Consider the following 57,023-nt stretch of genomic DNA (forward strand, 5'->3'; position numbering starts at 1 on the left):
GAACAGCACCTTCATCGTCAGGCATGTCTGGATGGCGGTATCGCTGTAGGTTTGCTGTCGGCCGCGTTTGCCGGTCGGCGCAGCATCCCAGATCACCTCTGGGTCAAACCAGATCGTCAGCGAGCCTCGGCGCTTGAGCGCTTCATCATAGGCCGGCCAGTTCCTGGTCTTGTAGGTTGGGGGCGTAGGTCTGCTCATGCACCCCAGCGACCATGCTGGATTCACGACATGAATCCCTCACCAGGTTTGTGCAACAGAGCCACGCGACGGTGAAGCGATACCATTACGACAGCCATGATCAGCTCCGAACGCACGTCGGCGACTTCAGCACGGCTTACAACTTCGCACGCCGATTGAAGACCCTCGGCGGCCTCACACCCTACGAATACATCTGCAAAATCTGGACTTCAGAGCCAGATCGATTCATCTTAAATCCGACCCACCAGATGCCGGGACTGAACACCTAGGCATTCCCTGTCCGTCGTCAGGGATCTTGGGCCAGTGGGCTGCCCGATCTAAGAGAGGGTCTGGCTTATCTTGTTGTTCGGATTGTGCGACGGCTTTGCGGTGAAGCAAGCGCCGGCTTTCGATGGTCTTTCGTTTGATCCTTTCTTGTTGTCTCAGGATATTTTCACCGCGCCCGCAGTAGACCGCGCCCGCAGTAGACATCGGCAGGTGTGAGGTTTTGCAGGCTCTCGTGATAGCGCCGGCGGTGGAAAGCTCGACGACGGACACGAGCGGCGAAAACGTAGTCAAACCTGTTCAAATATAGTGCATTCGGACAACGCGCCGTCGCTCTGATCGCCGTCCGGTTGATGTCTGGGAGGCGCACTCTATCGTCAATCGCCATGAAACAGACTGAAAAATCTACCTCAGGTGCGAACAAGCACACGTTACGCTTACTTCTTAACGGAACGACGCAAGACCCATTCTCGGTTCTTGGCCCCCACGACATGGATGGCGAGCGTCATGTCACCGCTCTGATGCCCGGAGCCAAGGAAGTGGCGGCGCAATTGAAAGTCGACGGGTCGGAGCGCGAATTGCATGCGATCGCACCCGACGAAGGATTGTTCTCGGGCCCTGTCCCTGGCGATGCGCTCTACAGGTTGCGCGCAAAATCGTCGGATGGCGAGACTTGGACGATCGAGGACCCTTATCGCTTCGGCGCTGTGCTGGGGGAACTGGACGAATACCTGCTGGGTGAAGGCAAGCACTACAATCTCTGGAACGTCTTAGGAGCGCACGTGATGACGCACGAGGGGATGGAGGGTACGCACTTTGCCGTCTGGGCCCCCAACGCAAGGCGCGTCTCGGTCGTGGGCACCTTCAATCTCTGGGATGGCCGAAGGCACCTGATGCGCAAGCTGGGGGCGATCGGTGTGTGGGAGATCTTCGTGCCCGGCGTCGGCGAAGGCACGGCCTACAAGTTTGAAATCGTCAATGCGCACGGACAACTTGAACCACTGAAGGCCGACCCCGTTGGGTTCGGGTCTCAACATCCGCCTGAAAACGCCTCTCTTGTGCGAGATATCAAAGGGTACGGCTGGTCAGACGCCGATTGGATGCAGTCGCGCGCAGAACACAACGCCCGCACCTCACCGATTTCCATCTACGAGGTTCACCTTGCGTCGTGGCGACGCAAGGCTGGGGACCGGGCGATATCATACAAGGAAGCGGCACAGGAGCTTGTCGATTATGCCGCCGACATGGGGTTTACGCATATCGAGCTGATGCCGATCAGCGAGTATCCCTTTGATGGGTCGTGGGGATATCAGCCCGTAGGCCTGTTCGCGCCAACTGTCCGCCATGGGCCACCGCATGAATTCAGGGATCTGATTGAGGCAGCTCACCAAAAAGGTCTGGGTGTCCTGTTGGACTGGGTTCCGGGGCACTTCCCGACCGACCCGCACGGTTTGGGTCAATTCGACGGGACGGCGGTTTATGAACACGGCGATCCGCGTGAGGGGTTCCACCAAGACTGGAACACGATGATCTTCAATTACGGTCGGGTGGAAGTGAAAAATTACCTGGTCTCGAACGCGCTCTACTGGCTTGAAGAATATCACGTCGATGGTCTGCGGGTCGATGCAGTCGCGTCGATGCTTTACCGCGATTACTCGCGCAAGGACGGCGAATGGGTTCCCAACAAGGACGGTGGCCGCGAGAACTACGAAGCCATCGCGATGATGCAGGAGATGAACACGGCCGCGTATGGCGCGCATCCCGGCATCATGACAGTCGCCGAAGAAAGCACGGCCTATCCGGGCGTTTCGGCACCGGTCGATCAAAACGGACTCGGCTTCGGGTTCAAATGGAACATGGGCTGGATGAACGATACCCTCGAATACATGAAGCAAGATCCGGTACATCGGCAATATCACCACAACCAGATGACGTTCGGGATGACCTACGCGTTCTCGGAGAACTTCATATTACCGATCAGCCACGATGAGGTTGTTCACGGCAAGGGATCAATGCTTGGCAAGATGCCCGGCAGTACGGACGAGAAATTTGCCAACCTGCGCGCCTATTATGGCTTCATGTGGGGGCAGCCCGGAAAAAAGCTTCTTTTCATGGGGCAAGAATTCGCGCAGTCGAGCGAATGGGATCACGACTCCCAGCTGGATTGGGCCGCAGTGGAAGATCCGCGTCACGGCGGAATCCAGCGGCTCGTGCGTGATCTCAATACGCTCTACCGCGGCGTCCCATCGCTGCATGCGCTGGATTTCGACCCTGATGGGTTCCAGTGGATCGAGGCGGACGACGCCGAACGCTCGGTCTTTGCATGGTTGCGCCGGGCCGGAGCGGACGCGCCCAATGTCGTCGTAGTCAGCAACATGACCCCGATCGAGCGGCCAAATTACCGGATCGGCTTGCCCTTCGCCGGCAAATGGCGCGAGGCGCTGAACACAGACGCCGATATCTATGGCGGCGGTGGTCGTGGCAACATGGGCTCGGTCGAGGCCGTCAAAACGCCAAGCCACGGACAGGCTGCAAGTGCCGATATCTATCTTCCGCCAATGTCGACAGTCTTCCTCGTCCAAGACCGTTGATCTCCGATTGGCTCCTTCCCCCGGACAGCACCGCAAACGTGCTGTCCGGCCAATAAAAAATGCAAGGCGATGACATGCCATTGAAAGACCTATTGAACTTCGACGAAACCACAGCGAGAGCGCAAGCCGAGGCCGCGCGAGCAGCCCATTCGTCGGCGGAAACAACTTTTGAAGCGGAGATGAAGATCGCGGAGGGTCTTGGGGGACAGGTCGATGGCGATACGGCGACCTTCGGGTTCTGGACGCCGGAACTGCTTGATGAGCGGGTGCCGCAGGGGGACATCTTTCTTGAGGTTTTGTCACCGGTCACGCCGCTGGATCTGACACGCGCGCATCAGGATATTTCGTTTGAACGGGCTTGGATCCCGGTGATCCGAGAGGGCGCGCATTGCTTCACCGCCGTCACCGGAATGGAGGCAGGAACGCGCGACAAGATGGGTGACTTCTACGCGCTCGCATGGCGGGATGCGAAGGACAAATGGCATCGAATACTGGACCCGCTGGCGATGTCGCTGCCCTTTGGCGCAATGGCACCGGCAGAGCTGTACGATGTTCAGGCCATGCAGGCCGCACGTACCGACCGCGCCTATTTCGAGGCGCTCAGAGGCAAGGCCCCGCACAAGTTTGGTCCCCCGGTCAACATCCTGCAAATCCATGTCCCCACTGCAACGGCGGGGGGCACGCTGGCCAGCCTGACGCGTCACTACCAGCGGATTTCAGACCGCGTTGCGCGTGATCTGCCGCTTGAACCGGCGGATCAGCTTTTCGTTGGCTACGATGCTGTGCAGCTTCTGCCGGTCGAACCGACGACAGTCTACGAGACCGGGCCTGATTTCTGGTGCGAAAGCGACGCCAACAACGAGTCTGTCAATGTCTCTATCCTCAGGCCGGATACGACAAATTGGGGCTACGATGTCGTGATTTCGGGGACATCGACCGTAAACCCGGTGCTGTTGGAAACCGGTCGACCCGATGAACTGGTGGACCTGGCTGCAGTCCTGCACAATTTTGCGTCCAAACCGAAGAAGTTGATTTTCGACGTGGTCTTCGGACACGCCGACAATCAGGGGCTGCGCGCCCTGAACAGCCATTTCTTCGCGGGTCCGAACATGTACGGGCAAAACCTCGACTACCAGAACCCGGCGGTTCGGGCGATCCTGCTGGAAATGCAGCGCCGCAAGGTGAACTTCGGGGCCGACGCTGTCCGTGTGGATGGCGCGCAGGACTTCAAATGGTGGGACAGCGCCAAACAGGAATTGCGCCACGACGACCAGTATCTGCAATCGATGGCGGACATCGTGCAGAACGTCGCTGATACGCAATACCGGCCCTGGTTCATCTTCGAAGACGGCCGGCCCTGGCCGGATGAAGACTGGGAGCTCAGCTCAACCTACCGCGCTGTCGTCGAGGCCCAGCGCGACGATGACGTGTTTCAATGGGGGCCGCTGACATTCGCGCATAATACGCCGTTTCTTTATACGTTCTGGCTGTCCAAGTTTTGGCGTATCCGCGAAATCGTGGACAATGGTGCCAATTGGATTTCGGGAACATCGAACCACGACACATTGCGACGCGGCACGCAGGTCAGCCCCAAGATGAACGTGAATACCCGTTTGGGACGAACCCGGATGGAGATCCTTGACAAAGCCTATGACAATCCGGCGGTGCACGTCCTGACGTACGTGGCATTGCCCGGCGTTCCGATGGATTTCCTTAACGCCATGGCGCGGGGGTCTTGGGGTTTCATCCGAAATCAGGACGATGAATACGGGGTCAAGGTCGTCGCCGAAGAAGCCATCAGCCTCAAATGGCAGGTCGACGAGTACAGCTACCTTGTCCCCGCGAATTTTCGCCGCCTGAAGGAATTGGGGTACGAAACACGCGAAGATCTGGTGCGCTTCATGGACTTTCTGCCCGCTCTCGTGGATGTCACCGAATACGATCTGGATGAGATCGTGCGTCTGCTGAGCATTGCGGAACCGCCGCTTGCCGGGCCGGAATTCACGGTCGCCAGCCTAAAGCGGATCGCGCAGGCATGGATGAATGATATGCATGAATACTGCAATATCGCGAATGCCCTATCGACGCTTGATCGGGCACAGGTAGACTTTTGCCTTGCCGCGCGGAACTTTCGGCATGCCCGCCCCTGGCTCCGCGACAATTATGGGCCGAAGGACCGGTTCGACTATATCCACCCCATCAATGGACGCACGGTCGTTACATCGTTGCGTCACGGCCCCGACGGCGAGCAGGTCTTTTCAGTAGCTCACCTTGAGGGCAAGCCGACCGAAGAAATGGAGCCGCTCTCTCTGCCGGTGCCCGGAATCGAGGGCACGGGCTGGAAGCTTGCCCTGCGCACCCCTTCGATTGGCGACGAGTATGTAGGCGGGCCCATTGTGCTCAAAGACTCGATGGCACTCGTCTATGTCCGCTCGGGCTGACCTGTCGGATCGACCACAGGGGCACAAGCGGTTTGACGCCAGTCGCTGACCTGCCAGACACCGGCGCGGATGATCGATGGTGGTTATGCCGTCGGTGCCACGCACCAACCCTTCGACCGCATGCCGTTTGCAGTGCGACGAGAGGCTGGCGTGGAAAGCGCCTTCAGATCAGACCCGCTGGAGATTGCAGGTCTTCTTCAAGCAGCTGAAAGCATCGCCTTCACCGGTGCGGGCACAAGTGGTCACATCTTGCTTGGAACGCCGGAGAGGTTCGGCGTGGCGGATGCAATTAATTCCAAGAGCAGATTTATTTTCCGCGGTGTCCCCGTGCAATTAGTCGTTGCGGGCGAGGCCAACCTTGTAATCGCATCCCTAGCCACGGTTCTGGCAACGCTGGCATAATTTCAGCCGCCGTATTCCCCGATGAATTAGAAAAACATATCGACATGTCGATTTTTCCAAACAGCTCGCCGCGGATAGTATCGTATCGTTCCTGATAGGAAGTGAATTGCGCACCGAACTCGCTGAGGAGGGAATTTCAAGGTTTAAATTGACATGTACGCTGACTGACAGACTGGCGAACCGGGTGCCCATTTACGTGTCTGCTCGGTACGCGCGGTGTTACTTGATCCAACATCTGATCTCGCCGTCGCAGCGACAGTCCGCAATGACGGGCCGCACCGCAGCACTGGGGAGTAACACCGGATGTCTCCTTTGAGCCAGAAGCGCCAGTTGCGCGGATCTTTCCAAAGGTATGGAAAGTTCCGCACAGCAGATAAGCATCTAGGCGACCCTGGTGTCCTTTGCAGAAAACGGCAGATTAGGCTCAGGACTCATAACCAGAAGATCACGGTTGCCGCCAGGGCAATGGCTGAGAGAAACACAGTCGGAAAGCCGTCCATCGTGCCGGAAGCAGCTCATGCGCCGCGCGCGTCAATGAACGGAAATTTGGGCGTACTCCGGTCATTCTCTGCACTTGGCCCGAAGGTCCGACATGGGCCGTTCGCCGCAGCCGACACCAAGGGCGGGAGGCGGACGCATTCTGCAACCAGCAGCTTCTTATGTCGCAGCGCTAAGGGCGTGGACAGCCTGGGACGATCGTCAACGATAAACTAAAACCTCAATATGCGACGCTGTATGAAATTAGTCCCGTCGCTCGGCAAGAGACGGGCCGCCGGACGAATGAAAGGGTGGAGAATTCACACCCCCCGTTTCGACGACGATTGCTGGCAGTGCTTCGGTTCCGGCGTATGCGAAACCTGCAGAAGTTCGCCTCCCTCAAAAACAAGTTCACTCAGGTCCGCAGTCTCACCAGACGAAGTATCTTCAAGCTAAACCACGACGCCGCTCTTTCCGAGTGGCGCGGCCTCTGCGCAGGATAATAGTCAGGTCTCTACCCTCTCCCGTAGACCGCCTCAAATTTATCTGAAAGCTCGACACAAACGCTGAAGGTAGACAAGCGCCGACGGGTGAGCGATCACCTCGCCAAGTTCGCGCATCATGGCGACACTGCAACAGACCAGTTCGTGCAAAAACTCAAACAGAACGCGTCTGATGCCGTCTTGATGGTGCCGGAGTCTGAAGGGCCGATGAACAGTACATTGTATTACAAAACTTGTGAATGTGATTCACGGATACGCCCCTCACGCCTGAATTGCATTTTACACCTGACTGGCGGGTTCAGTTATTGTAACCCATCTATCGGCTTGGCAACGCGAGATGGAAGTATCGCTCGAACAGCTAGTGACATCGATACATGTGTACATGTGAGATCGGAACGATCGACCGCCAATCAGAAAATGCGTCCGGTTACGTAGAAATCGATTCTTTCAAAGCAGCTGTATTGGCAAGCAACGGAGCAGCGCTTACGGCCTAAACCAACCCTGCTAAGGAGTCGCGACAAACACCATGCGGCGCATGGCTCCGGGTGATTATCCGCACCTCGAAGTCCCGCCTTCTTGACTTGGTGAGACCTGCATGAGACATAAGGAACCCTGCAAAACCGACGCCGCTGACTTGCTTGGCATGCGTCAGGGACCAGAGGCGTCCGTCACGCAGATCAAGGACCGGCATCCTTCGGCCTCGCCCGCACCCGTGTCGGCTTCGGCACGAGCCTTGCATATTTACTGATTGCTATTCCTAAAACAGCGCGTACACTAAAGCATTAGTTATGGTGCAAAGTCTACAAGACCCGTATTTCAAGTGAGTTAGTTATGTGTAAGCGAGTTTCTTCTGGCCTCACGTATGCCGTGTTGATGGCAGCAACGATGGCCCTTGGGGGTGAAGCCCAAGCGCAAAATTTCACAATAAGCGGCACTGTCAGTCAAGCAGAGACAATTGCGAACGGATCGGCTTTTGTTTCCAATGACTTTCCCACCGACCGATTTCAGATCACCATTGTCGATGCAGCGAACCTTTCATTAACGTTAAATTCGGCAAACTTTGCGTCACTGTTTCCAACTCGAGCTCATATCGGGATCAGGTCGGAGGCAGAAAGCACGGCAGGAACAATCTTCCCGGCTCTTCCCATTTACGGGGTGAGTTCGGATGCATCCGGGCTGCTTTGGCCGAAAACGCGAGACCTGTCTGGGCTTTTTGCAAATGGTAACTACGAGCTATTTTTCGCGTCGGACTATGAGTCTGTTGATGGGGGACCGTACAGCTTCACCGTGAACGGTGCTATCCTTGGATGGCCTCCAGCCGTTGCCGCGCAACTCTCGGCCCTGTCTCAAGGCAGCGCCAGTCTTTCGCGCGGTATTGTGATCATGGCTGGCGAAGTTGCGGCAACGAAGGCAAATGACGGCCTGTCCACCGGCACCTCCACAACGACCGCATCTTCGCGCGGGACGGACCCCACCGCCATAAACACATGGGTCAAGTTCACCGGCTTCGTCGTAAACGGTAACGACTTGCGCCAGACCGCGACCGGCTTTCAGTTGGGCGGCGACATGCATGTCATGTCGAACCTTGCCCTTGGTTTGTCCATTGGCCACAGCGAGGTCAATTCCAATGCAGGCGGTTTCGACCTGTCGGGCGACCTGACGTTCATACAGCCCTACTTAGCCTACGTGAACGGCCCCATGCGGGCGGAAGCTTCCCTGATCTACGGGCGCGGCGATTTCGAACAGGTCTCTCTGGGTGGCACGGGCACCGCGGACACGACGCTTGTCGCCGCAACACTATCAGGTGCCTATGACTACGTGCTGGCCGAAGGGCACACCCTGTCGCCGATGGCATCGCTTTCGTACGGCAAGGAAGAGAGCAAAGGCACCGGTGGCACGCTGGCCGGGGCGGGAACGGAGACGACTACCTTTGGGCGCGCGTCGATCGGCGCACGCTACACGAGGGCCTTTGACATCGGTACCGCCTTCGTGGGCGCGCATGCCGACTATGACTACAGCAACGGCGACGCCAATTTGATCGCCGGCTTCGATGACGATACCGGTCTGGCCGGTCGGGTCGAGCTTGGCGTCAACGCGGCGATCACCGACCGCCTGAACCTGCGGACCAACATGTCGGTCGGTGGCCTGGGCACGTCGACCAAGGACGTCGCCGCAGGCCTGACGCTCAGCATGAGCTTCTAGGACCCCAGCCTCAGGGCTGTATCTACCAAAGGACGCGCCTGTTCCGGGTACGTCCTTTTTTCATACCGGCACCTCGCCAGTTTGACGCCCGGCGATAACCTTTGTGACGATGTTGGGCGGCGCGGCGCACGATAAACTTAAAGATGGCTCTTTGATTGTCACGTTCCGCCCAACAAGGACGCTGTGCAAAGACCCGCGCCCTAAGCAGTCCGCGCCAACCGTGACATTGCCATCTCCGCCCCCGATTCAGCGGAGCTGCCCCAAGATGCACTCCCCTCGCAGGTCTCTCGATCAATCTATGCTAAGGACGCCGATTCGGTCTTCTTTGGGCACTATTGGCTGAGTGGTGAGCCGGAGCGGCAGTCACACAATACGCTCTGTCTCGACTATTTGGCTGGCCAGGACGGCCCACTGTTCGCATATCGCTTCTCCGAGCCTGCGGAGCCGATAAATTTCGCGACCCTCGTGATCGATTGATCGAAGGAACATCTGGGTACCTGTCAACGACCAGTACCTAATCTTATGCGGGACAAGAGGAACCTGATCCAGGTCGCCCGGTGTCAGAAGACGAAGGTCAGAGCCGAAAATACGTCAGCAACGGTGAATTCAGTACCGAATGCAATACCCGCGCGTTACGCCTGTCGTCGTCGGTCTCGTTCTTTATTTCCCGCTCGTCGTGGTCGCTGGGATCGATCTCATTGGGGTCGTAGCCGTCCTCGTCCTCGGCGATTCCGGTCACGTGGGTCGTCCCGGTCTCTTCGTCGTAGGCAAGCCCATATCTCGCCGGCCCCTCGGACTTGTATCGCCGGTATGCATTGATGTCCGCATAGTTGAATACCAGCGTGAAGGATACCACGACTAGGAAGCCTATCAATTGGGCTTCCATGGAGATGCTCCGTTGCGGGATAATTGTTCGGGGCGTGGGGGCCAGCGCCAGCGCGCATAGCTCTCCGTTGGGGCCGTCGATCTCACTGCGGTGATAGGCCTCAGGCTCTCCTGTTTGGCGAGATGCCCAAAGTGTCGCGCGACGCGACGCAGAGGTCGCGGGTACGAGCGCGTTGATGAAGCGCCTTATGCCGCGAGGCTCATATATGATCGGGGAAGGTGCCGGGAACTTTGCGCATCCTGGCCATCGAAGAAGAAGCGGGCATTCTTGCAACCATAGGTGTTGGTCAAAGAGAGGGCTCTTCCTTGCTGTTCGCTGCTGCATCCCCCGAGGTCGCCTGTGCCCAGTATGCGGTCTTTGCAAAGTCGGACTGGACGAGCGCTATAGATTGGCAGGGAGGGCGCGAACCTGATCCGCGCCCTTCAAGGTTTTCTGGATGTGCTCAGTAGCGTGATCGGCTGCAAAAGCCTGCATCATCGCAAAAGACACCGGCAAGCCCGCCGACAATGGCACCGCGGTCACCGTTTCCGTTGACGGCCTTCGCCGCACCATACCCGAGAGCTGCCCCGATAAGGCCGCGCTCCATATCACTGTCGATTGCGGCACCTGGCGCGCAGGCTGAGATTAGGGCGGTTGCTGCGATGAGAGGATAGATGAATTTCATTTTGGTCTCCTGAGGGGCCGACAGTCCGCCGGCGGCATTGCGGGAATCGGGGGATTGCGGAGAACCGTGCCCTCGCAGCTCTCGCCGATGCATGTGCTCATACTCCGCAGGCGTTCTGTTATCCGAACACCGGCACACTTTCTGAGTGTGCTATCGGATGACAACGCTTCGCGATCATTCGGCCCGCAGATGCAATTGGTCGACAAAGCGCAAATCTGGGTTCTTTTTCCCAAGCCAAGTCAGGCACTTGGCTTTTTCTGATCTTCAAGAAATTCAGTTCCCGACTGTTCCTGAGAAAATTCGTGCCTGACAAGTCTCCTGTAAGGGCCGGAAGCTGACCTCTTAGACGCAGGATCGAACGGCGGCTTCTTGTCCGCACAACGGTCACTGGTGATCATCGCAGCGAAGGGCAACCTGGAGCCCAGGGTGACGGATGCTGCTTCATGCATGAAGGTCAGCTTTGGCAGTTGGGTGCAGCAATCTGAAATAGAGGAACCTATGCGCCAGTTGGGCTTCCAGTTTGGCGCTAGGTGAGTTGCTGTTTGCCGGTCAGTTGTGCAGATTGACTTCTATGCCCGATCAGAGAAAAAATTTTTCGAGGAAGCTGCACCAGAACTTTGGTACACCTATGCTTACGAGTTGGCAGATATCGCCGATGCAGTTTTCAGAAATTCGAAAGGCCAGTTTGTCGCCTACATGCACGAAGATGCCGACGGATCAATAACCAAGGCGCGCCGCCCTTTCGTATCTCGCCCAGTACTTCTCTTGTATGGGCTAAGCCTTGAAAACCTTATTAAGGGGCTTCTCATATCTGAAAACCCAAAGCTGATGCAGGGCGGGAAACTGAGTAAATACCTTCAAGTACATAATCTCGTAAAACTATCCAGGCGTCTAAAATCCATCCAGTTGGATGGCAGCGAACTTCAAATTCTCGAATTGCTGTCTGACGTGGTTCCTTACCATGGCCGCTATCCAGTGCCACGCGGAGCAGAAAGTATGAAACCAGAACAGTACATCTCCGAGAGCATTTATGATGCTTGCAGGGCACTCTTCAAACGCTTGGAGATGCAGCTCTACAAACTGAATCATCAGGGCATTGATGCGCCGGAAGGGGTCCGCTTCGCAAATTTGCGGCTGACGCACCTAGACGGTGAAGCGGACTTTATCACCGAAGAGCTTGACATGGACTATGATGGCTTCCGAAGGGAGTTTGATAGTTAAGCGACGGTCAATGGCACAGAAATCATGCCCTATCGGCCAAGTGGTGCCAAAAGCGCACATTCGATCGATAAAGATGAACGCCCGCTCCGTCCGCACATCGGACCCCGGTGCTCAATAGTTTTATGGTCTGCTTCCGGCCCAGAGCCGACATTTATGATTCCATTCGGTGCGGCATCGCAGCTTTTCAAAAGCGGACCTTAGGCCCCATCTCAGCCAAACTCCCTGACGAAACCGATCGCCAACTTCTCATCGAGATCATGTTCGGGCGATTGAAAGACGGGAGACGCGTGGCGACCCGCTACGACAGGTGTCCGAAGGTCATCCTCTCGGCCGTCGCACTCGCCGCAATCGTGATCTTCAGGTTGCGAGTCCTGAGCCTACGCCGCGACGGCCTTGGCCTGCATGTCGCTCATGATATCGGCCACGATCTCGAATGACCTGAGCCGCGCCGCGTGATCGTGAATCATTCCAGTGACCAGAAGTTCATCGGGCTTGTAGGTCTCAATCAGATCGCGAAGCCGGCTCCTGACGGTCGTGGGGGATCCCGTTGCGGAACACGACAGAGCCACGTTGATCTGCGCCTGCGTCGCCGGTGATATCTCGTTGGACATGTCTTCCATGGGGCGCGGAAGCTTGCCGGGCGTCCCATTGTGCAGCCGCGCGAATGCCAGCACCTGGGACGTGCGCAGATAGGCGGCTTCCTCATCGGTTGGAGCGGCGCAGACTCCGGCGGCCATCATGAAGTACGGTCGTTCAAGCCATTGCGATGGCCTGAATGTCTCGCGATAAATGGCGGCCGCCTCGCCCAGCATCGCTGGAGCAAAATGCGAGGCAAATGCGTAGGGCAGTCCCAGATGCGCGGCAAGTTGCGCACCGTAAAGGCTCGATCCCAGGATCCAGACCGGGACATGTGTGCCGGTGCCCGGGATCGCGCGAACGGCAGCCTCTGCAGGGGCATCGTCGAAATACTCGAGAAGTTCGATGACGTCCCGGGGAAAAGTGTCCTCCTGCGTCATATGACGCCTGAGCGCCCGCGCGGTCGCCAGGTCGGTTCCCGGTGCGCGACCGAGCCCGAGGTCTATGCGCCCCGGAAACAGGGTCTCAAGCGTGCCAAACTGCTCTGCCACGACCAGCGGCGCGTGGTTGGGCAGCATGATACCTCCGGCACCGACCCGGATTGATTTCGTAGCAGATGCGACATGCCCGATGACGACGGCTGTCGCCGCGCTGGCGATACCCGGCATATTGTGATGTTCCGCCAGCCAGTAACGGTGATAGCCGAGACGTTCGGCCGTCTGGGCAAGTTCCACCGTGTGGGCCAACGCGTCGGCGGTGGTGTGCCCCTCGGGAACAGGCGACAGGTCGAGAAGAGAAAAATGCTGCATGTCAGTATCCTTTGACGAGTAGCTATGTACGAAAACCGCGCTGGCCAAGCGGCAAGACGCAATTCATGGCGTCTCCGGTTCAGAGAATACGGCCTTGGCCGGAGCCTTACGCAAAACTCACGACGAACACGCACCTGACCAGAAAATACACATCAAATAAAGACCGGCGCGCGGCGCGGGCGTTGTGTAATGGTAAGACCTCAGCCTTCCAAGCTGATGATGCGGGTTCGATTGCCGCCGCCCGCTCCATCCCTCGAATCTGGAATGTTTATAGTGCCGCGCTTGCACCCTTCGGGTCGCAGGCTTAGGTCGGACCGGCACAGGATGAGGGACTTATGGCCGAGATCGCGAACGAAGCCGAGCGGGCAAGATCCAAGAAGATCGGCAGCCTGCGATCGCTGACGCCGTTCTTCCGACCGCATATCGGCCTGGTCGCGTCGGCAATCGCCGCGCTGGTCCTGACTGCCTTCATATCCCTGGTGCTTCCGCTGGCCGTGCGCCGCGTCGTGGACGGCTTTCAGGCCGGGGACGCGCAGTTGCTCGACCAGTATTTCGGCGCGGCCCTTGTGATTGCCGGGCTGTTGGCGCTGGGAACGGGCCTGCGATATTACCTGGTCACGGGGTTGGGCGAGCGTGTCGTAGCCGACATCCGCAAATCGGTCTTCAGCCGCATGATTGGCATGTCGCCTAGCTTCTACGATTCAATCCTGACGGGTGAGGTTCTTTCGCGGATCACGACCGACACAACGCTTTTGCTGTCGGTGATCGGATCGTCTGTTTCGGTCGCGCTGCGGAACGTGCTGATCCTGATCGGTGGCATGGGCCTGATGATCTGGACAGCTCCCAAGCTATCAGGGTTGGTGTTGCTGATTGTTCCGGCTGTTATCATTCCGATTATCGTGCTCGGGCGCAGGCTGCGCAAGCTCAGCCGCGAAAACCAGGACTGGATTGCCGAGTCTTCCGGGCGGGCGTCCGAATGGTTGCTGAGCGCGCAGACGGTGCAGGCGTATACTTTCGAGGGGGAGGCCGCGGACCGCTTTAATTTGGTGACCGAGAAGAGCTTCCGTTCCGCCAAAACGCGCATTGCGGTGCGCGCGGTCATGACGATCATCGTCATCTCACTCGTGTTCGCGGGCATCGTCGGGGTTCTGTGGATCGGTGCGCGCGACGTGCGTGCCGATGTCATGACCATCGGGGAGCTGATCCAGTTCCTGATCTTCGCGATCATGGTTGCCGGGTCTGTTGCCGCCCTGTCGGAAATCTGGGGCGAGTTGCAGCGGGCGGCGGGCGCGACGGAGCGCTTGGTCGAGTTGTTGCAGATCGAGGACGATGTGACCGATCCGGCGCAGGCCGTTCCTGCCCCGAAGGTAGAGACGGTGACCTTCGAGAACGTCACGTTTCACTATCCCACGCGGCCCGAGATCAAGGCCTTGGACAATGTCACCCTGACCGTCGCACCGGGCGAGACCGTCGCCTTGGTCGGGCCCTCGGGCGCTGGAAAGTCTACGGTGATCCAGCTGTTGCAGCGGTTCTACGACCCCGATGCCGGGCGTATTCTCTTGGGCGAGACGGACCTGCGGAACATGACGCGCGCGGACTTCCGGGCGCACATGGCGCTGGTGCCGCAGGACCCGGTGATCTTTGCCGCCTCCGCTCGCGATAACATCCGTTTCGGCAATCCCGATGCCTCCGACGAGGCGGTGGAGGTCGCGGCGCGCGCCGCCGCTGCGCATGATTTCCTGGTCGAACTGCCGCAGGGCTACGACACCTATGTCGGCGAGCGAGGCGTGATGCTTTCAGGCGGTCAGAAACAGCGTATCGCCATCGCCCGCGCTATCCTGCGCGACGCTCCGGTGCTTTTGCTGGACGAGGCAACCAGCGCGCTTGACGCTGAATCTGAACGCCTGGTGCAGGATGCCGTGGCGCGCCTTGCCCGCGATCGGACCACGATCATCGTCGCGCACCGACTGGCGACGGTGAAGCAGGCGGACAGGATTATCGTGATGGAACGGGGACGCATCGCCGCCCAGGGCACCCATGAGGAGCTGGTGACGCAGGGCGGACTTTATGCCCGGTTGGCGAGGCTGCAATTCACTGACGGGATGGCCGCCGAATAGTGCGCACGCATTCGTGACGTCGGCGCAGATGACGGCCTCGGTTCGGGCAGCTATAGCTGACCTATGGCAGACCCAGTTCTTCGAATCGGCCTTACCGGAACCGCACTGGCGGCGCTCTGTTGTCTGACGCCTGTCCTTCCGCTCGTGCTCGGGGCGATAGGGGCCGGATCGCTGGTAGCGTCGTTGTACCGCGACGCCGTGCTGCTGCCGATACTGGGCATCTTCATGCTAACGACGGGGTACGCTCTATGGCGACGCAAGAAACGATCCTGACCTCGCGCCTGACTTGCCCAAAGTGTGGGTATTCTTCAGATGAAACGATGCCGACGAACGCCTGCGCCTTTTTCCATGAATGCCCGGGGTGTAGCACTGTGTTGCGTCCACTTCCCGGGGATTGCTGCGTGTTCTGTTCTTACGGAACGGTCCCTTGTCCGCCAATTCAGGCCGGGAACGGGTGCTGCGGCTAATCGGGCAGCACCATTTTAAGGCTCAAATATATCAAAATATGGTTCGGTCGTAGCGTCCTTCTTGCGCTGGAAGGTTGCAGTCGGCATCTTGCCCGCCAAGAACCGCGGAGGGAGCCGCGGCGGACCGGGAGGGGATAAACATGGCACCATTCGCCAACAAGCAGGATATTCTGGACATCGAGGCCGCTGAGCCGTGGGAGGCCGCCCAGCCTGCGCGAACCGTCTACGAATTGCTGAGCCAGACGGCGGATCGGTTTCCTGACCGGCCCGCGATAAGCTACCAGTTGTTTTCAGGGCCGACCGACCCGGCCGAGACGCTGACATGGCGGCAATTCCACGGGCAGGTAACGCAGGCCGCCAACTTGTTCCATAGCTTGGGCGTTACCGAGACGGATACCGTCGCGTATATCCTGCCGAATTGCACCGAAGCCGCGACCACGCTTCTGGGCGCGACCGTTGCGGGCATCGCGAACCCGATCAATCCGCTCTTGGAAGCTGAGCAGATCGCGGCCATCCTGCGCGAAACGGATGCCAAGGTCGTCGTCACGCTACGCGCCTTCCCCAAGACTGACTTAGCCCAGAAGGTGGCCGAAGCGGTCAAGCTGGCCCCCCATGTCACAACGGTGCTCGAGGTTGATCTGCACCGCTATCTGACCGGCCTGAAAAAGTTGATCGTACCATTGATGCGCCCCAAGGTCACGGTGATGCACAAAGCGCGGGTTCTGAGCTTCACCAAGGAAGTGGCCAAGCACCCCAAGGATACGCTCACCTTTGCCGATAGCGCGCGTGACCGCGTCGCTGCCTATTTCCACACCGGCGGCACCACCGGCCTGCCCAAGGTCGCGCAGCATCGGTACTCTGGGATGATCTACAACGGCTGGATCGGCCACCGCCTGCTGTTCACCGAGCAGGACGTGGTCATGTGCCCGCTGCCACTGTTCCATGTGTTCGCCTGTCACGTGATCCTGATGGCTATGGTCGCCTCGGGCGCGCATGTCGTCTTCCCGACACCGCAGGGTTACCGGGGCGAAGGCGTGTTCGACAACATTTGGAAACTGATCGAACGCTGGAAGGTCACCTTCCTGATTACAGTCCCGACCGCCATGTCCGCAATGTTGCAGAGGCCGGTGAACGCGGACATTTCGACCATCAGGACTGCATTCTGCGGTTCGTCGCCGCTGCCACTGGAATTGTTCAGACGGTTCGAGGAGACGACAAATGTCAAGGTTGTCGAGGGGTATGGCCTGACCGAGGCGACCTGCCTTGTGTCGTGCAATCCCGTCGATGGGGTCAAGAAGATCGGCTCAGTCGGTATTCCTTTTATGCATACAGACGTGAAGATCCTAATTGATCGGGGCAAAGGCCCCGAGGAGTGCGCGACTGACACGGTGGGCGAAATCTGCCTCTCTTCGCCCGGCGTCTGGGCGGGCCACACCTATACCGAGGCCGACAAGAACGCCGAGTTGTTTCACTTCGATACGTATCTGCGAACGGGCGATTTGGGTCGGCTGGATGAAGATGGCTACCTTTGGGTCACCGGGCGTGCGAAGGACCTGATCATTCGCGGTGGGCATAATATCGACCCCGCCGAGATCGAGGAGGCACTGGCCGGGCATCCGGAAGTCGGCATGGCGGGTGCCATCGGTCAGCCCGACGCCTTCGCCGGGGAACTGCCTTGCGCCTATGTGGAATTGGTCGCTGGAGCCACGGTTACATCCGAACAACTGATCGCCTACTGCAAAGAGCACGTGCACGAGCGCGCGGCACATCCCAAGTACATCGAAATCCTGCCCGAGCTTCCGAAAACGGCCGTCGGCAAGATTTTCAAGCCGGATCTGCGCAAGAGTGCCATTACCCGGATATACAATGCTGCCCTGTCAGATGCACATGTAAACGCGCGGGTTGCCTCGGTCGTTGAAGACAAGAAGCTTGGTCTGGTCGCCAAATTGGAAAAGACCGGCGAGGTGGAGGAGCGGGACGTGGTCGCCGTGATTGGCAACTATACGCGGCCCTGGGACTGGGTGGAGTAATCGGCACGGGTCCGTCGCCGGATCGGCAGGGAGCCCTCAATACAAAAGACGCCCGCTCGCGCAGGCGTCCAAGGGTTGCGCTCGATCAGTCGAGCGCAACAAGTTCCGATGCCGATGATCGACCGTCACGGCCTTCGCGCATTTCAAATTGGATCTTCTGATTGTCCCGTAGTCCCGTCAGTCCCGCACGCTCGACGGCAGAAATATGGACAAAAATGTCCTTTCCGCCGTCATCCGGTGCAATAAAGCCGAAGCCTTTGGTGGTATTGAACCATTTCACGGTGCCAGTGGCCATGACCGTGTCTCCTCAGTGTCGTCCCGCCCGCAACATCGCGGCGGCTTGGTGAACGACGATATCGGGGCGTTTTGCAGCCCCTGCTTCGTCGACTGCCTTCGATCTGAACGACATGGAGTTGCGTCCGTCAAGGGTGTCGCGCAATATATGAAAACCGGCGAAGGAGGGGTGCCATGATCGTTGTGACTGGCCTAAAGACTTGTGATAATTGCAAAAAAGCGGTCAAGGCTTTGGCGGCTCAGGGTGTTTCGGTCCGTCTGCGCGATCTCCGGGATGAGCCGGTTACCGCCGGTGAGATCAATTCTTGGTATGCCCAATTTGGCGGCAGCCTGCTCAATACGCGGTCAACGACATGGCGCAATCTGTCCGAAGCGGAGCGCGCCGATGACCCACTCGCGCTGATGGCGACGCATCCGGCGCTGATCAAACGGCCCGTGGTTGAGACGCCGAACGATCGGTACCTGGGGTGGACCACCGCAACCCGCGGGGCGCTTGGTCTTTCCGATTGAAGATCAGGAGTTGGGCAGGCGTAAACTCACGCTGCGACCACTGCGCTGATAGACCAACTGACTGTCACCGATGGCCGTCACGCGTCCCCGATCTAGCCGGTCACCGACTTCGACCTTCACGTAGCGACCGTTCGACAGCCGCACGAGGGCACGGCGGGCGTTGGGGCGACCGTAGACACCGACAAGGTTGATCTCACGCAGGCGGATTGCGTTTCGTTGTGTAGCCGCGCGGGCAACGCTCCCGCCGGCGGAGCGTATGGTTTGCCCGCTGCGTTGGGCGGTTGGCACGGTTTCCTCGCTCGCGACACTTGCAGTGCTTGCTGCCGCTGGCGCGGCGCTGGTCTGCGCGCGACGACTGGTAACGATGCGTGCGGCCTCCCGCTCGACCGATCGGGGGCGGGAACGCGGTCGATCCGACTGCGAGATCGCAAGTCGGGAGGAGGAAGTGACTTGGCCGGCAGTCGTGCTTTCCGTGGTGGCCTGACTGGCAAGCGAGGCGACAGCGGCGGCGGCGGCGGCTTCAACAACGGCGGCACGCTCTTGGGCGGCCGCGGCGAGAACAGCGGCACGGGCCGCCTCTTCTGCCTCGCGCGCGGCCGCGTCCGTTATGCTGTCGGGGCGCTGCAGGGGGCGCGTGCGTGTCAGCTCTTCACGCGTGAAACCACTGGCCATCGGCGGCGGGGTTTCGGCTTCGGTGGTGGCCTCCGCCTCCTGCGGGATAGCATCTCCGGGGCGCTGGGCTGGCCGCGTGCGGCGCAGCTCGGCGCGGGCGGCATCGTCTTCTGGCGTTGGCACCGTTTCGACGTCTGCCGGTGTGGTGTCGTCAGCACGCCGTGTGGGCATGACGTCCGGGCGCCCGGCGATAACGGTGTATCCGCCGGGGGCGACCGTGCCTTCTTCCGTGGGGGGTACCAATGGCTCAACAGTGGCGTCAGGCTCCGAAGCGGGCTCCTCGGCGGACGATGATGCCTCAGCCTCGGGGCTCGGCTCGACCACTGGTTCGGACGTGGTTTCGGTCTCGTCTGTGGACGGCGTGGCTGGGGGGGCCGCGACCGGAGTTTCGTCCTGCTCAGTGGCAGGTGGCAGCGGGCTGGGTTCGCCTAATGGTCGTTCCGCTTCGACGGAAGCGATCACGGTGTCGTCGGTTTCCTGCGCCAGAAGACCTTCGGTCAGCGCGGGAGTTCCTTCAAAGTTCCCCTCAATTTCCACCGTTTCTGGCACTTCCGGAGCACTTGCCGCATTGGTCTGTGCGGTTTGGCCGTCATCGGGATTGGGCGGGATCGGGGTCGGTTCGATCACGTCGTCGACGGTTGTTCGTTCGGGTTCCGTCCGCTCCGACGTGTCTTGCGCCGGGACCCTCGGGGTGGTGATCGGCAGGGGCGGGCGGGCAAGATCGGAGCCGGCGGTTCGGTCGCCCGAATCTTCGGTAGACGGCAGAAGGTCGGCCACGTCCTGATCCGCTGGCAGGTCGGCCGGCGGAATCGTCGCACGCGGGAACTGCGCGACCGTTTCTTCGGATGCCGGTGCCAAGGCAGCGCTCGCAGGGCCATCCTTCGTTGGCGCGCCCTTCATCATCACTGACCAGACCGCGATAACGCCCATCAGCGCCAAAAGAGACAAAGTCAGGTACACGCCAAGCCTCGCGGTACCGCTGCGACGGGGCTGAACGGCCTTTTCACGTGCCAATCCAGGCAGGCTGAGTGCCACGGCGTCGATATCTTCCAGAGCCTTGCCGGTCTGAGGTGCGGCGGGCGCGTCAGGGCGGGTGCCGGAGGCGGCCACCGTTGGTTTTGTGGGTTTCGTATCGGCGGGCGGATCCGCCAGTTCTGGCGCTTCTGCCACACTGGCTGGTTCGGGTGCCTTGGCGGCTTCTGGCGGTGCTCGGTCCGCCAGCGTTGCGGAGCTTGCTTTGGTTGCCGTTGGCGTGGCGGTCTTTGGCTGCTCAGGTGTAATCGGTGCGGCCAGACGCGGCGCGATCCGCGTAAGGGACGGCTCTGCTGGCTTGGAGCCGAGCGGCGGCTGGCCCCGTCGCCGGGTGCTAAAGGCGGGCATTGCCGGTTCGGGTCTGGTCTCGGTTGGGGGCGCTGTTTCGGGCTCGGGCTCGCTTACTGGCGGCGGCGAGGCCAACGCTTCAGCGACTGCGAGTGCATCCTCAAAGGTCTCTGGTGTCGATGCCTCGGGGGCGGCGTCAACCGGTGTCGGCGTGACGGGTGTCGGGGCTGCTGGCTCTGCTTTGACCTCGGGCAGCGCGTCAACCGGCACCGATTTCTCAGTTGTCTCGGTCGAAGGTGTGGCGACAGGGGCTTCCGCCACGGAAGGGTCCTCGACCGGCTCCGGTGTTTCTTCCTGGGCCATTTCGGGCGGGGCGGGCGCGGGGATCACTTCGAACTCGTCCTCAAGATCCAGCAAGAGGTTGGCACCCTCCAGGAATTCCGCCGCGATACCTGTTTGCCCGAAATGGGGTCTGCCCGGATAGGTCATGTCACCCGTATCACCCATGATCACGACGGGTCGGAATCCAAATCCGGCGGCGAATTCCTCGGCCTCCATCAGGGTTTCAAGGGCTACGACGGCCACTTGCAGACGGTCGCCCTTTTGCACGTAATCAAAGGCCAGATCCTCAACCTCGTAGGGCGTGCGCCCGCGCAGCAGGGATCGGATCGTCACCTTCGGGTCCCGGTCGTCGCGTTCAAGTGATGTGAACAGCAACTGGCTTTCGGGAATAATCAGGATCGAGGTGAAATCTTCGCCCACGCGGGCGGCACAACGGGCGCGCAGCCGTGTCAGCCCCTCAGCCATATCGGGTGCGTCCAGCCGCACCACGCCTTCACGCCACCAGACGCCACCGTCTGCGCGGGACAGTACGGCGATTCCGTCGAGCGAGAGGTCGAGTGCGATCTGTGGTGTCATGCGATTGCCTGCCAGCGTGTGGTCACTGTTTGGTCGGGACCATTTACCCGACTGTAAGTTACAGGGTAGCGCATGAAAAGGCGGGTGCGCCTGTCGGCGACCCATCGCCGAGGGGCATCAGGCTTCGGGCCTCTTGGATATGCCTCAAAATCGGAACGTACAAAAACTCCCTGGGAAAACAATGTCCGGTCACAAAGCCTGCCGTGCCGCCCCGTTCGAGATGGTGGGACTGTTGCTGGATGCGGAGCCCGGCACGGTCGCTTGCGAGGGCATGCGGGGATAGAGCGGTGCACCCGTCGGACGAGATCGGGGTGCCAGTGGCTGCGGATGCGCATTGAGGTGCGCGACAGATCGGAAGAATTCCGATCTACAACCGGCCAGCAAAAGGGGGCCGCAACGGCCCCCCTTTTTTAGTTAGCCCACGCTTACGATACCTTTTCCAAGGCCTGATCAAGATCAGCGATCAGGTCGTCGGCGTCTTCGATCCCGATCGAAATCCGTACGACGTCGGGGCTGGCTCCCGCCGCTGCCTGCTGTTCGGGCGAAAGCTGACGGTGCGTGGTTGATGCAGAGTGGATGACCAAGCTCCGCGCGTCGCCCAGGTTGGCGACATGGCTGAAGATCTCAAGGCTGTCGACAAACTTGACGCAGGCGTCGTAGCCGCCCTTGAGCGCGATCGTGAAAAGGCCGCCCGCCCCCTTGGGACAGACTTTCTTGGCCAGCGCGTTGTAGGGCGATGAGGCCAGACCCGCGTAGGTGACGTGATCGACCGCCGGATGCTTTTCCAGCCAGCCAGCAACGGTTTCCGCGTTCTGGACGTGACGTTCCATGCGCAGCGACAGCGTCTCGATACCGCAGAGGGTGTAATGCGCAGCCTGCGGGTTCATTGTCATGCCCAAGTCGCGCAGACCGACAGCGATACTGTGGAAGGTGAAGGCCAGGTTGCCGAACGTCTCGTGAAACTTGAGGCCATGATACGCGGGCTCGGCCTGTGACAGGGATGGGAATTTGTCCGATGCGGACCAGTCGAAGCGACCCGAATCCACCACGCAGCCGCCGGTGACGGTGCCGTTGCCGGTCAGGTACTTAGTGGTCGAATGCACGACCAGCGTGGCCCCGTGCTCGATCGGGCGCACGAGGTATGGCGTTGCCGTCGTGTTGTCGATGATCAGCGGGATACCCGCCGCGTCGGCGATGTCGGCCACGGCGCGCACATCCATGATCCAGCCGCCCGGATTGGCGATGGCTTCGCCGAAGATGGCACGGGTTTCGTCGTTGATGGCGGCCTTCACGGCGTCCAGATCGTCGAAATCCACGAAGGTACAGGACCAGCCGAAGCGTTTGATCGTCTGGCTGAACTGGGTGATCGTGCCGCCATAGAGCCGCGAGGATGCAACGATGTTGCAGCCCGGCTGCATCAGCGGGAACAGCGCCATGATCTGCGCTGCATGGCCCGAGGAACAGCAGACCGCGCCCGCGCCGCCCTCCAGCGTGGCGATGCGCTCTTGCAGAACGGCCACGGTTGGATTGGTCAGGCGGCTGTAGATATACCCGACCTCTTGCAGATTGAAGAGTGCGGCGGCGTGCTCGGCGTCGCGGAACACATAGGCGGTGGTCTGGTAGATCGGCGTCTGCCGCGCGCCCGTCGCCGGGTCGGGGCGGGCACCCGCGTGAATTTGCAGGGTGTCGAAGCCGTACTGGCGCGTCTCGGTCATGGGTCTCTCCCTCGGAATTTGCCGTAGATTAACCGCGGCGTGGGGCGGGGGCCAGCGCGAACGACAGATGCGGCATTCACCGTCCCGTGGTGCAGGCCGGGCATTGCCATGAATCCGTCTTGAAACGCGGTGGGCGACATGCGCCCGTCGCCTGCCGACCGCCCGGCGCGACCTTGACCACGCCGTCCTGCGGTGTAGGAGAGGGGAAACGACCCGCGGAGGACGAAACATGGCCGGATTTTTCAAGCGCCTTGTCGGTTGGTGGGACGGGCAGAGTTTTGGCACCGCCCTCTGGACTCGCCGGTTCGGCACCAAGGTCGGGGAAGACGAGGCGGGCAACGTCTATTACCGCAACGACGATGACAGTCGGCGTTGGGTGCACTTCCCAGGCGACAACGACGCCAGCCGGGTCACACCGGAGTGGTACGGATGGCTGCACAAGATGTACCCCAAGCCCCCGACCGAAGACCCGATCGTTCATCAGAAATGGGAAAAGCCTCACCAGCCAAACTTGACGGGTTCGGAGGGCGCGTTCTTTCGCAAAGGATCGCTGCGACGAGCCGATGTGAAGCCTGCTTCAGACTACGAGGCCTGGAGCCCCGAGTGATCCGGATTGCCTTTGCGCTGACGCTGCTGGCCGCCGGGATGGCGGACGCGCAGGTTCAGTTGAACACCGGCGCGGCTGCTCGAACTGGGCAAGGTACCGGGGCCGTACTCCGGACCCTCGACAAGGTCTCGGGCGAAGTCATCGACGTTGAGATGTCGGTCGGACAAACCATGGCCTACGGATCGCTGCAAGTGACGCTGCATGAATGCCGCTACCCCGCAAACAATCCCGAAGGCGATGCCTTTGGTCTGATGCAGGTCGTCGACACGCGCGAAGTGCAGGAACTGTTCGCCGGTTGGATGGTCGCCTCGTCGCCCGCGCTCAATGCGCTGGAGCATCGACGTTATGACGTCTGGGTCCTGAGCTGCCTGACAGATGTCGACTGAGGCATCGGGCCGTCCAGCCGCGCTTGTCGACCGAGGGCATGTGTCAACTGCCTATGGTACTGAGCCCGCGGGATTTCCACCGCCCCCAGCGACGCGAGGTGATCGGTCAGAAACTGGGTGTCGAACAGGGTGAAACCCTGCTGGCGCAGCAGCGTCACCATGTAGGCCAGCGCGATTTTCGACGCGTCGCGCGCGTGCGAAAACATCGATTCTCCGAAGAATGCCGACCCTAGGGTCACGCCGTAGACGCCGCCAACCAAGCGTTGGCCATGGTCGGCCCATATCTCCAGCGAATGCGCGAATGCAGATTTATGTAATTCGCGGTAAAGCGCGGCGATTTCCTGATTGATCCATGTTTCTTCCCGGTCGGCGCACCCCGCCAAAACGCCTTCGAAGTCTTCGTTCAACGTCACGACGAAGCGTTCCTGCGCGATGGTTTTGGACAGGCTGCGTGACATGCGAAACCCGTCGAGCGGCAGGACACCGCGCGTCTTGGGGTCGACCCAGAAGATTTCCGGATCGCTCCGCCCTTCGGCCATCGGGAAGACACCGGAGGCGTAGGCCATCAGCAGGGTCTCGGGTGTGATTGGTGGTGTATCGCGGGGCATGGCCGCTAAGATAGAGTGCCGGAGGCGACGTTGGAAGACCGAGGTGAACCTTCAGGTTGCCGTCGTTTTCGGAAGGGTTGCCGCGATCAAGGTCGGCACGGGCGTGGTTTGTATGGGGCCAATCTGTCCGGGGCCGGTTCGTACCGGGGTGGTCGGCCGGGTCTGGCCGCGCCCACCACCGGGATTGTCGCAGGATTTGGCCACGTAGACGGCCTCGGCTGCGGCCAGCCTGACATTCCCTGACTTCGCCACAAGCTGTGACGCCTCGGTTCCGATGACCTTTGCGAGTGCCCCTGCGGGTCCACCGATCAGCGCGCCGATGGCCCCGGCAACGAGACCTGTGCCGGGGGAGCCGCTTTTTTCGGCCTGCGCGCGCAGGGCCGCGCGCGACGCATTGAGGCCCCGGCAATCGATGGTCGCGAACCGATCCGCGTAGGCATCGAAATTGCGCGCGTCACGGTCCGAGGAGAAGAGCGCATCCCCTGGGGGCAGGCCCATGGACGCAGCCTCCACACCGGGTGTCGGCGTGTCACCGCAAGCGGCCAGTCCCACAGCCAAACCCAAGGCCAGAGTCAATCGGAGCGGCAGGTCAGCCAAGATTGGTTTCAAGCCAGTGTTCCAGCCAATGGATCGTATAGTTCCCCGCCAACACGTCCGGATCCTCGACCAATGCCGCGTGCAGCGGGATCGTTGTGTCGATGCCGTCCACAATCAACTCCCCGAGGGAGCGGCGCAGACGCGCCAACGCCTCGTCCCGATCGCGGCCATGCACAATTAGCTTGCCGATCAGGCTGTCGTAGTAGGGAGGGATGCGGTAGCCGTCGTAAAGGGCGCTGTCCATGCGCACGCCAAGGCCGCCGGGCGCATGATACTGCGTGATCCGGCCCGGCGATGGTGTGAAACTGGGCAGCTTCTCCGCGTTGATCCGCACCTCGATCGCGTGACCGTTGATCTTCAACTCATCCTGCTGCAACGACATCGGAAGGCCCGCGGCCACCCGGATCTGTTCGCGCACGAGGTCGACGCCGAAAATGGCCTCGGTCACCGGGTGTTCCACCTGCAGGCGAGTGTTCATCTCGATGAAGTAGAATTCGCCGTTTTCGTACAAAAACTCTACCGTGCCCGCTCCGGCATAGTTGATGCGGGCCACGGCCTCGGCGCAGGTCTTGCCGATTTCGGCGCGCATCTCGGGCGTGATGCAGGGGCCGGGGGCCTCCTCGAAGACCTTCTGATGGCGTCGCTGCAGCGAGCAGTCGCGCTCGCCCAGATGGACTGCACGGCCCTTGCCGTCACCGAAGACCTGCACCTCGATATGGCGTGGCGTGGTCAGATATTTCTCGATGTATACTTCATCGTTGCCGAAGGCCGCCTTGGATTCCTGCCGTGCGGTGTGAAAGGCGCTTTCCATGTCGGCGGCCGTCTTGGCCAGCTTCATACCGCGTCCACCGCCGCCGGCCGTTGCCTTGACGATGACCGGGTATCCGATCTCCTCGCCGATGCGCTGCGCGTCGGCCAAGGTTGGCACGCCGCCCTCGGATCCGGGTACGCAGGGCACGCCCAATTTCAGCATCGTGTCCTTGGCAGTGATCTTGTCGCCCATGATGCGGATATGTTCCGCTGTGGGCCCGATGAACGTGATGCCGTGGTCTTCCAAAGCCTGCACGAAGTTCGCGTTTTCCGAAAGGAAGCCATAGCCGGGGTGGATCGCTTCAGCCCCCGTGATCTCGCAGGCAGAGATGATGGCCGGCACCGACAGGTAGGACAGTGCGCCCGACGCCGGGCCGATACAGATCGACTCGTCAGCCATGCGGACGTGCATCGCGTCGGCATCGGCGGTGGAATGGACGGCGACTGTGGCCACGCCCATCTCGCGGGCGGCACGAACAACACGCAGGGCAATCTCGCCCCGGTTTGCGATCAGGATCTTCTTGAACATGGGCTTAACCCAAGATCACAAGGGGGGCACCGAATTCGACAGCGGCACCATCCTCGACCAGGATACGCTTGACCGTTCCGGCGCGGGGGCTGGGGATCTGGTTCATGGTCTTCATCGCTTCCACGATCATGATCGTCTGGCCTTCGGATACGGTGTCGCCGACCTGCACGAACGGTGCGGACCCCGGTTCGGATGACATGTAGGCCGTGCCGACCATGGGGGAGGTCACGGCACCTGGATCCTGAGCCGGGTCTTCCTGGGGTGCTGCGCTGGCGGCGGCGGGGGCTGGTGCGGCCGCAGGTGCCGCCGGAGCCGCATGATATACGGGAGCGGGTGCCGCGGTCATTTGCCGGGCGACGCGCACGTTCAGCGCGTCGTCTTCACCGTATTCACGGCTCACTTCCAGCTCGCTTAGGTCGTTTTCGCGCAGAAGCTCGGCCAGGGCCTTGATAAAGGCGACATCGCTCTCGTGGGTTTTGGTCATTACCGTCTCCGAAGCCTGTTTCCCTTGCCCTTACCCCGGACGCGACCCGAGGGGAAGTATTTGCACGTTCTCCTTCAAAAGGGACCGTGACTGTGGACCGGGACGGTTTGGCATCGCCAGCCGCTGGCCGGGTGGCGACTGGTGGCGGATCGGGCTGACCGTTCGCCGAATTCATAGGCAAGAACGAGGTGGCAATGGGGTGGGGATATCCGCAGTCGATGATCATGCACCCGGAATGCCGTCGCGCTGGTAGGGATGGTCGATTCGCCAGTTGACGCGACACGTCCGGACGGCATTGGGAGGCCGATGTTCGGCGTCGTGCAAATCAAATTCGCCCCGCCGCGTGCCCTTGTCCGGGCCGCGGCGGGACGTCGGGGAACTACCGGTTCATCCGGTTTTCGATCAGGTCGTCGACCACGGATGGGTCCGCCAAGGTCGATGTATCGCCAAGCGCGCCGAAATCGTCTTCGGCGATCTTGCGCAGGATGCGGCGCATGATCTTGCCGGAGCGCGTCTTGGGCAGGCCGGGGGCCCATTGGATCAGGTCGGGCTTGGCGATCGGGCCAATCTCGGAGCGAACCCAGTCCGAAAGCTCCTTGCGCAATTCGTCCGAGGGCTCCTCCCCGCCCATCAGCGTGACATAGGCATAGATCCCTTGGCCCTTGACGGTGTGGGGGTAGCCGACGACTGCCGCCTCGGCGACCTTCTGGTGGGCCACGAGTGCCGACTCGACCTCCGCCGTGCCCATCCGGTGGCCCGATACGTTGATCACGTCGTCCACACGCCCGGTGATCCAGTAATAGCCGTCCGCATCGCGCCGGCAGCCGTCGCCGGTGAAGTAGTAGTTCTTGTAATCGCTGAAGTATGTTTTTTCGAACCGCTCGTGATCGCCCCAGACGGTGCGCATCTGGCCGGGCCAGCTGTCCTTGATGCACAGCACGCCCTCGGCCGCCGTCTCGTGAATTTCCTCGCCCGTGGTCGGCTCCAGGATGACAGGTTGTATGCCGAAGAACGGCAACGTGGCCGATCCGGGTTTGGTCGGGATCGCGCCGGGCAGGGGAGTCAGAAGGTGGCCGCCGGTTTCCGTCTGCCACCAGGTGTCAACGATGGGGCATTTTCCCTTGCCCACGACATCGTTGTACCAGTTCCACGCCTCGGGATTGATCGGCTCACCGACGGTGCCGAGAATGCGCAGGGAGCTGAGGTCATAGGGCTCCACGAAGCTGTTGCCCTGGCCCATGAGCGCGCGCAGGGCGGTCGGCGCGGTGTAGAACTGCGCCACCTTGTGCTTTTCGCAGACGGCCCAGAAACGGCCCGCATCCGGGTAGGTGGGCACACCTTCGAACATCACCGTGGTCGCCCCGTTCGCCAGTGGGCCATAGACGATATAGCTGTGGCCTGTGACCCAGCCAACATCGGCGGTACACCAGAAGACTTCGCCGTCCTTGTAGTCGAAGGTGTATTCATGCGTCATCGACGCATAGACGAGGTAGCCGCCCGTCGTATGCACCACGCCTTTCGGCATTCCGGTGGAGCCGGATGTATACAGAATGAACAGAGGGTCTTCGGCGTTCATTTCCTCGGGCGGGCAATCGTTCGAGACATCGGCCTCGGCTTCGTGAAGCCAGACATCGCCGGTGGGGCGAATGGCGACCTGCTGACCCGTCCGCTTGACGATCAGGCATTGCACGTTGTCGTCGCAATGCAGCAGGGCCTGGTTCACGTTGTCCTTCAAATTGGTCACCCGACCGCCGCGGGGGGCACCGTCCGCAGTGATGACGACCTTCGCATCGGAGCCGTTGATCCGTGCCGACAGCGCATCGGCTGAGAAGCCGGCAAAGACGATCGAGTGGATCGCGCCGATCCGGGCGCAGGCCAGCATCGCATAGGCCGCCTGCGGGATCATGGGCATGTAGAGGACGACGCGGTCGCCCTTGCCCACGCCCATGCCCTTGAGGACGTTCGCGAATTTACAAACGTGTGCATGCAGCTGCTGGTAGGTTATGTGCTGCGCCTCGTCGTCGGGGCTGTCGGGTTCCCAGATGATCGCGGTCTGGGTCCCCCGCTCCTTAAGATGGCGGTCGATGCAGTTGGCGGCGATGTTCAGGGTGCCGTCCTCAAACCATTTTATCGAAACGTTGCCGGGCGCGAAGGAGGTGTTCTTTACGCGAGTGTAGGGCTTGATCCAGTCGATGCGCTTGCCGTGCTCGGCCCAGAAGGACTCTGGGTCCGCGACGCTGGCTTCGTACATCGCGTCATAGGTGGCGCGGTCGGCGTGCGCATTGGCCGCCATCTCGGCGGACGGCGGGAACATTTGATCGTCGGGCATGGATCCTCCTTGGCCCCTTTGCGGGCCTGGCCGTGTCGGGGGGCGGGGGCCCCCGGCGTATTCAAGTCAAATTGCGAGGTATTCCGAGCGCAGGGCTTCGTCGTTCAGGACTTCGGCCGCGGTGCCGTCGAACACGACGCCGCCGGTATCCAGGATCACGGCCCGGTCCGAAAGCTCCAGCGCGCGGACGGCGTTCTGCTCCACCAGGATGGTCGTCATCCCGAGCTTGCGAATCTCGATCAGGGTCTTCTCGATCTCGTCCACGATCACGGGGGCCAAGCCTTCGTAAGGCTCGTCTAGCAACAAGAGTTTGACATCGCGCGCAAGGGCGCGGGCGATGGCGAGCATTTGCTGCTCACCGCCGGAAAGCGTCACGCCCTCTTGCTTGCGGCGTTCTCCGAGACGGGGGAACAACTCGTACAGACGTTCCAGCGACCAGCCGATCGGCGGGGCGATCTGTGCCAGTTTCAGGTTCTCCTCGACCGTCAGGCCGGCAATAATGCGGCGGTCCTCGGGCACCAGGCCCAGACCGGCCTGAGATGCCTCGTGGGCGGCCATCTTGTGCAACGGCTGGTGGTCCAGCCATATCTCCCCGTGCCGAAGTTCGGGCGACCCCACGCGCGCGCAGGTCCGTAAAGTCGACGTTTTTCCGGCACCGTTACGGCCCAGCAGGGCGAGAATCTCACCTTCGTGGACATTAAAGCTGACGCCCTGCACGATATAGCTCTCGCCGTAGTAGGCGTGGATGTCGTGCACGCTGAAATAGGCGGGGCTGCTGGCTGCCTTGTTGTCGTCGCGGGTGAAATCGGTTTTCACGTTCATCGGTAAGTCTCCTCAGTGCCCGCTGGATTCACCCAAGTACGCTTCGCGTACCTTGGGGTGGCCCTTGATGTTCTCGGGCGTGTCCTCGACCAGTGGGGTGCCCTGCGCCAGAACCGTGATGCGTTCGGCCAACGAGAAGACGACGTGCATGTCATGCTCGATGATGGCGATTGTGATCGGGCGGCTCTCCTTGATCTGCTTGAGCAGATCGATGGTGTTGTTCGTGTCCGCCCGCGCCATTCCGGCCGTCGGCTCGTCCAGCAGCAGCAGGCGCGGCTCCTGCGCCAGGCACATGCCGATTTCCAGCCGCCGCTTGTCGCCGCGCGACATGGATGCCGCGTGCATGTTCCGCTTATCGGCCATCTTCATATCCTCAAGCATATGCTCCGCCCGGTCCACGATTTCACCGTCGCGCAGGAGCTGGCCGTAGGCGTGCAGCGCGAAGGAGCCGTCGCGTTTGGCCAAGCAGGGGATCATCATGTTTTCCATGACGGTCAGGTCGCCGAAGATTTCCGGCGTCTGGAACACGCGCGAGATGCCCATCTGGTTGATCTCGTGCGGTTTGCGCCCGAGGACCGACTGACCTTCGAAGGTGACCGACCCCGTATCCGGGATGAGCTTGCCCACCAGGCAGTTCAGAAGGGTCGACTTGCCAGCTCCGTTCGGCCCGATGATCGCGTGAACCGTCTGCTCGGCGACCGACAAGTTGACGTCGTCCAAGGCCTGCAAGCCGCCGAAGCGTTTGCCGACGTTCTTGACTTCGAGAATACCCATCATCGATTACTCCGAGGCGTTGCGTTGGTCGCCGGCGGTCTTTTCGGCGTCAGCGGATTTTCGGTCACGGCGGAAGACCGTGGCGAGTTTCTGTCCGCCCTGCACCAGCCCGCCCGGCAGGAAGATGACCACGGCCATGAACATCAGGCCCAGCGTCAGGTGCCAACCCTTGCCTACGAAGGGATAGATAATGGCGACCACGAAATCCTCCATCCCGTCGGGCAGGAAGGCGAACCAGCTGTGCAGCGTGGCTTCGTTGATCTTCGAGAAGATATTTTCGAAGTACTTGATGAAGCCTGCGCCAAGCACCGGCCCGATCAGGGTTCCGGCACCGCCCAGGATCGTCATCAGAACGACTTCGCCGGACGCTGTCCACTGCATCCGCTCCGCCCCGGCAAGCGGGTCCATCGCGGACAGCAGGCCACCGGCAAGACCGGCGTACATGCCTGAGATCACGAAGGCGGCAAGGGTGTAGGGTTTGGGGTTCAGGCCGGTGTAGTTCAGCCGCTGCTGGTTCGATTTCACCGCGCGCAGCATCATCCCGAAGGGCGAGCGGAACAAACGGATCGACAGATAGAAGCAGCCGATCATGATGACTGCGGACAGATAGTAGCCCATGTTGAACTGGAACGACCATCCGCCGATGTTCAACACCTCGGTGGCACGCATTGCGACGCCAAAAAGGTGCGGCGCATCCACCGTCGTGGCGGAATTGTGGAAGATCTGCGGATCGTTGGTATAGACCTGAAGGCCAGATTCCCCATTCGTCAGGTTGAACTTGGGGTTTGACAACACCGAATAGGCCAGCGCGAAAGACATCTGCGCGAAGGCCAGCGTCAGGATCGAAAAATAGATTCCCGACCGCCGCAGCGAGATGAAGCCGATCAGGAGGGCGAAGAGCCCCGAAACCACGATGCTCAGACCGATACCGGGCAGCACGTTGTACCCCAGCAGCTTGAACATCCACACGCAGGAATAGGATCCTATGCCCAGAAAGGCGGCGTGGCCGAAGCTGAGGTAACCCGTCAGCCCGAACAGGATGTTGAAGCCGATGGCAAAGATCCCGAAGATTACGAACCGCTGCATCAGGTCAGGGTAGCCCGCGTTGAACTGCGCCATTGCGCTGTCGCTGGGGAAGGGGTTGAGCAGGAAAGGGGCCAAGATCGTCAAGGCGATGACGATGGTAAACAGACCGAAGTCCTTTTTCGTAAGGCCAAGGATACTTCCGTTCGCGCGGGGGGTGACCCTCGGCGCGTCGGAAGTCGCGGGGATGTTCTGTGTCTGGTCGGTCATGGTTCAGTCCTCCATCACGCCTTTGCGCCCCATCAGACCGCGCGGACGGGTCAGAAGGACGATCATGGCGACGAGGTAGATGATGATCTGGTTAATGCCGGGCAGCAGCGCAATGACCTGCGTCATGGACGCAAAGCTCTCGAGGATGCCCAGAAGGAAGCCTGCCAACACGGCACCGGGCAGGGAGCCCATGCCGCCGACGACGACCACCACGAAGCTGAGGACGAGGAAATCCATTCCCATGTGGTAGTTCGGGGGGTTGATCGGCGTGTACATCACCCCCGCCAGTCCCGCGACTGCCGCTGCAATGCCGAACATTATGGTGAACCGCTTGTCGATGTTGATGCCAAGCAGGCCAACGGTTTCGCGGTCGGCCATACCGGCACGCACGACCATTCCGAACGTCGTGAATTGAAGGAAGGCGAAGATGCCCGTGATGATGACGGCCGCAAAGCCGAAGTAGGTCAGCCGCCACAGCGGATAGATAACTATGTTCGGGTCCATCCCGAGCAGCGCGCCGAAATCGAACGAGCCGCGGAAGTAGTCGGGCGCTGGCGTCGGGATCGGGTTCGCGCCGAAGAAGTACTTGACGATTTCCTGGATCACGATGGCAAGGCCGAAGGTCACGAGGATCTGATCGGCGTGGGGACGTTTGTAGAAGTGCTTGATCAAGCCGCGTTCCATTATGAAACCGATGGCGATCATCACGGGAATTGCGAAGAGAATGGCGAGCGGGACAGACCAGTCGATAATCGTGGAGCCCATCTCGGGCCCGAACCAGCTTTCAACGTAAGGGGTCTGAACTTTGAGCGGGTTGCCCAGAAAATCCGTTCGCGTCGCGTCAATGGAAGTGGTCGAGAGGTTGAGTATGCGTTGCAATGTCACAGCGCAGAAGGCCCCGAGCATGAACAGCGCACCATGGGCGAAGTTCACGACGCCAAGTGTTCCGAAGATCAGGGTCAGGCCAAGCGCGATCAGCGCATAGGCCGACCCCTTGTCCAGACCGTTCAGTATCTGAATGAGAATTCCGTCCATGTTCCCCAACACTCCAGAGAAGTCGCCCCGATACCGGAAGAAGTCCGCGAGGGGTCGTCGTTGGGCCGCCGCTCGGGGCGCCCCAACTGATTTTCATTTGTGACCGGGGCTCAGGCGCCCGGGTTGCACTCGCCCAAGTCGCCACCAGCGAAGTCGGGGTGATCCACGGCGTACTCGACTTTTGCACGCGGCGTGATTTCCACGATCTCCAGAAGGTCAAACTCGGAGGTCGGGTTCTCTTTACCCTTCACGACCAGCACGTCCTTGAAGCACTGGTGATCTTCGGCGCGGTACAGTGTCGGACCGTTGCCCAGGCCGTCGAACTCATAACCCTCCAGGGCCTCGACAACTGCGCAGGGGTTGAACGAACCGGCGCGGGTAACCGCATCCGCATAGAGCAAGGCCTGCACGTAGCAGGTGTGCGCAGCCTGGCTCGGTGGGAACCCGTACTTTTCACCGAAGGACCTGACGAACGCCTGGGAGGCGTCGTCGGTCAGCGACCAGTGCCAGTTCGTGGAGCCGAAGATGCCTTTGGCGGCTTCGCCGGCACCACGGGCCATCAGGCGCGAGTAGAGCGGAACCACGATGGTGAAGTCCTTGCCGTTGACCTGAGCGTCGCGCAGGCCGAACTCGACCGCCTGAGTCAGCGAGTTGACCATGTCCCCGCCGTAGTGGTTCAGGATCAACGTATCCGCACCCGACTGCAGGACCGGCGTAATGTAGGCCGAGAAGTCACCTGCGCCCACGGGCGTCTTGACCGTCTGGACCGTCTCCCAGCCCATGGCCTCGGTGTAGGTCCTCATGGAACCTTCCTGGCTCCAACCCCAAGTGTAGTCGGCGGTCAGGTGATAGGCCTTGCGGTCGGTGCCGTAGTTTGCCTCAAGGATAGGGGCCAGCGCGGCACCCGACATTTCTGTATTGAAGAAGTGACGGAAACCGTTGGCCTTCTTGTCCTTGCCCGTGGTGTCGTTGGAGTGCGTCAGGCCGGCCATGAAGATAACGCCGGCTTCTTGGCACAGTCCTTGGACACCGATGGCCACGCCCGAGGACGAACCGCCGGTGATCATGATGGCCTTGTCCTTCTCGATCAGCGATCGAGCTGAAGAGCGGGCAGTGTCGGTGTTGGTATTCGTGTCGCCGGTGACGTACTCGACCTTCTTGCCAAGGATGCCAGTACCATCCAGCACTTTTGACGAGAACGTCTGCATCATGCCGCCGTCGCCGCCACCGTTCAGGTGCTCGACTGCCAGCTCATAGGCGCGCAGTTCATCCGCGCCCTCGTCCGCATAGGCACCGGTTTGGGGTACGTTGAAGCCCAGCGTGACAGAGCTGCCTTGCGGCGCATTGGTGAAGCCGGAGTGCGCGTCGGCCCAGACGGCACCGGTGAAGATGGTCGGAGCGGCAAGGCCGGCACCTGCGGCGAAGCCGGTCTTCATCACGCCGCGGCGGGTGAAGTTCGATTTGGTCATTGAGACCCTCCCTGTTTGCGAAATTCCGCACGTCCCCCTCCAGAGTGTGCGGATACGACCCGTCTTCGTTGACGGGTTGACGGCATCATGGCTGACGTTGGGTGAAGTCATCAACAAGACATCGAAGTTGCTGGATTTTTCTGTAAAAAAAATGACAGACTGAACGAGAATCTTGTAAATCAATTGTCACGCAAGCGCGAAGCGCCACACTGCAAGCGCAGCAAATGAACAGAGTCAGGGGGTTGTGTGCCAAGGTCCTTTCCAACGGGGCGACGCATTCGGGAGCGGCGTCTAATGCTCGGGCTGAAACAGGCCGGGGTTGCGGCGACGGTCGGCATATCTCCGTCGTATCTGAACCTCATCGAGCACAACCGACGGGCCATCGGCGGCGCACTTCTGACGCGGCTGGCCGATGCACTGGGCACCGATCGGGCCGCGCTTGCCGAAGATGGCGACGCCGCGCTGATCGAAGGCGTCCGGAACGCGGGTGCCGTGGGCAAGATCGACGCGGAGGCGCTGTCCGAGGCTGCGACCCTGACGCAACGCCACCCTGCCTGGGCCCGGTTGATCGTGGCGCAGGCCGAGGCCTTGGCGGCGCAGGCCCGCACGGTTGAGGCCTTGTCGGACCGACTGTCGCATGACCCCACCCTCGCCGACGCGATGCACGAGATGCTTTCGACTGTATCGGTCGTGCGCTCTACCGCCTCGATCCTGGCCCAGACGCCCGAGATCGACGCGAACTGGCTGCGCCGGTTCCTCGCCAACCTCGACAGTGATAGCCGCCGTCTGGCGGACGGCGTCGAGGCCGTGATGGCGCTGTTCGACGGACGCGCGACGCAGGGCGGGGAACGGCTCCTTCCGTCGGAAATCGTATCGCGTTTTTTGGATGATGCGGGACACCGGTTCGCCGCGCTGGAGGAGCAGGGCGCGACAGCCGTTGCGTCACTGGTGGCACCCATCGCCGACCCGGCAGCGCGCGCGTTGGCGGCAGACGTCTTGCGCGGGGATGCAGAGGACGCCGCCCGTCTGCCCCGCGCGCTGGTCGAGGCAGCCGAGCAGCCCGATGACCTGATCGCGGCGGCGGGGGGCGATCTGGCGTTGGTTCTGCGCCGTCTGGGCGTGGTCGATCCGGGAAGGGGCTTGGTGGTCTGCGACGCGTCAGGCGCACTTCTGCGGCGCAAGCCGGTGGCGGGATTCGCCTTGCCGGTGATGGGGGCGGGTTGCCCGCTCTGGCCGCTCTACGCGACCTTCGCGCAGCCCGGACACCCTATGACCACGGTGATCGAGACACCGGACGGTGCGGGGTGGCGCGTTCATGCGGTGGCCGAGGCGGTGACCCCGCCGGGATTTGGGCAGGCCCCCGTTCTACAGGCGACAATGTTGCTGACGCGGTCGCGCAGCGCCGGGGCAGGTCTGCCGGTGGGGCCGGGCTGTCGGGTTTGTCCCCGTGCCGATTGCGCCGCCCGGCGGGAACCTTCAGTGCTTTCGGGCGGTGTAATGCTGGACTCGGGCTCCGTCTCGGAGGACACTTCGACCGTGGAATTGACCGGAGGGGAGGCCGGGCATGACTGAAATGCCTGATGGAGCGGCGGCCCCCGGCCGCGTCCTGCTGATCGAGGATGAACCGAACATCGCGACCGCCATCTCGTTCTTGCTGGGGCGGGCTGGCTGGCGCGTATCGACCCATTCCGACGGATCTACGGCTCTGGAGGCCGTCGCGCGACATACTCCCGACGTGGTCGTGCTTGACGTGATGCTGCCGGGCCGTTCCGGGTTTGACGTTCTGGGTGGCATCCGCGACGGCGTCGGCACCGTGTCGGCCGACCTGCCGGTCTTGATGTTGACGGCCAAGGGCCAGACCAAGGACCGGGAGCGTGCAGCCGCCTTGGGCGTGACGCGGTTCATGACCAAGCCGTTTTCCAATCAGGAGCTAGTGGCGGCGGTTGCCGACTTGGCGCGCGGCGTGCGATGAGCGTGCTGCCGACCCCGGCCCCTTCGGCCAGCGCGGCACAGCGGCGTGCCCTACGCCGCGCCCGGATCGGCGACGCGATCCGCCTGCTGCCGTTGCTGGGCGTTCTGCTGTTTGTATTGCCGGACCTCGCTCTGTCCGGCGGCCCGGCGGCGGCGGGCGCGACGGCCCCGTGGCTGATCTACCTTTTCGCGGCCTGGTTCCTGCTGGTGGGGCTGGCTGCCTGGCTTGGGTATCTGCACACCCACGCCGAGGAGACGCCCGCCGGCCCGCGGGATGGATGACGGCATGGTCCTTTCGCTGAACCTGCTCATCGTGCTGTCGCTGGTCTATGTGGCGTTCTTGTTCCTGGTGGCCTTCGCGGGTGAACGACAGGCGGCACGGGGCCGCAGCCTTTTGCGAGGGCCGGCGATTTATACGCTCTCGCTGTCAATTTACTGTACTGCTTGGACGTTCTACGGCGCGGTCGGCTACGCGGCACGCTCCGGGTTGGAGTTCATGGCGATCTATCTTGGCCCGACGCTCGTGTTCATCGGCTGGTGGTGGTTCCTGCGCAAGCTGGTGCGGATCGGACGGGCCGAACGGATCACGTCGATCGCGGACATGATTTCCTCCCGGTATGGCAAGTCGAACCTGATCGCGGTGTTGGTGACGCTGCTGGCGGTTGTGGGCACCACGCCCTACATCGCGCTGCAACTGCAATCGGTCACGCTGTCGTTCGGGGTTTTTGCCGCCCCCGGAACCGAAGCGTCCGAACTGACGGGCCTGGCGTTCTGGGTCGCGGTGGGCCTTGCGATCTTTACGATCATCTTCGGTACCCGCAAACTCGACACCGGGGAGCGGCACGACGGCATCGTCAGCGCCATCGCGGTCGAGGCGGTGGTCAAGCTGGTCGCGCTTCTCTCGGTCGGCATCTTTGTTGTCTGGGGCCTGAATGGGGGGCTTACTCCCACGCGGGAGGTGATCGCGACCTCCTCTCTGGCCGACTGGACGGCGGTTCCGGGCCGCTGGGCTGGGTTAATCTTCGTGTCCGCGGCGGCGGTCATCTGTCTGCCGCGCATGTTTCAGGTGCTGGTGGTCGAAAACTCGGACGAGCGGCACCTGGTTACCGCCTCTTGGGCGTTCCCTACGTATCTTCTCGCGATGTGCATCTTCGTTGTTCCAATCGCGGCCACCGGCCTCGCGCGGATGCCGCTTGGTGCGAACCCCGACCTGTTCGTACTGACGCTACCGTTGGCTGAAGGGCAGGGCGGTCTGGCGCTGCTGGCTTTTCTGGGTGGGTTTTCCTCGGCGACGTCGATGGTCATCGTCGCGGCCGTGGCGCTGGCGACCATGCTGTCGAACCACGTGGTGATGCCGCTCTGGCTTGCGGTTAACGAACGGGGCGAGGGGCGCGCATCGATCTCGGGTGACGTGCGCAGCGTCGTGCTGCGGGCGCGACGGGCGTCGATCCTGATCGTGCTGGCGATGGGGTATCTCTACTTCCGCGTCACCGGGGGAACGGCGGCGCTGGCTTCGATCGGTCTGATCAGTTTCGTCGGCATGGCGCAGGTCCTGCCCGCGTTGGCGTTCGGTCTTTTCTGGTCGGGCGCGACGCGACTGGGCGCGGCAGCGGGAATCGTCACCGGCTTCGTATTCTGGGTCTGGACCATGCTGCTGCCGGTGCTGGCCAGCGATGCCTTCCTTGCCGCAGGGCCCTTCGGCATCGCCGCCCTGCGGCCCGAAGCCCTGTTCGGGTTGTCGGGGGATCCGCTGGTGACGGCGGTTCTGGTGTCGCTGGGGGCCAACACGCTGGTGTTCTGCCTGGGCTCGCTTCTGTCACGACCGACACCCATGGAGCAGTTGCAGGCCCCGCGCTTCGTTCAGGTTTTTGACCGCGCTACCCCCCGGCGCGGACGGCGCAGCGACGGTGCGCGCGCGGACGAACTTTTGGTCATGGCGCAGCGCATTCTGGGCGGGCGCGAGGCTCAGGCGCTGTTCGCCGCAGAGGCCGCGACGCAAGGCCGTCCCGGCGACCTGCCTGAAGCGACGCCTGACCTGCTGGAACGGCTGGAGCGCAGACTGGCCGGTTCGGTGGGTGCCGCGACGGCCCACGCGATGGTCACCGGCATCACCGGAGACGCGGCCGTCTCGGTGCAGGACCTGTTGGCCGTGGCCGACGAGACGGCGCAGATCATGGACTACTCCGCCCGACTGGAGGCGCAGTCGGTCGAACTGACCCGAACGGCGGGCGAATTGCGCGCGGCGAATGAGAAGCTGACCACGCTGGGCCATCAGAAGGACGCGTTTCTCAGCCAGGTCAGCCACGAGTTGCGAACGCCGATGACCTCGATCCGGGCGTTTTCCGAAATCCTGCGGTCCGACGACCTGTCGGACGAGGAGCGGGGGCATTACGCGGGCATCATTCTGGACGAAAGTCAGCGACTGACCCGTCTGCTCGACGATCTGCTGGACCTGAGCGTGCTGGAATCAGGCCAGGTCGTGCTGCACCCCGCCCCGATCAACCTGCGCGACGTGATCGACCGCGCGGTGACGGCCTCGGGCCAGACTGGCCTGCGGGTCACGCGCGACACCGAGGCGGAAGACACCGTACAGGAGACGGACGGCGACCGACTTGCACAGGTCTTTATCAACCTGATCACGAATGCGGCCAAGTACTGCGACGCCGATGACCCGGCCCTGCAAATTGCCGTAAGCACCGGTCGCGGCTCCCTGATTGTCGATTTCATCGATAATGGAACGGGAATCGCTGCGGGTGACAGGGGTCTGATCTTCGAGAAATTCGCGCGCCTGACCGACCATGCCGCTGCCGGCAGCGCGGGGCTCGGCCTGGCGATCTGCCGGGAGGTGATGCAACGCTTGGGCGGCGATATCCTGTACTTGCCCGGTCAGGGCGGAGCCGCGTTCCGGGTGCGTTTGCCGCGCCCCGATCCGGTTGCCCGAGCGGCTGAATAAATATCGGCGATCGTGCTTGGCAAGGCTTTGTTAACCCGAATGTATCAGACAGGGCCTAAGTTTTTGGTCCAATGGATTCCATGCCTCCCGATTCGTCTCTCTCTCTACTCCGGCGCATGGCCGGGGGCCGTGCAGAAGGTGCCGCGCAGGTCGTCGATGCGCGGCCAGCCCCGATGCTCGAGCGGGCGCTGGCGACCGCAGCGCTTCGTGTTGGCGACGGCATTGCGGGGCTGGGGCTCGGCACGACCGCGTGGCAGTCACGTCGACTGGAATCCACGCGGGCGTTCGAGGATCTGGACCCCAACGCCCTCTGCCTGATGATCGATCCGCCAGACATGACCGCCAAGGAGATGGCCGGCCACTCCACCGACGTTTTGGCCGCGTTGACCGGCCTGATCGTACTTTCGCCACCCATGACCGACGCCCTGGTCGAGGTGCAGACGATTGGTCGCGTTGATGGTGCCGCGCGCCCGTCACGCCGCCCCACGCGCATTGATGCTGCCCTGGTGCAGCCCTTCGCCCGCAGTCTTCTGGACCAGACACAGCGCCTCGCGTCGCCCGACAGCTCCGAACCGAAGATCGGGGCGCTGCGCACAGGCAGCTTCGTTGCCGGGCCGGAGTCGCTGACGCTGATCCTGACGGCGCATCATTTCCTGCGGCTTGATCTTGATCTGGAACTTGGGGACGGCGTACGCGGTGCGACGGTTTCGATCATGTTGCCGATGGATGACCTGGCCTTGCCGCAGGTCGGCGAATCTATTGATCCGGAAGCGGCGTGGAAGGCCGCGATGCGAGAGGTGGCAATGGATGCGCCCGTCTTGTTGCAGGCGGTATTGCCGCCGCTGCGCCTGCCGCTGTCGCAATTGTTGTCGCTCAAGGTTGGGGACATCGTTCCGCTTCCGTCTCATGCCCTGACCGAGGTGGCGTTGCACGGAGGGTCCTCTGGCATCACGCAACCCGGGCGCGCGTCGATCCCGCGTGGCACGTCGATGGTGGCTCGTCTCGGCCAACTCAATGGTATTCGGGCCGTCAAGATAGCTGCGCTTCCCGGCGAGGCGGTCAGCCTGATGCCTCGGGATGACCCTGCTGCGGGCGATTTCGGTGGGATGTCGGCTCAATTGGCGATGGAGGCCTCTGCGATGGCCGCGCGGCCTTCTTCCTCTATCGAAACATCGTCCATGGATGGCTCGACCGACTCTTCGAACACCCTGTCCGAGGCGTCGGAGGCGACAGATCCGCCCGACCTTCCCGATTTGCCGGATCTCCCCGACCTACCGGATCTGCCACCCCTGAATTGACGGGCTAAATTTCGTCCGGCGTGCGAAATCCGGCCACCTGACTGCGTAAGGTAGGCATTGTAAACCAGCCTATGGCAGCGATCGGTTTAATGGCACCTATGCTGGACCGAACCCACAATAACATGGCTCGGCGTGTCAAGCTTGGAAACATGGAAGTGCTCTATGTCGTCCGCCTGTATACAGAACATGCGCCATCCTATGGTTTTGCAATTCATGGCTGCGGCGCGCTTGTGGGGCCTAGGTCGTTCGGGACCTGCATCGCCAGGCTGGCACGTCGTCTCGCCAGAAACGGTCAGGCCCGTGCCCCAATCGCGTTCAGCCCGCATCGCGAGCGGCTGTCATGGCCAAGACGGGCCAATCCGTTGGGCGGGCTGATGGGGGCGTTCGACGCCCGCCTTCTTGTCCGCGTCGTATTTGCAAACCTTCGCTCAGGATCCAGGAGACGCAATAAAGACCTTCGTCACGCCCTTGCCTGGAATCTATGGCCGCGCGACCGGCTGATCTGCCGAAAGCGGGCTGCGGGACCCCGAGGCTTTCGACTGCAATGATCTGAGCGTCGGGCTATCGGCGCGCCGGAGGCCCATGTCATTCGTCATGAATTCGCGACAAAACGGGATGCTGATTGCGACCTTGGCCTTTCCGGCAGGTGATGCGGGTGACACTCGATCATCGTGTTGCGCAGGGCGCATGGGGGAATTGCCGCAGCCGCATTGGTAATTTGCGGCGGTGCAGCATACCTCTTGTTCAACCAGAAGTGGCAGGGATCGCCCCGCCACGTTGAAACGGAGATGATACGATGAATGACTATACACTTGACATGATCGCAATTGAAACACGGGCCCGTTCACTGCGCGCGGCCTATGTGCGCGAAGCACTCACCAACCTGATGGCACGCCTGCGCGGCACGCGTGCGACTGGAAACGCCCACGCCTGATCTGCTGATCCCAGCGGTCGGTTCTTCCGATGTGAAGGCCCCTCCGCGGGGCCTTTCGGATGTCTGGGGGAGGGAGTAGGGAAAGCCATGACCGATGACTCACCCACCCGCCCCGTCCTGCGTCTGAAACCCAAGGCGGACGCCCGTCGAACCCGGCACGGGCATCCGTGGGTCTTTGTCGACGATGTAGTGGCAGACCGCCGCAGTCGCGCAATCGCGCCCGGCACGATTGCCGTGCTGGAGGATGCGGAGCGCGCGCCGCTTGCAACCGTCGCCGTCAACATGGACAGCCGCATCGCGGCGCGCGTCCTGTCGCGCGACCCAGGGGCGGAGATCGACGCAGCTTTCGTTGCCGCCCGGCTTCGTACCGCCTTGGCGCATCGTGAACGGATGTTCGATGCGCCGTTCTATCGACTGGTCCATGCCGAGGCGGACGGGATGCCCGGCGTCGTGATCGACCGTTTCGGTGATGCCGCCGTCGTGCAACCGAACGCCGCCTGGGCCGACGTCTTGGCCGATGATATCGCCACCGCGCTTGTAGAACTGGGTCTGACCCATGTGCTGCTGAATGCCTCCGGCCGGGCGCGGTCGATGGAGGGGCTGTCGGACGAGACACGCTGGCTGCGCGGTGGGGTCGAGGGCGCGATACCGGTTCCGATGAATGGTGCGACCTATATGGCGGATCTGACCGGCGGACAAAAGACCGGCATTTTCTATGATCAGCGGCCAAACCACGCCTTTGTCGCGCGCTTGGCGGAAGGGGCGAAGGTTCTTGACCTGTTCAGCCACGTCGGCGGGTTCGGTCTTGCCGCGCTTGCCGGTGGCGCGATCTCCGCGTTGGCCGTCGACGGCAGTGCCCCCGCGCTGGCGCTGGCCGAGGAAGGTGCTGCGAAAATGGCGCGCACCGCCGATTTTGCGACCCGGAAGGGCGATGCGTTCGACGTGATGACCGCCTTGGGTGAAGCAGCGGAGACATTCGACATCGTGGTCGCCGACCCGCCCGCCTTCGCCCCGGCGAAGCCCGCGCTCACCGCCGGCCTGCGCGCTTACGAGCGGGTCGCCCGGCTGGCCGCACCGTTGGTTTCGCCGGGTGGTTATCTGACGTTGTGCTCGTGCTCCCATGCGGCCGAGTTGTCCAAGTTCCGCGCGTCCTGCATTCGCGGCATCGGGCGGGCAGGGCGCGAGGCGCAACTGATCCACACCGGATTCGCCGGGGCCGACCATCCGGTGCATCCGCAGCTTGCCGAAAGCGGATATCTCAAGGCGCTGACGTTTCGGTTGCTGGATTGAAGGCGTTTCTGGACGCCTGTGTTCTCTATCCCACCGTTTTGCGGGAAATCCTGATCGGTTGCGCGCGGGCGGAGCTTTACCGCCCGCTCTGGTCGCCGCGTGTTTTGGAGGAATGGGCCCGCGCGACGCGCAAGATCCCGGACGGCGAACTCTTTGCACGCGGCGAGATCGCGGCGCTGCGGGCGGCATTCCCGGCGTCAGAGGTGCGCCCGGGCGAGGGGACAATGGCGCGGATGTACCTGCCCGATACGAACGACGTGCACGTGCTGGCCGCCGCCTCCGATGCGGCCGCGGACCGGCTAGTGACGCTGAACATCAAGGATTTCCCACGTCGCGATGTCTTGGCCGAGGGGATCGAATTGCAGAACCCGGATGCCTTCCTGATGGATCTGTGGCTGGGCGATGACGCAACGGTTGCGGAGGTCGTCGAAGGCGTGCGCGCAACGGCGGAGCGGATCTCGGGTACGGCGCAGCCCCTGCGCCCCCTGATGAAACGCGCGCGGCTGCCGCGTCTTGGCAAGGCCCTCTCCCAAGACGCATAACCGTTGCGGGCAAACCCTAGCGAGCCGGGTTCAGAACAGTCACGCCCACGGCCCCCGCGCGCGCCAACTCCGGATCGAGCGTCATCGGGATGTATTCACCGCGCCGCCACAACTCCCCAAGATCGTCGTAGTGTTTTGACAGCGGGTGCCCCGACTGGCCGGTGGACGTGATGAAGACGCTGCTTTCCGGATCGGCAAAGTCATATACTCCGCGATAGGTGGCCGCGTGAACGTTCAGGAAGGGGGCCGGCAATGCGCCCCCCGTGCGTCCACGTTGCAGCGTGTGATCGCCGCCCGAGGTCGACTGGCGGATGTTCACCACCAGGCCCAGGATCGGAATATCGCCCAGTACGGTGTGGTCGGAGCGCGCCTGATGGGCGTCGCCCCAACGCCAGGTCTCGACCCGCGCGCCATAGGTGTCTTCAAGGAACTGCAATGCATCGTCCAGCGATTGGCGGGCGATGTCGGTGCAGGTTTCCGGTTGGGTCGACTGTATCACGTCGCACCAGGCCGAGGCCCCCCCGATGTCGCGGAAAACCCGCTCTACGAACAGCGGCTCCATTCTGGGATATTCGGCGGCGAGCGGGCCGAGGTCATCACGGATCAGCCGTTGCTGCAAAGAGCGCATCCACGCGGCGTAGATCAACGGCTCTGGCAGGTGTTCCGACATCTCGCCGTTCCATGCCGCCAGCAGTTCCAGCGCAACCTGGCGACGGCGTTCCGGCGTGCCCGCGGGGGCAGCATCGCCGGTAAACCATAAATCACGCCCGATCAGGGGCAAAAGGCTGCGCGCGGCGGTCGAGACGGTGTCCAGTTGAGCTTCGATCAGGCTTTCGCGGGTGTGGACGCTGCGTGCCTGCATCAGACGTTCCATTCGCTGGACCCGCTGGCTGTCTCCCCACCAGTGGCTAATGTGATCGGGGAAAAACGCATCGGTTGTCTTGTTGTTGGTATTGCCCAGCAGGCCCCCGTCGGGATCGGCCCAAACGGGATTGCTGTCGGCAGGCTTCAGCCCGCCCCAATGGTTGACTGCAATCCAACCTGGAACCGGGATCCGGCCTTCGGATTGCTGCAGCTCATTACGATCGGGCTGGCGACCCATGATGGTTATCGCAATACGGTCACCGTCCGTCAGCATCAGGTTCTGGGCGGGGGCCACGAAATGCCGGGCAGCGGCAAGTCCCGCTTCGACATCGCCGGCGCGCATCAGTTCCAGGCCCGTGCGCATGGAGGTGTCGTCCTCGGCCAGCGCAGTCCAGGCGAGCGCGGCCACATGCCCTTGGGGCGTGACAGTGCCGAGATCGAACTGCCGGCCGGTCAGAACGGGTCCGTTTACGGTGCGCCGCAGGGTGAGGGTGATCGGCTCTGCGTCCTTGATCGTCACGATCGTGCGTTCCGTTTCGAAGTCGGCCCAGCCGTCGGGGGTGCGATATTGGGTGCTGTCCTCGGGGTTGAGCTGCTCGATCATGACGTCCTGATCGTCCATGTAGGCTGACGTTAAACCCCAGCCCAGGCGCGCCGTCCGCCCAAGAAGTATGATCGGCATGCCGGGGATCGTACCGCCGATGGCACCGCCCGTCGTCAGTTCCAGCCGTGCCAGATACCACAGCGTCGGTGCCGTAAGGCCCAGGTGAGGATCGTTGGCTAGCAACGCGCCGCCGGCCGCCGCGCGGTCGGGTGCCACGGCAAAGGCATTCGACGCCCCGGCCAGATCACGCGGCGGGACGGGCCATAGGAAAGGGTCGCGCTTGTCGGCGTCGGCGAATTGCCTGGACCGGAGCGATGGGAACAGATCGCCCGCCAAAACCACTTTGCCGTCGCCAGGCAAATCCGGGTGCAGGTCGCGAAGCCGTGCCTCCTCCAGCACGAGGGAGGCGCGGGCGCGCAGAACTTCCTCCTCGACATGGCCCGAGAGCTGCAACGCCATCAGCTTGACGATGGCCAGGCTGTCCGCAGGTTGCCAAGGGGCGACCTGAGGCGAAAACAGGAAGAATTCGGGCGCGCCTCGGCCCGAAGCCTCGGCGTTGATGACCTTGATCCGGGCGTTCACCCCCCGCGCGTAAGCCTCCAACATGGCAAGGCTTTCGGAGTCGAGCGCATCGACCGAGCGGACGGCGGCGCGGTATAAACCCAGACGAAGCAGCAATTCGTCCGTGCGCACGGTCCGTTGGCCGAAGATCTCCGACAATTTGCCCTGCGCGGTGCGCCGCAGCAGCGTCATTTGCCACAGTCGGTCCTGTGCATGGGCATAGCCGAGGCCGAAAAATACGTCCGCGTCCGTTTCCCCGAAAATATGGGGTACGTTGTGGGTGTTGCGTACGATTTCCACCGGGGCGGACAGGCCTGCGACGGTCTCGGTCGCATCATAGTCGGGCAGACTGCGCCCGGCCAGCCAATACACGGCCAACACCGAGAGACCCGCCAGAAGCAGGGCCGCGGTCACGATACGGAATGTCCAGCGGAACAAACGCTCCATGCTACCCTTTCCTGAACCCATCGAGCGGGCTTGTGTTGACCCTTGTCGTCTGGGCCGATCTAACCCCCGGAGCGAATGGATGCAAAGGGAGGTCGGCATGGCGAACGTGGCGTTTTTGGGAATGGGCGTGATGGGTGCCCCGATGGCAGGACATCTGGCGGCAGCGGGTCATGCGGTGACCGTCTTCAACCGCACAGCGGCCAAGGCCGAATCCTGGGTCGCAGATCACAAAGGCAAAGCCGCGACAACCCCGCGCGAGGCGGCCCTGGGCTGCGAGATCGTGATGGCCTGCGTAGGCAACGACGACGACCTGCGCGGGGTCTGTCTCGGCGACGATGGGGCGTTCGCGGGAATGACCGAGGGGTCGCTCTTCATCGACCACACGACCGTCTCCGCCGAGGTGACGCGCGAATTGGCCGCCGCCGCCGTCGAAAAGGGCATCGCATGGGTTGATGCCCCCGTGTCGGGCGGTCAGGCGGGGGCCGAGAATGGACAGTTGGTGATCATGTGCGGCGGCGCGCAGGAGGATTACGACCGAGCGGAGCCGGTGATGGCCGCGTTCGCCAAGCTGAGTCAGCGCATGGGCGATGTGGGTGCGGGGCAGCTTACGAAGATGGTCAACCAGATCTGCATCGCGGGGCTGATGCAGGGACTTTCGGAGGCGATGAACTTCGCACAGAAGGCCGGTCTGGACGGCGAAGCGGTGGTCGATGTGATCCAGGGCGGGGCGGCCGGAAGCTGGCAAATGGTTAATAGACACAAGACGATGCTGGCCGGTGAATATGAACACGGGTTCGCCGTCGACTGGATGCGCAAGGACTTGGCGATCTGTCTTGCTGAAGCTGAGAACGTGGGCGCGTCGCTGCCGGGAACGGCGCTGATCGACCAGTACTACAAGGACGTGCAGGCCATGGGGGGCGGGCGCTGGGACACGTCGTCGCTTATGGCGCGGTTGAAGAAACTCAGCGACTGATCGACGTCGGAGGCGCGGGTGACCCACGGGTGATCCGCGTCGGACGTGCCGCGCGTTAGCCGTTTGCCAAATGCTCACGCTCAGCTTGCCCTTTCGATGACACCGAAAGGGGCGAACATGGCGACGAAATCAGCGCAGAAACAAACCTCGGAAATGTTCGCGATGATGATGTGGTTCCAATGGGACATGGCACGCGACGTGACGCGCGCCGGAGGATTGGCGACAGGTCTGGCAAAACCGCAGCCAGAAAAAACGCAAGGTGATCCTGTATGTCGAGGAGGACGCCGACAAGCTCTTCCGCTCGATGGGGGCGGGAATGGGGCCTTCGCTGCACTGAATACGATCGGCTGCGCCACACAGGAAGTGGAGTTTGAATCGTTCCGCGGACAAGCCTAAATCCGCAAATCGGTCATTAAGCCTCCTGGTTATGACGCACGCGAATTAAATGTCAGGCGACCGCAGGCCAAGACAGGCGGGATCATCGTGACTCAGGGCAGGGCTAGAAGGAGCGCGAGGATCCCGGCCCCCATGACGCTGTAGACTGGCAAGGCCCAGATCAGCGACAAATTTCCTGTCAGCACCAAAATTAGAGTGATGCAGAACGATAGAGGAGCCGCCACAATCGCGGCAGCCATTCCACTACGCTTGGATCGGCGTGGAATAGGCGTTGCCCGCCGGGGTTTGGCGGAAACTTTTTGTTTTGCCAGCAACGTGTTCATCACAACTCCGGATAGAATATGGATAAGCGCAGTTTATCCAGCGGAATTCGCTTTAGCATTTAAACGTGTGGCAAATTTGCTTGGAAATAGGCTGAGGCCAGTTCAGTTGGTCGGCCAACGGGTCTAGCGATAACCACACTAGCATTAACAAAGAAGACTGCGAAATCTCTCAGCAAAGTAGGACTACGGCAATAGACCGGATCCATCGGATCATGTACCGCCAAATGCAACCACCGGTGTGCCTGTCACCCTTGTGTGATCCAGGCACACAGTCAAAACCCAACAAGCCGACATTCAGGCCAAGCCCGGCGAGTGGCAGCAACGAACCCTATGGGGCCGGACTGAACGGCGAAGCGGTGGTCGATGTGATACAGGGCGGGGTGGCCGGAAGCTGGCAAATGGTCAATAGGCACAAGACGAAGCTGGCTGGTGAATTTGAACACGGGTTCGCCGTCGACTGGATGCGCAAGGACTTGGCGATCTGCCTCGCTGAAGCTGAGAACGTGGGCGCGTCGCTGATGGCGCGGTGTGGAAACGTGGCGAGTGATCGACGTCGGATGCACGGGTGACCCACGGGTGATCCGCGTCGGACGTGCCGCGCATTAACCGTTTGCCAAGTGCTCACGCTCAGCTTGCCCTTTCGATGACACCAAAAGGGGCGACCATGGCGACGAAATCAGCGCAGAAACAAACCTCGGAAATGATCGCGATGATGATGCGGTTCCAATGGGACATGGCACACGCCGCGACGCGCGCCGAGCGGGTGCCGGAGGATTGGCGACAGGTCTGGCAAAACCGCAGCCAGAAAAAACGCAAGGTGAGCCTGTATGTCGACGAGGACGTCTACAAGCTCTTCCGCTCGATGGGGGCGGGAATGGGGCCGCGCATGAATACGGTCCTGAGCGCCTTCGTGCGCGCCCGGCTGGCGGGCCTGCTGGAAGGCGAGGACCTGGTCGTCGAGGCGCGCGAGGCTTGGATGGGTAAGCCGAAGCCCACGGTAGGGGAGATCATGGCGCGGTTAGAGTGAGGCGTGCATCAAGGCGGTAAGCAGACGTTTGCTGCGGTCTGTATCAAGGTCTGCCTTGCTGACGAAGCCAAGCTTGATCGCGGCAGTGCGAAGGTCGATTCCGGCCCAATCCTGCCATTGCATGGCACTGGATGGGCCCAGTTCCTTGATCGCTTGCGCTTTGGACTTCGTTTCCTCCAGCGATGATGGCTTGCAGTTTCAGGCGGCTTTCGCCGCCTTCAACTGTTCCAGAATGCTGGCATAGGTCGCTGCGCCCTGTGCTCCTGTGACAAGATGCTGACGCTCGAAAATCACGGCGGGCACGCCTTGCACACCCCGGTCGGTCCAGAATCGTTCCTTTTCCCGCACAACCTCGGCGCGCTCGCCACTGTCCAGCATGGAGGAGGCGGCACTTTGATCGAGTCCGATCTCTCCTGCCACCTCGGCCAGCACCCCGATGTCCGACACATCGCGGCGATCGGTGAAGAATGCCGCAAAAAGCGCCATCTTGGCCTCATGCCCGCGGCCCTGATCCTCGGCCCAGTCGATCATCTGGTGCGCGCGGAAGGTGTTATACATCCGCATGTCGTCCGCGTAGTTGAAGGTGAACCCGAGTGCTGCCCCCATTTCGGTCAGCCGGGCACGGGCCTCGATGGAGCCTTCTGGCGTGGTGCCATACTTCGCCGCGAGGTGCGCGCGCAGGTTCTCGCCGTCCTCGGCCATGCCGGGGTTCAACTCAAATGGATGCCAATGCACCTCGATGTCGATGCCAGTGTCCCGGGCGGCGCTGGCAAGCTGGTGGTAGCCAATCGCGCACCAGGGGCAGACCACGTCCGAGACGATATCGACGTGAATGGGGTTGGTCATGGAGTCACTCCTTGTAGTTGGCGGCGTGGGCGGCAGTGGTCCCGCCGATCCCGAAGGCCCGAGGCCAGGGTTTGACTCGGCCGCAGCTTGACCTTTATTTGCGAAATCAAGAAAGCATAAGCAACCAGTATACTTTTAGTAACCTGGGTCATCGGAGGCTCTGACAGGATGGACGCAAGGGTCGAAGAAGATGCGAAGGGCCGCAGACAGGTTCATGGTGCCTGCGTCGAGCCCTGCGCCATCGAACGCGGCATGCGGATCATTGGCGGTAAATGGACCGGCTCAATCCTGTGGCACCTAAAGGATGGGCCGGTGCGCTTCAATGATCTTGCACGCATGATCGGTGGCGCATCCAAGAAGATGATCACCGAACGTTTGCGTCAGTTGGAGGCGCAGGGTCTCGTGTCGCGGAAGGTCATGGATACCGCGCCCGTGTCCGTCCACTACGAGATTACCGAATTGGGCCGAACCGCCCTCGGATTTCTTGATGAACTCAGAAATTGGAGCGAAACCCTGCCCTCGGGCATGAACGCGAATGACTGACGGCACCTGGGGCATGTCTCAATTCGGCTCGAAGCTGGCCTTCGACGCGTCGTGACCAAAAGACCGCTGAGGGTCGTTCAGCGCTTGAAAAAAGGGCGCCCTGTCGGACGCCCTTTCCCTTCGTATTAAACGGTTTCTCAGTTCAGCGCGGCGTCCGTGATCACTGATGTCCAGGCACCCTCGGGGGCCGCCGAGATCACCGGGTCGGAGCCGCCGGCCAGCAGGGTGTTCACCGTGCGCTGGTAGTCGGCCTCGTCCAGCGAACCGTCGGAACCGGCGGTCAGCTTGGCGATTTCTTCCATCATGCGCAGTTGCGCGGCCTCGGTCTGGGCACCGGTCTCATCGTTTTCGATGATGATCTCGGCGGCCTCGGCGGGGTTGGCCTCGGCGTATTTCCAGCCCTCCATCGAAGCGCGGACGAAGCGGGTCATCTTGTCGACGAAGGCCGGGTCTTCGAGGTTTTCCTCCAGCACCCAGATGCCATCTTCCAGTGTGGCGACGCCCATATCCTCGTACTTGAAGGTCACGAGTTCATCTGGGGAGACGCCCGCGTCCAGCACCTGACCGTATTCGTTGTAGGTCATGGTGGAGATGCAGTCGGCCTGGCGTTGCAGCAGGGGATCGACGTTGAAGCCCTGCTTGAGGACGGTCACGCCATCCTCGCCACCGTCGGTCGAGATGCCTTCCTGCGACATCCACGACAAGAAAGGGTATTCGTTTCCGAAGAACCAGACACCGATGGTCTTGCCCTTGAAATCCTGCGGGCCGGTGATGCCGGTGTCCTTCCAGCAGGTCAGCATAAGGCCCGAGGTCTTGAAGGGTTGGGCGATGTTGACGACCGGCAGGCCCTTCTCGCGCGCCGAGAGGGCCGAGGGCATCCAGTTGAGCATCGCGTCGGCACCGCCACCGGCCAGAACCTGTGGGGGCGCGATGTCGGGGCCGCCGGGCAGGATGGTCACATCGAGGCCTTCCTCCTCGTAGAAGCCCTTGTCCTTGGCGACGTAGTAGCCGGCGAACTGGGCCTGCGTGACCCACTGCAATTGCAGGGTCACGGTATTGGCGTGGCCATCGGCCATCGCAGGGGCGGCAAGGGCCGTGAGGGCCGTGGCTGCTATTAGGTGCTTCATGTCTCTCTCCGTTGGTTGGGCCGGTCGGCCCGTTAATGCGGGGCGGGTTCAGGCCCGTCCTCGCTGTGATGGGTGCCAGAAGGTCAGCCGTTTTTCGAGCAGGGCAATCGCCCCGTACCACAGGCTGCCGGTGATGGCTGCAACGACGATAGCGGCCCAAACAACGGGCAGGTTCAAGCGTCCGACCTCGGTCGAGATACGAAAGCCGATACCATAGGTCGGGCTGCCGAAGAATTCGGCGACGATCGCGCCGATCAGCGCAAGGGTCGTCGCGATCTTCAGGCCGTTGAAGATGAAGGGGAGGGCGGCCACTGCCTTGAGGTAGCGCAGCTCCTGCCTGGGGGCGGCACCGTATGTGCGCATGAGGTCGCGCTGCATGGCTGTCGTGTCGGCCAGCCCCGCGACGGTGTTCACAAGGACCGGGAAGAAAACCATGACGACGACGACCGCAGCCTTACTCTCCCATCCGAAGCCGAACCACATTACCAGGATGGGCGCGGTGCCAACGATGGGCAGCGCGGCGACGAAATTGCCGACGGGCAGCAGACCCCGGCGCAGGAAGTCCGAGCGCGCGACCAGCAGGGCGGTCGCAATGCCAGCCGCACAGCCCATAAGCCAGCCGCCAAACGCGCCCTTGAAGACAGTCTGGATCCAGTCGCCACGCAGGGTTTCCGCATTCTGCGTGAGGGCTACGGCAATGGATGTGGGCGCGGGCAGGATGACGGCCGGGATATCGAAGAGGCGCGTGGCCATTTCCCAAAGGATCAGGAGGGTCAAACCGAACAGGAGCGGGGCAGCCCAACTGCCGATCGCGCTGCGGGCGACGCGAACGTTTGCCGCCCAGAGCGCGGCCCAGACGCCGAGGAGCGCAAGGCCGCTCATGACAGGCCCATCCGCTTGAGCGTCAGACGTTCCGCCAGGGCGATCAGCGCCACGAGGCCTGCTGCGACGATGGCCGCGCCGAAAAGCGCGGACCAGATCTGCACTGTCTGGCCATAGTAGCTGCCCGCAAGCAGCCGCGCGCCGAGGCCGGAGACGGCACCCGTCGGAAACTCGCCCACGATGGCACCGACAAGGGCGGCGGCGACGGCGATCTTGAGGGACGCAAAGAGGTAGGGGAGGGACGTGGGCAGGCGCAGCGTAAAGAGGGTGCGCATCGCCGAAGCGTTCCACGTGCGCATCAGGTCGAGGTCCGAAGAAGAGGGCGCGCGCAGGCCTTTGACCATGCCGACCGTCACCGGAAAGAACGACAGATACGCAGAGATGATCGCCTTTGGCAGCACGCCTTGAATACCGATGGAATTGAGCACCACGATAATCATCGGGGCGATGGCAAGGATCGGGATGGTCTGGGAGGCAATGGCCCATGGCATGACGCTGAGGTCCATCAGGCGCGAATGCACGATCCCGACGGCCAGCGCGATACCCGCAAGCGAGCCGATCACGAAACCCAGCAACGTTGGGGCCAGCGTAATGCCCGCGTGGCGCACGAGGCTTTGCTTGGAGGTGATTTTCTTGCCGACCGTGCTGTCCCACAGCTCCGCGATGACCTGATGCGGGGAAGGCAGGCGGGGCCGGTCCTGGGCAAAGGCGCGGGCAATGGCTTCCTCCGGGGTGGCGAGGGTCAGGGCGAGGCCCGACATGTCGCGCCGCTCCTGCGCGGTGGCGGGAGAGACTGCGATGCCTTCCCGCTCGGCCAGCATCAGGCTGTTTTGTGCGTTCATCGGTATGCAGGCCAGATACCACAGGCCGATCAGCGCCGCGATCACCACCAGAACGGGGCCGAACCGATGCGGCAGCGCGCGGACGACGCGCCCCACGCGACCAGACCGTCCGATACCCGCGCCGGGGGCGGAAAGAGGCGTGTCCGTCATCGTCGCCACTCCATCAGGATTTCGGGGATGCCGTCGTCGCCCGGCAGATCACGAGCGACGACGCGGAACCCTTCGCGGGCGTAGAAGCGATGCGCCGCGGCGTTGGCCGTATGGCTGCGCAGTTGCAGCCGATCGCGTCTCTGCTTGACGTGGGTCAGCAAGACGCGACCCACGCCGTTGCCGGGAGCGGCGGCATAGAGCCCGACGATGTGATCGTCTTCCGTCTTCATCGACAGGTAGCCCTGCACCGGGTCGCCAGCGACCCAAGCCTCCCGCTGTGGGAACCCGTCGCGCAAGATCGCCTCCAGACGGTCGTAACCGGGACTGGCAGGCATCCAGTCGGTCGCGGCGAACCAGTCATCAACGATGCGCGCGCAGACGGGCGCATCTTCGGCGGTGGCGCGGCGCAAGTTCATTCATCATCCTTCCGGCTGCGCCGCCACAGGCGCATCACCGATGTCGCGATAACAAGGTAGCCGACGAGGTTCAGTGCGCTTCGCGAAGGCATCGCGTCGAACCGTTCCGCCACCAGGAACCAGACCACAATGGCGATCACGGCCAGATCGGCTGCGGTTTCGGCCAAATCGCGGTTCATGACACCTCCATCCCTTCGCGCAGACCCTCGCGAACGCGGTGGGCGATTTCCAGAAATTCGGGGCTGTCGCGAATGTCGAGCGGGCGGTCACGCGGCAGGGGGCTGTCGATGATGTCGGTGATCCGGCCCGGACGCGGGGACATGACGACGATCTTGGTGCTCAGATACACCGCCTCGGGGATGGAGTGGGTGACGAAGAGCGTGGTCTTGTTGGTGCGCTTCCACAGGGCCAGAAGTTCCTCGTTCAACCGGTCGCGGACGATTTCATCCAGTGCACCAAACGGTTCATCCATCAGCAGGATCGGCGCGTCGAAGGCCAGCGCGCGGGCGATGGAGGCGCGTTGCTGCATGCCCCCCGACAGTTGCCAAGGGTATTTGTTGGCGAACTTGTCCAACTCCACCAGTTCGAGGACGTCTTCCATACGCTTGGTGCGGTCGGCGCGGGAGTAGCCCATGATCTCCAGCGGCAGGGTGATATTCTTCCCGATGGTGCGCCACGGGTACAGGCCGGCGGCCTGGAACACGTACCCGTAAGCCCGCGCTTTGCGGGCCTCGTCTGGCGTCATGCCGTTGACGGTCAACGTACCGCCCGTCGGCGTTTCGAGCGCCGCGACGCAACGCAGGAACGTGGTCTTGCCGCAGCCCGAGGGGCCGATGAAGGAGACGAACTCGCCTTCAGAGACGTCGAGGGAGACGTCCTTGAGCGCGTGGACTGGGCCGTCACCGGTCTGGAAGGTGAGGTCGAGAGATCGGGCGGAGATTGTCGTCATTGGTGATCCTCATAACCTGTCCCAGTGTTTGCGAGGCTATTGGCAAGCTCTGCGCCAAAGCTCGATAGAAGCGTGTCGATCGCGGTTATTCCAATAGAAAGGCTCTGCTTTCTGTCCTCAAATCGAAGGTTATGATCTCGGAACTGGACGCGCCCATGTACTACTGAATTTCGGAGTAGGCGTGTGGTTTGTGCGAGACCTAACTGACGGCAAACCTCGATTCCATCATCAAGCGTTTTTGACGAACCTGAAGACCACTCATTCCAAGCGTTAGACACCTTCGGGTCGGATAATGCCTTCTCTAAGGCAATTTCTCGCGGAAGGGCGACAAGGTGATACAAGAGCGAAAGAAGTCGTGTCTGCCTTGAGACACCGTTGCCGAGGGCACCGTTCGGGAGGGCATAGCGTGCCTCGACCGTTCTGACGGCCGTTTCGAGAGCACCCGAATTTGCAGCTAGCATCAAAATCTGATGTTCGATGAATGCCAAGCGGGGTGCGTCATGCATTGCACGCGACTGCAAATCAAACCCCCGCTGGAATGTTCATCGGGTTGCGCTCGATCTTGCGCGGCGTGTTCAGGGCTTTCCACTTGGTCAAAGCCTGCGACGCAGACGCGAACGGTTTGCGCCGCACGAATTTCCCGCGGCCCGGCTGCGGCTGCGAGTTCTGGCCGTGGGCCCAGATGACGTCGCCGCGCGACAGGGTGTAGCGAGGGGCGGCGGAGAGTTCCATGCCGTCGAAGACGTTGTAGTCGATGATCGACTTCTGTGTGGCGACCGAAACGGTGCGGTGGATCGACGGATCCCAGACTACCAGGTCAGCGTCGCCGCCCACGGTGATGCCCCCCTTCATCGGGTAGATGTTGAGGATCTTGGCGATGTTGGTGGAGGTTGCAGCGACGAATTCCTCGGGCGTCAGGCGGCCGGTGTCGACGCCCTTGGTCCAGAGCATTGACATCCGCTCCTCCAGCCCGCCGGTGCCATTGGGGATACGGGTGAAGTCGCCCACGCCCATGCGCTTCTGTTCGTCGTTGAAGGCGGCGTGATCGGTGGCGACGACCTGAAGCGATCCCGACGCAAGACCCGCCCACAGGCTGTCCTGATGCGACTTGTCGCGGAACGGCGGGGACATGACGCGGCGGGCGGCGTATTGCCAATCCTTGTTGAAATACTCGCTCTCATCCAGCGTCAGATGCTGGATCAACGGCTCGCCATAGACGCGCATCCCTTTCTGGCGGGCGCGGCGGATGGCCTCGTGCGCCTGCTCGCAGGAGACGTGAACGATGTAGAGCGGCGTGCCGGCGGCATCGGCGATCATGATGGCACGGTTCGCGGCCTCGCCCTCGACTTCCGGCGGACGGGAGTAGGCGTGGCCCTCGGGGCCGGTGATGCCCTGAGCCATGTATTTCTGCTGCAACTCCTGCACGATGTCGCCGTTCTCGGCGTGGACCAGCGGCAGGGCACCCAGTTCGGCGCAGCGGCGGAAGGAGGCGAACATCTCGTCGTCCTCCACCATCAGGGCACCCTTGTAGGCCATGAAATGCTTGAAGGTGTTGATACCGCGTTCTTTCACGACCTCTTCCATCTCTTCGAAGATGGTCTCGTTCCAGCCGGTGATCGCCATGTGATAGGAAATGTCGGTGCAGATCTGGTCCTTGGACTTCTTGTCCCAGGAATCGATGGCGTTGAGGAGCGAGCCGTCCTCGCCCGGCAGGCAGAAATCGACCAGCATCGTGGTGCCACCGGCGGCGGCGGCGAAGGTGCCGCTCTCGAAGGTTTCGGTCGCAGTGGTGCCCATGAAGGGCATCTCCAAGTGGGTGTGCGGGTCGATGCCGCCGGGGATGACGTAGGCGTCCGTGGCGTCGATCACCTCGTCGCCGTTCAGGTTCTCGCCGATCTGGGCGATCGTCTCCCCTTCGATCAGAACGTCTGCTTTCCACTGACGGTCGGCGGTGACGATCGTGCCGTTCTTGATGACCTTGGACATGTGAGGGCTCCTTACAGACGGGTGGTGGCCAGCTTCGCGCCGAAGCCGATGAAGACGATCCCGGTGACCCCCTTGATCC

53 protein-coding genes, 1 tRNA gene and 4 pseudogenes (1 of these 58 running past the window's edge) are annotated in these 57,023 nt (G+C 61.9%); 28 read left to right on the forward strand and 30 right to left on the reverse strand.

Annotated features, from left to right (window positions below; translation table 11 throughout):
* A partial coding sequence (locus tag BLV27_RS10240; RefSeq protein ID WP_170831419.1) for a transposase occupies positions 1–198 on the reverse strand: 198 nt, incomplete at its 3' end.
* Between the two features lie 65 nt (positions 199–263).
* On the opposite strand from BLV27_RS10240, the pseudogene BLV27_RS10245 reads away from it, so the two are divergent.
* Positions 264–467 (forward strand): annotated as a pseudogene (locus BLV27_RS10245) (IS481 family transposase); the annotation flags it as partial.
* Between the two features lie 100 nt (positions 468–567).
* On the opposite strand, the pseudogene BLV27_RS19730 reads toward BLV27_RS10245, so the two are convergent.
* Positions 568–718: pseudogene (locus BLV27_RS19730) on the reverse strand (IS3 family transposase); the annotation flags it as partial.
* 130 nt (positions 719–848) lie between these two features.
* Between BLV27_RS19730 and glgB the strand changes: the two are divergent.
* The 4 genes from glgB (at position 849) to BLV27_RS10265 (ending at position 9,078) form a co-directional block, all read left to right on the forward strand.
* Positions 849–3,053: a 1,4-alpha-glucan branching protein GlgB gene (gene glgB, locus BLV27_RS10250; RefSeq protein WP_092645603.1), complete on the forward strand. Its 2,205-nt coding sequence runs from the start codon at positions 849–851 to the stop codon at positions 3,051–3,053.
* Positions 3,054–3,127: 74 nt separating this feature from the next.
* On the forward strand, positions 3,128–5,494 hold the full coding sequence (gene gghA, locus BLV27_RS10255; RefSeq protein ID WP_092645811.1) for a glucosylglycerol hydrolase: 2,367 nt from the start codon (positions 3,128–3,130) through the stop codon (positions 5,492–5,494).
* Positions 5,495–5,563: 69 nt separating this feature from the next.
* Positions 5,564–5,896 carry a hypothetical protein gene (locus BLV27_RS10260; protein ID WP_092645605.1) on the forward strand — a complete coding sequence of 111 codons (333 nt, stop codon included), beginning with the start codon at positions 5,564–5,566 and terminating at the stop codon, positions 5,894–5,896.
* A 2,267-nt stretch (positions 5,897–8,163) separates the two neighbouring features.
* Positions 8,164–9,078 (forward strand): autotransporter outer membrane beta-barrel domain-containing protein, encoded by a 915-nt coding sequence (locus BLV27_RS10265; RefSeq protein ID WP_170831420.1) that lies wholly within the window; start codon positions 8,164–8,166, stop codon positions 9,076–9,078.
* A 574-nt stretch (positions 9,079–9,652) separates the two neighbouring features.
* On the opposite strand, the gene BLV27_RS10270 is transcribed toward BLV27_RS10265, so the two are convergent.
* On the reverse strand, positions 9,653–9,964 hold the full coding sequence (locus tag BLV27_RS10270) for a hypothetical protein (protein ID WP_244504618.1): 312 nt from the start codon (positions 9,962–9,964) through the stop codon (positions 9,653–9,655).
* A 442-nt stretch (positions 9,965–10,406) separates the two neighbouring features.
* The gene (locus BLV27_RS10275; protein WP_092645610.1) at positions 10,407–10,628 is read right to left on the reverse strand and encodes a hypothetical protein; all 222 of its coding nucleotides are present in this window, start codon (positions 10,626–10,628) and stop codon (positions 10,407–10,409) included.
* 555 nt (positions 10,629–11,183) lie between these two features.
* Between BLV27_RS10275 and BLV27_RS10280 the strand changes: the two genes are divergently transcribed.
* Positions 11,184–11,849, forward strand: coding sequence for a hypothetical protein (locus BLV27_RS10280; RefSeq protein WP_092645612.1), 666 nt, complete (start codon positions 11,184–11,186; stop codon positions 11,847–11,849).
* A gap of 236 nt (positions 11,850–12,085) precedes the next feature.
* A pseudogene (locus BLV27_RS19070) lies at positions 12,086–12,214 on the forward strand (IS5/IS1182 family transposase); the annotation flags it as partial.
* Positions 12,215–12,226: 12 nt separating this feature from the next.
* Here the strand turns inward: BLV27_RS19070 and BLV27_RS10290 are convergent.
* Positions 12,227–13,234, reverse strand: coding sequence for an LLM class flavin-dependent oxidoreductase (locus BLV27_RS10290; protein WP_092645615.1), 1,008 nt, complete (start codon positions 13,232–13,234; stop codon positions 12,227–12,229).
* Positions 13,235–13,409: 175 nt separating this feature from the next.
* Between BLV27_RS10290 and BLV27_RS10295 the strand changes: the two genes are divergently transcribed.
* The 5 genes from BLV27_RS10295 (at position 13,410) to BLV27_RS10315 (ending at position 17,848) form a co-directional block, all read left to right on the forward strand.
* Positions 13,410–13,483, forward strand: a tRNA-Gly gene (locus BLV27_RS10295).
* A gap of 86 nt (positions 13,484–13,569) precedes the next feature.
* On the forward strand, positions 13,570–15,351 hold the full coding sequence (locus BLV27_RS10300) for an ABC transporter transmembrane domain-containing protein (RefSeq protein ID WP_092645617.1): 1,782 nt from the start codon (positions 13,570–13,572) through the stop codon (positions 15,349–15,351).
* A 63-nt stretch (positions 15,352–15,414) separates the two neighbouring features.
* Positions 15,415–15,624, forward strand: a complete 210-nt coding sequence (gene merF / locus BLV27_RS10305) for a mercury resistance system transport protein MerF (protein ID WP_092645619.1) — start codon at positions 15,415–15,417, stop codon at positions 15,622–15,624.
* Positions 15,600–15,818 carry a GDCCVxC domain-containing (seleno)protein gene (locus BLV27_RS19735; RefSeq protein ID WP_092645621.1) on the forward strand — a complete coding sequence of 73 codons (219 nt, stop codon included), beginning with the start codon at positions 15,600–15,602 and terminating at the stop codon, positions 15,816–15,818. Before merF ends, BLV27_RS19735 begins: the two co-directional genes overlap by 25 nt.
* Before the next feature lie 140 nt (positions 15,819–15,958).
* Positions 15,959–17,848: an acyl-CoA synthetase gene (locus BLV27_RS10315; RefSeq protein ID WP_092645623.1), complete on the forward strand. Its 1,890-nt coding sequence runs from the start codon at positions 15,959–15,961 to the stop codon at positions 17,846–17,848.
* 85 nt (positions 17,849–17,933) lie between these two features.
* Here the strand turns inward: BLV27_RS10315 and BLV27_RS10320 are convergent, their stop codons facing one another.
* Positions 17,934–18,143, reverse strand: a complete 210-nt coding sequence (locus BLV27_RS10320; RefSeq protein WP_055082651.1) for a cold-shock protein — start codon at positions 18,141–18,143, stop codon at positions 17,934–17,936.
* A gap of 173 nt (positions 18,144–18,316) precedes the next feature.
* Between BLV27_RS10320 and BLV27_RS10325 the strand changes: the two genes are divergently transcribed.
* Positions 18,317–18,652: an arsenate reductase family protein gene (locus BLV27_RS10325; protein ID WP_342024557.1), complete on the forward strand. Its 336-nt coding sequence runs from the start codon at positions 18,317–18,319 to the stop codon at positions 18,650–18,652.
* 3 nt (positions 18,653–18,655) lie between these two features.
* On the opposite strand, the gene BLV27_RS10330 is transcribed toward BLV27_RS10325, so the two are convergent.
* The gene (locus BLV27_RS10330; RefSeq protein ID WP_092645625.1) at positions 18,656–21,562 is read right to left on the reverse strand and encodes a hypothetical protein; all 2,907 of its coding nucleotides are present in this window, start codon (positions 21,560–21,562) and stop codon (positions 18,656–18,658) included.
* Between the two features lie 425 nt (positions 21,563–21,987).
* Positions 21,988–23,277, reverse strand: coding sequence for an O-acetylhomoserine aminocarboxypropyltransferase/cysteine synthase family protein (locus BLV27_RS10335; protein ID WP_092645627.1), 1,290 nt, complete (start codon positions 23,275–23,277; stop codon positions 21,988–21,990).
* A 229-nt stretch (positions 23,278–23,506) separates the two neighbouring features.
* Here BLV27_RS10335 and BLV27_RS10340 point away from each other — a divergent pair, with 229 nt between their 5' ends.
* Both BLV27_RS10340 and BLV27_RS10345 read left to right on the forward strand, forming a co-directional pair.
* Positions 23,507–23,884, forward strand: coding sequence for an NADH:ubiquinone oxidoreductase subunit NDUFA12 (locus BLV27_RS10340; protein ID WP_092645629.1), 378 nt, complete (start codon positions 23,507–23,509; stop codon positions 23,882–23,884).
* A complete protein-coding gene (locus BLV27_RS10345) occupies positions 23,881–24,270 on the forward strand; it encodes a DUF2155 domain-containing protein (protein ID WP_342024561.1) in 390 nt (129 codons plus the stop codon). Before BLV27_RS10340 ends, BLV27_RS10345 begins: the two co-directional genes overlap by 4 nt.
* Here BLV27_RS10345 and aat read toward each other — a convergent pair.
* The 10 genes from aat to BLV27_RS10395 form a co-directional block, all read right to left on the reverse strand.
* On the reverse strand, positions 24,228–24,878 hold the full coding sequence (gene aat / locus BLV27_RS10350; protein ID WP_092645631.1) for a leucyl/phenylalanyl-tRNA--protein transferase: 651 nt from the start codon (positions 24,876–24,878) through the stop codon (positions 24,228–24,230). The genes BLV27_RS10345 and aat overlap by 43 nt on opposite strands.
* A 51-nt stretch (positions 24,879–24,929) precedes the next feature.
* Positions 24,930–25,475, reverse strand: coding sequence for a hypothetical protein (locus BLV27_RS10355; RefSeq protein WP_139176596.1), 546 nt, complete (start codon positions 25,473–25,475; stop codon positions 24,930–24,932).
* Positions 25,468–26,814, reverse strand: a complete 1,347-nt coding sequence (accC, locus tag BLV27_RS10360) for an acetyl-CoA carboxylase biotin carboxylase subunit (protein WP_092645635.1) — start codon at positions 26,812–26,814, stop codon at positions 25,468–25,470. Before accC ends, BLV27_RS10355 begins: the two co-directional genes overlap by 8 nt.
* A 4-nt stretch (positions 26,815–26,818) precedes the next feature.
* Complete coding sequence (gene accB, locus BLV27_RS10365; protein WP_092645637.1) at positions 26,819–27,298, reverse strand: acetyl-CoA carboxylase biotin carboxyl carrier protein; 480 nt, start codon at positions 27,296–27,298, stop codon at positions 26,819–26,821.
* Positions 27,299–27,677: 379 nt separating this feature from the next.
* Positions 27,678–29,627 (reverse strand): acetate--CoA ligase, encoded by a 1,950-nt coding sequence (gene acs / locus BLV27_RS10370; protein WP_092645639.1) that lies wholly within the window; start codon positions 29,625–29,627, stop codon positions 27,678–27,680.
* Positions 29,628–29,693: 66 nt separating this feature from the next.
* Positions 29,694–30,449 (reverse strand): ABC transporter ATP-binding protein, encoded by a 756-nt coding sequence (locus tag BLV27_RS10375; protein WP_092645641.1) that lies wholly within the window; start codon positions 30,447–30,449, stop codon positions 29,694–29,696.
* A 12-nt stretch (positions 30,450–30,461) separates the two neighbouring features.
* Positions 30,462–31,223, reverse strand: coding sequence for an ABC transporter ATP-binding protein (locus BLV27_RS10380; protein WP_092645817.1), 762 nt, complete (start codon positions 31,221–31,223; stop codon positions 30,462–30,464).
* A gap of 6 nt (positions 31,224–31,229) precedes the next feature.
* Positions 31,230–32,444, reverse strand: a complete 1,215-nt coding sequence (locus BLV27_RS10385) for a branched-chain amino acid ABC transporter permease (RefSeq protein ID WP_170831430.1) — start codon at positions 32,442–32,444, stop codon at positions 31,230–31,232.
* 75 nt (positions 32,445–32,519) lie between these two features.
* Positions 32,520–33,551, reverse strand: coding sequence for a branched-chain amino acid ABC transporter permease (locus tag BLV27_RS10390; RefSeq protein WP_092645645.1), 1,032 nt, complete (start codon positions 33,549–33,551; stop codon positions 32,520–32,522).
* A gap of 110 nt (positions 33,552–33,661) precedes the next feature.
* The gene (locus BLV27_RS10395; protein WP_092645647.1) at positions 33,662–35,020 is read right to left on the reverse strand and encodes a substrate-binding protein; all 1,359 of its coding nucleotides are present in this window, start codon (positions 35,018–35,020) and stop codon (positions 33,662–33,664) included.
* A gap of 246 nt (positions 35,021–35,266) precedes the next feature.
* Between BLV27_RS10395 and BLV27_RS10400 the strand changes: the two genes are divergently transcribed.
* From BLV27_RS10400 to BLV27_RS10430, 8 genes are all read left to right on the forward strand, one after another.
* Complete coding sequence (locus BLV27_RS10400) at positions 35,267–36,592, forward strand: short-chain fatty acyl-CoA regulator family protein (RefSeq protein ID WP_280140302.1); 1,326 nt, start codon at positions 35,267–35,269, stop codon at positions 36,590–36,592.
* Positions 36,585–36,992, forward strand: a complete 408-nt coding sequence (locus tag BLV27_RS10405) for a response regulator transcription factor (protein WP_244504619.1) — start codon at positions 36,585–36,587, stop codon at positions 36,990–36,992. Before BLV27_RS10400 ends, BLV27_RS10405 begins: the two co-directional genes overlap by 8 nt.
* On the forward strand, positions 36,989–37,273 hold the full coding sequence (locus tag BLV27_RS10410; protein WP_092645653.1) for a hypothetical protein: 285 nt from the start codon (positions 36,989–36,991) through the stop codon (positions 37,271–37,273). Before BLV27_RS10405 ends, BLV27_RS10410 begins: the two co-directional genes overlap by 4 nt.
* Before the next feature lie 4 nt (positions 37,274–37,277).
* The gene (locus tag BLV27_RS10415) at positions 37,278–39,944 is read left to right on the forward strand and encodes a sensor histidine kinase (RefSeq protein WP_092645819.1); all 2,667 of its coding nucleotides are present in this window, start codon (positions 37,278–37,280) and stop codon (positions 39,942–39,944) included.
* Positions 39,945–40,060: 116 nt separating this feature from the next.
* Positions 40,061–41,242, forward strand: coding sequence for a FliM/FliN family flagellar motor switch protein (locus BLV27_RS10420; protein ID WP_170831421.1), 1,182 nt, complete (start codon positions 40,061–40,063; stop codon positions 41,240–41,242).
* A 796-nt stretch (positions 41,243–42,038) separates the two neighbouring features.
* Positions 42,039–42,176: an RSP_7527 family protein gene (locus BLV27_RS19340; RefSeq protein WP_170831422.1), complete on the forward strand. Its 138-nt coding sequence runs from the start codon at positions 42,039–42,041 to the stop codon at positions 42,174–42,176.
* A gap of 87 nt (positions 42,177–42,263) precedes the next feature.
* Positions 42,264–43,466 carry an RSP_2647 family RNA methyltransferase gene (locus BLV27_RS10425; RefSeq protein WP_092645656.1) on the forward strand — a complete coding sequence of 401 codons (1,203 nt, stop codon included), beginning with the start codon at positions 42,264–42,266 and terminating at the stop codon, positions 43,464–43,466.
* On the forward strand, positions 43,463–44,008 hold the full coding sequence (locus BLV27_RS10430) for an RSP_2648 family PIN domain-containing protein (RefSeq protein WP_092645658.1): 546 nt from the start codon (positions 43,463–43,465) through the stop codon (positions 44,006–44,008). The genes BLV27_RS10425 and BLV27_RS10430 overlap by 4 nt, the downstream gene beginning before the upstream one ends.
* 16 nt (positions 44,009–44,024) lie before the next feature.
* Here BLV27_RS10430 and BLV27_RS10435 read toward each other — a convergent pair whose 3' ends face one another.
* Entirely contained in the window at positions 44,025–46,484 is a 2,460-nt protein-coding gene (locus BLV27_RS10435; RefSeq protein ID WP_092645660.1) for a penicillin acylase family protein, read from the reverse strand.
* 97 nt (positions 46,485–46,581) lie between these two features.
* On the opposite strand from BLV27_RS10435, the gene BLV27_RS10440 reads away from it, so the two are divergent.
* Entirely contained in the window at positions 46,582–47,457 is an 876-nt protein-coding gene (locus BLV27_RS10440; RefSeq protein ID WP_092645821.1) for an NAD(P)-dependent oxidoreductase, read from the forward strand.
* A 117-nt stretch (positions 47,458–47,574) separates the two neighbouring features.
* A complete protein-coding gene (locus BLV27_RS10445; RefSeq protein WP_092645663.1) occupies positions 47,575–47,853 on the forward strand; it encodes a hypothetical protein in 279 nt (92 codons plus the stop codon).
* 92 nt (positions 47,854–47,945) lie between these two features.
* On the opposite strand, the gene BLV27_RS19075 is transcribed toward BLV27_RS10445, so the two are convergent.
* Positions 47,946–48,176 carry a hypothetical protein gene (locus BLV27_RS19075; protein ID WP_139176597.1) on the reverse strand — a complete coding sequence of 77 codons (231 nt, stop codon included), beginning with the start codon at positions 48,174–48,176 and terminating at the stop codon, positions 47,946–47,948.
* 335 nt (positions 48,177–48,511) lie between these two features.
* Between BLV27_RS19075 and BLV27_RS19740 the strand changes: the two are divergent.
* Positions 48,512–48,745, forward strand: a pseudogene (locus tag BLV27_RS19740) (NAD-binding protein); the annotation flags it as partial.
* 95 nt (positions 48,746–48,840) lie between these two features.
* On the forward strand, positions 48,841–49,203 hold the full coding sequence (locus tag BLV27_RS10455) for a BrnA antitoxin family protein (protein WP_170831423.1): 363 nt from the start codon (positions 48,841–48,843) through the stop codon (positions 49,201–49,203).
* Between the two features lie 198 nt (positions 49,204–49,401).
* Here BLV27_RS10455 and BLV27_RS10460 read toward each other — a convergent pair whose 3' ends face one another.
* Positions 49,402–50,049, reverse strand: coding sequence for a DsbA family oxidoreductase (locus tag BLV27_RS10460; protein ID WP_092645669.1), 648 nt, complete (start codon positions 50,047–50,049; stop codon positions 49,402–49,404).
* 168 nt (positions 50,050–50,217) lie between these two features.
* On the opposite strand from BLV27_RS10460, the gene BLV27_RS10465 reads away from it, so the two are divergent.
* On the forward strand, positions 50,218–50,592 hold the full coding sequence (locus BLV27_RS10465; RefSeq protein WP_092645671.1) for a winged helix-turn-helix transcriptional regulator: 375 nt from the start codon (positions 50,218–50,220) through the stop codon (positions 50,590–50,592).
* 137 nt (positions 50,593–50,729) lie between these two features.
* Here BLV27_RS10465 and BLV27_RS10470 read toward each other — a convergent pair whose 3' ends face one another.
* The 9 genes in view from BLV27_RS10470 to BLV27_RS10505 are tightly spaced (at most 48 nt apart) and all read right to left on the reverse strand, a layout consistent with a single transcriptional unit that may run on beyond the window.
* On the reverse strand, positions 50,730–51,719 hold the full coding sequence (locus tag BLV27_RS10470; protein WP_092645673.1) for an ABC transporter substrate-binding protein: 990 nt from the start codon (positions 51,717–51,719) through the stop codon (positions 50,730–50,732).
* A 48-nt stretch (positions 51,720–51,767) separates the two neighbouring features.
* Positions 51,768–52,601: an ABC transporter permease gene (locus BLV27_RS10475; RefSeq protein ID WP_092645675.1), complete on the reverse strand. Its 834-nt coding sequence runs from the start codon at positions 52,599–52,601 to the stop codon at positions 51,768–51,770.
* Complete coding sequence (locus BLV27_RS10480; RefSeq protein ID WP_092645677.1) at positions 52,598–53,593, reverse strand: ABC transporter permease; 996 nt, start codon at positions 53,591–53,593, stop codon at positions 52,598–52,600. The genes BLV27_RS10475 and BLV27_RS10480 overlap by 4 nt, the downstream gene beginning before the upstream one ends.
* A complete protein-coding gene (locus tag BLV27_RS10485) occupies positions 53,590–54,009 on the reverse strand; it encodes a GNAT family N-acetyltransferase (RefSeq protein ID WP_092645679.1) in 420 nt (139 codons plus the stop codon). Before BLV27_RS10485 ends, BLV27_RS10480 begins: the two co-directional genes overlap by 4 nt.
* The gene (locus BLV27_RS10490; RefSeq protein WP_092645681.1) at positions 54,006–54,188 is read right to left on the reverse strand and encodes a hypothetical protein; all 183 of its coding nucleotides are present in this window, start codon (positions 54,186–54,188) and stop codon (positions 54,006–54,008) included. The genes BLV27_RS10485 and BLV27_RS10490 overlap by 4 nt, the downstream gene beginning before the upstream one ends.
* Positions 54,185–54,958, reverse strand: a complete 774-nt coding sequence (locus BLV27_RS10495; RefSeq protein WP_092645683.1) for an ABC transporter ATP-binding protein — start codon at positions 54,956–54,958, stop codon at positions 54,185–54,187. The genes BLV27_RS10490 and BLV27_RS10495 overlap by 4 nt, the downstream gene beginning before the upstream one ends.
* The gene (locus BLV27_RS19550) at positions 54,955–55,446 is read right to left on the reverse strand and encodes a hypothetical protein (RefSeq protein WP_139176598.1); all 492 of its coding nucleotides are present in this window, start codon (positions 55,444–55,446) and stop codon (positions 54,955–54,957) included. The genes BLV27_RS10495 and BLV27_RS19550 overlap by 4 nt, the downstream gene beginning before the upstream one ends.
* A gap of 34 nt (positions 55,447–55,480) precedes the next feature.
* Complete coding sequence (gene hydA / locus BLV27_RS10500) at positions 55,481–56,944, reverse strand: dihydropyrimidinase (RefSeq protein WP_092645685.1); 1,464 nt, start codon at positions 56,942–56,944, stop codon at positions 55,481–55,483.
* A gap of 11 nt (positions 56,945–56,955) precedes the next feature.
* Positions 56,956–57,023: the 3' end of a LysE family translocator gene (locus BLV27_RS10505; protein ID WP_092645687.1), read on the reverse strand. 562 nt of this gene lie beyond the right edge of the window; only the last 68 of its 630 coding nucleotides appear in the window; its start codon lies off the right edge, out of view; it ends in the stop codon at positions 56,956–56,958.

Origin of the sequence: Jannaschia faecimaris, from assembly GCF_900107415.1 — a bacterium.
In the GTDB taxonomy this organism is placed as follows: domain Bacteria; phylum Pseudomonadota; class Alphaproteobacteria; order Rhodobacterales; family Rhodobacteraceae; genus Jannaschia; species Jannaschia faecimaris.

Coding starts and splice junctions, on each gene's coding strand:
- BLV27_RS10335 (WP_092645627.1), bottom strand. CDS start 23,277: ATGACCGAGACGCGCCAGTACGGCTTCGACACCCTGCAAATTCACGCG.
- BLV27_RS10435 (WP_092645660.1), bottom strand. CDS start 46,484: ATGGAGCGTTTGTTCCGCTGGACATTCCGTATCGTGACCGCGGCCCTG.
- BLV27_RS10465 (WP_092645671.1), top strand. CDS start 50,218: ATGGACGCAAGGGTCGAAGAAGATGCGAAGGGCCGCAGACAGGTTCAT.
- BLV27_RS10405 (WP_244504619.1), top strand. CDS start 36,585: ATGACTGAAATGCCTGATGGAGCGGCGGCCCCCGGCCGCGTCCTGCTG.
- BLV27_RS10495 (WP_092645683.1), bottom strand. CDS start 54,958: ATGACGACAATCTCCGCCCGATCTCTCGACCTCACCTTCCAGACCGGT.
- BLV27_RS10490 (WP_092645681.1), bottom strand. CDS start 54,188: ATGAACCGCGATTTGGCCGAAACCGCAGCCGATCTGGCCGTGATCGCC.
- BLV27_RS10470 (WP_092645673.1), bottom strand. CDS start 51,719: ATGAAGCACCTAATAGCAGCCACGGCCCTCACGGCCCTTGCCGCCCCT.
- BLV27_RS10420 (WP_170831421.1), top strand. CDS start 40,061: ATGGCCGGGGGCCGTGCAGAAGGTGCCGCGCAGGTCGTCGATGCGCGG.
- BLV27_RS10460 (WP_092645669.1), bottom strand. CDS start 50,049: ATGACCAACCCCATTCACGTCGATATCGTCTCGGACGTGGTCTGCCCC.
- BLV27_RS10410 (WP_092645653.1), top strand. CDS start 36,989: ATGAGCGTGCTGCCGACCCCGGCCCCTTCGGCCAGCGCGGCACAGCGG.
- hydA (WP_092645685.1), bottom strand. CDS start 56,944: ATGTCCAAGGTCATCAAGAACGGCACGATCGTCACCGCCGACCGTCAG.
- BLV27_RS10480 (WP_092645677.1), bottom strand. CDS start 53,593: ATGACGGACACGCCTCTTTCCGCCCCCGGCGCGGGTATCGGACGGTCT.
- accC (WP_092645635.1), bottom strand. CDS start 26,814: ATGTTCAAGAAGATCCTGATCGCAAACCGGGGCGAGATTGCCCTGCGT.
- BLV27_RS19735 (WP_092645621.1), top strand. CDS start 15,600: ATGGCGACGCAAGAAACGATCCTGACCTCGCGCCTGACTTGCCCAAAG.
- BLV27_RS10375 (WP_092645641.1), bottom strand. CDS start 30,449: ATGAACGTGAAAACCGATTTCACCCGCGACGACAACAAGGCAGCCAGC.
- BLV27_RS10275 (WP_092645610.1), bottom strand. CDS start 10,628: ATGAAATTCATCTATCCTCTCATCGCAGCAACCGCCCTAATCTCAGCC.
- BLV27_RS10440 (WP_092645821.1), top strand. CDS start 46,582: ATGGCGAACGTGGCGTTTTTGGGAATGGGCGTGATGGGTGCCCCGATG.
- BLV27_RS10290 (WP_092645615.1), bottom strand. CDS start 13,234: ATGCAGCATTTTTCTCTTCTCGACCTGTCGCCTGTTCCCGAGGGGCAC.
- BLV27_RS10395 (WP_092645647.1), bottom strand. CDS start 35,020: ATGACCAAATCGAACTTCACCCGCCGCGGCGTGATGAAGACCGGCTTC.
- BLV27_RS10475 (WP_092645675.1), bottom strand. CDS start 52,601: ATGAGCGGCCTTGCGCTCCTCGGCGTCTGGGCCGCGCTCTGGGCGGCA.
- BLV27_RS10415 (WP_092645819.1), top strand. CDS start 37,278: ATGGTCCTTTCGCTGAACCTGCTCATCGTGCTGTCGCTGGTCTATGTG.
- aat (WP_092645631.1), bottom strand. CDS start 24,878: ATGCCCCGCGATACACCACCAATCACACCCGAGACCCTGCTGATGGCC.
- BLV27_RS10425 (WP_092645656.1), top strand. CDS start 42,264: ATGACCGATGACTCACCCACCCGCCCCGTCCTGCGTCTGAAACCCAAG.
- BLV27_RS10325 (WP_342024557.1), top strand. CDS start 18,317: ATGATCGTTGTGACTGGCCTAAAGACTTGTGATAATTGCAAAAAAGCG.
- glgB (WP_092645603.1), top strand. CDS start 849: ATGAAACAGACTGAAAAATCTACCTCAGGTGCGAACAAGCACACGTTA.
- BLV27_RS10380 (WP_092645817.1), bottom strand. CDS start 31,223: ATGGGTATTCTCGAAGTCAAGAACGTCGGCAAACGCTTCGGCGGCTTG.
- BLV27_RS10315 (WP_092645623.1), top strand. CDS start 15,959: ATGGCACCATTCGCCAACAAGCAGGATATTCTGGACATCGAGGCCGCT.
- BLV27_RS19340 (WP_170831422.1), top strand. CDS start 42,039: ATGAATGACTATACACTTGACATGATCGCAATTGAAACACGGGCCCGT.
- BLV27_RS10390 (WP_092645645.1), bottom strand. CDS start 33,551: ATGGACGGAATTCTCATTCAGATACTGAACGGTCTGGACAAGGGGTCG.
- gghA (WP_092645811.1), top strand. CDS start 3,128: ATGCCATTGAAAGACCTATTGAACTTCGACGAAACCACAGCGAGAGCG.
- BLV27_RS19075 (WP_139176597.1), bottom strand. CDS start 48,176: ATGAACACGTTGCTGGCAAAACAAAAAGTTTCCGCCAAACCCCGGCGG.
- BLV27_RS10340 (WP_092645629.1), top strand. CDS start 23,507: ATGGCCGGATTTTTCAAGCGCCTTGTCGGTTGGTGGGACGGGCAGAGT.
- BLV27_RS10445 (WP_092645663.1), top strand. CDS start 47,575: ATGGCGACGAAATCAGCGCAGAAACAAACCTCGGAAATGTTCGCGATG.
- BLV27_RS10320 (WP_055082651.1), bottom strand. CDS start 18,143: ATGGCCACTGGCACCGTGAAATGGTTCAATACCACCAAAGGCTTCGGC.
- accB (WP_092645637.1), bottom strand. CDS start 27,298: ATGACCAAAACCCACGAGAGCGATGTCGCCTTTATCAAGGCCCTGGCC.
- BLV27_RS10485 (WP_092645679.1), bottom strand. CDS start 54,009: ATGAACTTGCGCCGCGCCACCGCCGAAGATGCGCCCGTCTGCGCGCGC.
- BLV27_RS10270 (WP_244504618.1), bottom strand. CDS start 9,964: ATGGAAGCCCAATTGATAGGCTTCCTAGTCGTGGTATCCTTCACGCTG.
- BLV27_RS10330 (WP_092645625.1), bottom strand. CDS start 21,562: ATGACACCACAGATCGCACTCGACCTCTCGCTCGACGGAATCGCCGTA.
- merF (WP_092645619.1), top strand. CDS start 15,415: ATGGCAGACCCAGTTCTTCGAATCGGCCTTACCGGAACCGCACTGGCG.
- BLV27_RS10455 (WP_170831423.1), top strand. CDS start 48,841: ATGGCGACGAAATCAGCGCAGAAACAAACCTCGGAAATGATCGCGATG.
- BLV27_RS10300 (WP_092645617.1), top strand. CDS start 13,570: ATGGCCGAGATCGCGAACGAAGCCGAGCGGGCAAGATCCAAGAAGATC.
- acs (WP_092645639.1), bottom strand. CDS start 29,627: ATGCCCGACGATCAAATGTTCCCGCCGTCCGCCGAGATGGCGGCCAAT.
- BLV27_RS10260 (WP_092645605.1), top strand. CDS start 5,564: ATGATCGATGGTGGTTATGCCGTCGGTGCCACGCACCAACCCTTCGAC.